Origin of the sequence: Rhizobium tumorigenes (genome assembly GCF_003240565.2) — a bacterium.
Taxonomy (GTDB): Bacteria; Pseudomonadota; Alphaproteobacteria; order Rhizobiales; family Rhizobiaceae; genus Rhizobium; species Rhizobium tumorigenes.
Genome location: NZ_CP117256.1, coordinates 634,388 through 692,058 on the forward strand (window position 1 = coordinate 634,388; position 57,671 = coordinate 692,058).

At 56.2% G+C, this 57,671-nt stretch carries 46 protein-coding genes and 2 pseudogenes (2 of these 48 running past the window's edge); 24 read left to right on the plus strand and 24 right to left on the minus strand.

Features of this window, described 5'->3' with window-relative positions; translation table 11 throughout:
• Nucleotides 1-1,161, plus strand: the 3' portion of a protein-coding gene (locus tag PR017_RS20730) for a type II toxin-antitoxin system HipA family toxin (RefSeq protein ID WP_111222225.1). It extends 156 nt beyond the left edge of the window; the window shows 1,161 of its 1,317 coding nt (coding positions 157-1,317); its start codon lies beyond the left edge, outside the window; its stop codon occupies nucleotides 1,159-1,161.
• 553 nt (nucleotides 1,162-1,714) lie between these two features.
• On the opposite strand, the gene PR017_RS20735 is transcribed toward PR017_RS20730, so the two are convergent.
• Both PR017_RS20735 and PR017_RS20740 read right to left on the minus strand, forming a co-directional pair.
• Complete coding sequence (locus PR017_RS20735) at nucleotides 1,715-1,846, minus strand: hypothetical protein (RefSeq protein ID WP_275113045.1); 132 nt, start codon at nucleotides 1,844-1,846, stop codon at nucleotides 1,715-1,717.
• On the minus strand, nucleotides 1,843-2,313 hold the full coding sequence (locus PR017_RS20740; protein WP_133255657.1) for a hypothetical protein: 471 nt from the start codon (nucleotides 2,311-2,313) through the stop codon (nucleotides 1,843-1,845). Before PR017_RS20740 ends, PR017_RS20735 begins: the two co-directional genes overlap by 4 nt.
• Nucleotides 2,314-2,933: 620 nt before the next feature.
• Here PR017_RS20740 and lepB point away from each other — a divergent pair.
• On the plus strand, nucleotides 2,934-3,503 hold the full coding sequence (gene lepB / locus PR017_RS20745; protein WP_111222228.1) for a signal peptidase I: 570 nt from the start codon (nucleotides 2,934-2,936) through the stop codon (nucleotides 3,501-3,503).
• Nucleotides 3,504-3,809: 306 nt separating this feature from the next.
• Here the strand turns inward: lepB and PR017_RS20750 are convergent, their stop codons facing one another.
• The 5 genes from PR017_RS20750 to PR017_RS20770 form a co-directional block, all read right to left on the minus strand.
• Complete coding sequence (locus PR017_RS20750; protein WP_111222229.1) at nucleotides 3,810-4,991, minus strand: M20 aminoacylase family protein; 1,182 nt, start codon at nucleotides 4,989-4,991, stop codon at nucleotides 3,810-3,812.
• Nucleotides 4,992-5,090: 99 nt separating this feature from the next.
• Entirely contained in the window at nucleotides 5,091-5,885 is a 795-nt protein-coding gene (locus tag PR017_RS20755; protein WP_111222230.1) for an amino acid ABC transporter ATP-binding protein, read from the minus strand.
• Nucleotides 5,882-6,811 carry an amino acid ABC transporter permease gene (locus PR017_RS20760; RefSeq protein WP_111222231.1) on the minus strand — a complete coding sequence of 310 codons (930 nt, stop codon included), beginning with the start codon at nucleotides 6,809-6,811 and terminating at the stop codon, nucleotides 5,882-5,884. Before PR017_RS20760 ends, PR017_RS20755 begins: the two co-directional genes overlap by 4 nt.
• Nucleotides 6,808-7,698: an ABC transporter substrate-binding protein gene (locus PR017_RS20765; protein ID WP_111222232.1), complete on the minus strand. Its 891-nt coding sequence runs from the start codon at nucleotides 7,696-7,698 to the stop codon at nucleotides 6,808-6,810. The genes PR017_RS20760 and PR017_RS20765 overlap by 4 nt, the downstream gene beginning before the upstream one ends.
• A gap of 39 nt (nucleotides 7,699-7,737) precedes the next feature.
• Nucleotides 7,738-8,718 (minus strand): ABC transporter substrate-binding protein, encoded by a 981-nt coding sequence (locus tag PR017_RS20770; RefSeq protein WP_111222233.1) that lies wholly within the window; start codon nucleotides 8,716-8,718, stop codon nucleotides 7,738-7,740.
• Nucleotides 8,719-8,818: 100 nt separating this feature from the next.
• On the opposite strand from PR017_RS20770, the gene PR017_RS20775 reads away from it, so the two are divergent.
• Nucleotides 8,819-10,147 (plus strand): aminotransferase-like domain-containing protein, encoded by a 1,329-nt coding sequence (locus tag PR017_RS20775; RefSeq protein WP_111222234.1) that lies wholly within the window; start codon nucleotides 8,819-8,821, stop codon nucleotides 10,145-10,147.
• Nucleotides 10,148-10,873: 726 nt separating this feature from the next.
• On the opposite strand, the gene PR017_RS20785 is transcribed toward PR017_RS20775, so the two are convergent.
• Complete coding sequence (locus PR017_RS20785) at nucleotides 10,874-11,245, minus strand: ArsR/SmtB family transcription factor (protein ID WP_111222235.1); 372 nt, start codon at nucleotides 11,243-11,245, stop codon at nucleotides 10,874-10,876.
• 101 nt (nucleotides 11,246-11,346) lie between these two features.
• Between PR017_RS20785 and PR017_RS20790 the strand changes: the two genes are divergently transcribed.
• A complete protein-coding gene (locus PR017_RS20790; RefSeq protein ID WP_111222236.1) occupies nucleotides 11,347-12,447 on the plus strand; it encodes an NADH:flavin oxidoreductase/NADH oxidase in 1,101 nt (366 codons plus the stop codon).
• 1,550 nt (nucleotides 12,448-13,997) lie between these two features.
• Nucleotides 13,998-15,383, plus strand: a complete 1,386-nt coding sequence (fliK, locus tag PR017_RS20795) for a flagellar hook-length control protein FliK (RefSeq protein WP_133255659.1) — start codon at nucleotides 13,998-14,000, stop codon at nucleotides 15,381-15,383.
• A gap of 293 nt (nucleotides 15,384-15,676) precedes the next feature.
• On the opposite strand, the pseudogene PR017_RS20800 reads toward fliK, so the two are convergent.
• Nucleotides 15,677-16,283 (minus strand): annotated as a pseudogene (locus PR017_RS20800) (peroxidase family protein); the annotation flags it as partial.
• Between PR017_RS20800 and PR017_RS20805 the strand changes: the two are divergent.
• Complete coding sequence (locus PR017_RS20805; protein ID WP_240539135.1) at nucleotides 16,258-16,560, plus strand: glycoside hydrolase family 38 C-terminal domain-containing protein; 303 nt, start codon at nucleotides 16,258-16,260, stop codon at nucleotides 16,558-16,560. The pseudogene PR017_RS20800 and the gene PR017_RS20805 overlap by 26 nt on opposite strands.
• A gap of 1,031 nt (nucleotides 16,561-17,591) precedes the next feature.
• On the opposite strand, the gene PR017_RS20810 is transcribed toward PR017_RS20805, so the two are convergent.
• Nucleotides 17,592-17,879, minus strand: coding sequence for a hypothetical protein (locus PR017_RS20810; protein ID WP_111222240.1), 288 nt, complete (start codon nucleotides 17,877-17,879; stop codon nucleotides 17,592-17,594).
• A gap of 975 nt (nucleotides 17,880-18,854) precedes the next feature.
• On the opposite strand from PR017_RS20810, the gene PR017_RS20815 reads away from it, so the two are divergent.
• Complete coding sequence (locus tag PR017_RS20815) at nucleotides 18,855-20,858, plus strand: methyl-accepting chemotaxis protein (protein WP_111222242.1); 2,004 nt, start codon at nucleotides 18,855-18,857, stop codon at nucleotides 20,856-20,858.
• A 342-nt stretch (nucleotides 20,859-21,200) separates the two neighbouring features.
• Here PR017_RS20815 and PR017_RS20820 read toward each other — a convergent pair whose 3' ends face one another.
• The 3 genes from PR017_RS20820 to PR017_RS20830 form a co-directional block, all read right to left on the minus strand.
• Complete coding sequence (locus PR017_RS20820) at nucleotides 21,201-21,431, minus strand: cupin domain-containing protein (protein ID WP_111222243.1); 231 nt, start codon at nucleotides 21,429-21,431, stop codon at nucleotides 21,201-21,203.
• A complete protein-coding gene (locus PR017_RS20825; protein WP_111222244.1) occupies nucleotides 21,406-21,732 on the minus strand; it encodes an ArsR/SmtB family transcription factor in 327 nt (108 codons plus the stop codon). Before PR017_RS20825 ends, PR017_RS20820 begins: the two co-directional genes overlap by 26 nt.
• A 1,057-nt stretch (nucleotides 21,733-22,789) precedes the next feature.
• Nucleotides 22,790-23,404: an FMN-dependent NADH-azoreductase gene (locus PR017_RS20830; RefSeq protein WP_111222245.1), complete on the minus strand. Its 615-nt coding sequence runs from the start codon at nucleotides 23,402-23,404 to the stop codon at nucleotides 22,790-22,792.
• A gap of 132 nt (nucleotides 23,405-23,536) precedes the next feature.
• Between PR017_RS20830 and PR017_RS20835 the strand changes: the two genes are divergently transcribed.
• The gene (locus tag PR017_RS20835; RefSeq protein ID WP_111222246.1) at nucleotides 23,537-24,505 is read left to right on the plus strand and encodes a LysR family transcriptional regulator; all 969 of its coding nucleotides are present in this window, start codon (nucleotides 23,537-23,539) and stop codon (nucleotides 24,503-24,505) included.
• 349 nt (nucleotides 24,506-24,854) lie between these two features.
• On the opposite strand, the gene PR017_RS20840 is transcribed toward PR017_RS20835, so the two are convergent.
• The 5 genes from PR017_RS20840 to PR017_RS20860 form a co-directional block, all read right to left on the minus strand.
• Nucleotides 24,855-25,154, minus strand: coding sequence for a hypothetical protein (locus tag PR017_RS20840; protein WP_111222250.1), 300 nt, complete (start codon nucleotides 25,152-25,154; stop codon nucleotides 24,855-24,857).
• A 122-nt stretch (nucleotides 25,155-25,276) separates the two neighbouring features.
• Nucleotides 25,277-25,426, minus strand: coding sequence for a hypothetical protein (locus tag PR017_RS20845; protein ID WP_154677485.1), 150 nt, complete (start codon nucleotides 25,424-25,426; stop codon nucleotides 25,277-25,279).
• A gap of 72 nt (nucleotides 25,427-25,498) precedes the next feature.
• Nucleotides 25,499-26,032, minus strand: coding sequence for a DUF4142 domain-containing protein (locus PR017_RS20850; RefSeq protein WP_240539133.1), 534 nt, complete (start codon nucleotides 26,030-26,032; stop codon nucleotides 25,499-25,501).
• A gap of 11 nt (nucleotides 26,033-26,043) precedes the next feature.
• Nucleotides 26,044-27,093, minus strand: a complete 1,050-nt coding sequence (locus tag PR017_RS20855) for an alpha/beta hydrolase (protein WP_161959381.1) — start codon at nucleotides 27,091-27,093, stop codon at nucleotides 26,044-26,046.
• Nucleotides 27,094-28,037: 944 nt separating this feature from the next.
• The gene (locus PR017_RS20860) at nucleotides 28,038-28,955 is read right to left on the minus strand and encodes a DMT family transporter (protein WP_111219115.1); all 918 of its coding nucleotides are present in this window, start codon (nucleotides 28,953-28,955) and stop codon (nucleotides 28,038-28,040) included.
• A 360-nt stretch (nucleotides 28,956-29,315) separates the two neighbouring features.
• Between PR017_RS20860 and PR017_RS20865 the strand changes: the two genes are divergently transcribed.
• The 8 genes and pseudogenes from PR017_RS20865 (at nucleotide 29,316) to PR017_RS20900 (ending at nucleotide 37,463) form a co-directional block, all read left to right on the plus strand.
• The gene (locus PR017_RS20865) at nucleotides 29,316-29,837 is read left to right on the plus strand and encodes a 2'-5' RNA ligase family protein (protein ID WP_111219117.1); all 522 of its coding nucleotides are present in this window, start codon (nucleotides 29,316-29,318) and stop codon (nucleotides 29,835-29,837) included.
• A gap of 100 nt (nucleotides 29,838-29,937) precedes the next feature.
• Complete coding sequence (locus PR017_RS20870) at nucleotides 29,938-30,162, plus strand: DUF2934 domain-containing protein (RefSeq protein WP_240538953.1); 225 nt, start codon at nucleotides 29,938-29,940, stop codon at nucleotides 30,160-30,162.
• A gap of 128 nt (nucleotides 30,163-30,290) precedes the next feature.
• Nucleotides 30,291-30,794 (plus strand): cupin domain-containing protein, encoded by a 504-nt coding sequence (locus PR017_RS20875; RefSeq protein ID WP_111219121.1) that lies wholly within the window; start codon nucleotides 30,291-30,293, stop codon nucleotides 30,792-30,794.
• A gap of 179 nt (nucleotides 30,795-30,973) precedes the next feature.
• Nucleotides 30,974-32,488: a L,D-transpeptidase family protein gene (locus tag PR017_RS20880; RefSeq protein ID WP_111219123.1), complete on the plus strand. Its 1,515-nt coding sequence runs from the start codon at nucleotides 30,974-30,976 to the stop codon at nucleotides 32,486-32,488.
• Between the two features lie 378 nt (nucleotides 32,489-32,866).
• Nucleotides 32,867-33,730, plus strand: a complete 864-nt coding sequence (locus PR017_RS20885; RefSeq protein WP_111220930.1) for a tyrosine-type recombinase/integrase — start codon at nucleotides 32,867-32,869, stop codon at nucleotides 33,728-33,730.
• Between the two features lie 4 nt (nucleotides 33,731-33,734).
• Complete coding sequence (locus tag PR017_RS20890; RefSeq protein WP_111220929.1) at nucleotides 33,735-34,922, plus strand: IS91 family transposase; 1,188 nt, start codon at nucleotides 33,735-33,737, stop codon at nucleotides 34,920-34,922.
• 405 nt (nucleotides 34,923-35,327) lie between these two features.
• Nucleotides 35,328-35,853, plus strand: a pseudogene (locus PR017_RS20895) (IS5 family transposase); the annotation flags it as partial.
• Nucleotides 35,854-36,224: 371 nt separating this feature from the next.
• Nucleotides 36,225-37,463 (plus strand): FAD-binding protein, encoded by a 1,239-nt coding sequence (locus tag PR017_RS20900; RefSeq protein ID WP_111219080.1) that lies wholly within the window; start codon nucleotides 36,225-36,227, stop codon nucleotides 37,461-37,463.
• Nucleotides 37,464-38,115: 652 nt separating this feature from the next.
• On the opposite strand, the gene PR017_RS20905 is transcribed toward PR017_RS20900, so the two are convergent.
• Nucleotides 38,116-39,498 carry a polysaccharide biosynthesis/export family protein gene (locus tag PR017_RS20905; RefSeq protein WP_111219078.1) on the minus strand — a complete coding sequence of 461 codons (1,383 nt, stop codon included), beginning with the start codon at nucleotides 39,496-39,498 and terminating at the stop codon, nucleotides 38,116-38,118.
• Nucleotides 39,499-39,551: 53 nt separating this feature from the next.
• On the minus strand, nucleotides 39,552-40,625 hold the full coding sequence (locus PR017_RS20910) for a glycosyltransferase (protein WP_111219088.1): 1,074 nt from the start codon (nucleotides 40,623-40,625) through the stop codon (nucleotides 39,552-39,554).
• Nucleotides 40,626-40,939: 314 nt separating this feature from the next.
• Here PR017_RS20910 and PR017_RS20915 point away from each other — a divergent pair, with 314 nt between their 5' ends.
• The 4 genes from PR017_RS20915 to PR017_RS20930 all read left to right on the plus strand — a co-directional run bounded on the left by PR017_RS20915 (nucleotide 40,940) and on the right by PR017_RS20930 (nucleotide 47,169).
• Nucleotides 40,940-41,662 carry a sugar transferase gene (locus PR017_RS20915; RefSeq protein ID WP_111219076.1) on the plus strand — a complete coding sequence of 241 codons (723 nt, stop codon included), beginning with the start codon at nucleotides 40,940-40,942 and terminating at the stop codon, nucleotides 41,660-41,662.
• Nucleotides 41,663-41,999: 337 nt separating this feature from the next.
• The gene (locus PR017_RS20920; RefSeq protein ID WP_111219074.1) at nucleotides 42,000-43,403 is read left to right on the plus strand and encodes a ferritin family protein; all 1,404 of its coding nucleotides are present in this window, start codon (nucleotides 42,000-42,002) and stop codon (nucleotides 43,401-43,403) included.
• Nucleotides 43,400-45,439 (plus strand): glycosyltransferase, encoded by a 2,040-nt coding sequence (locus PR017_RS20925; protein ID WP_111219072.1) that lies wholly within the window; start codon nucleotides 43,400-43,402, stop codon nucleotides 45,437-45,439. Before PR017_RS20920 ends, PR017_RS20925 begins: the two co-directional genes overlap by 4 nt.
• Entirely contained in the window at nucleotides 45,436-47,169 is a 1,734-nt protein-coding gene (locus PR017_RS20930) for a Wzz/FepE/Etk N-terminal domain-containing protein (protein WP_111219070.1), read from the plus strand. The genes PR017_RS20925 and PR017_RS20930 overlap by 4 nt, the downstream gene beginning before the upstream one ends.
• 573 nt (nucleotides 47,170-47,742) lie before the next feature.
• Here the strand turns inward: PR017_RS20930 and PR017_RS20935 are convergent.
• Nucleotides 47,743-49,182 (minus strand): lipopolysaccharide biosynthesis protein, encoded by a 1,440-nt coding sequence (locus PR017_RS20935; protein ID WP_111219086.1) that lies wholly within the window; start codon nucleotides 49,180-49,182, stop codon nucleotides 47,743-47,745.
• A 494-nt stretch (nucleotides 49,183-49,676) separates the two neighbouring features.
• Here PR017_RS20935 and PR017_RS20940 point away from each other — a divergent pair, with 494 nt between their 5' ends.
• The 3 genes from PR017_RS20940 (at nucleotide 49,677) to PR017_RS20950 (ending at nucleotide 53,174) form a co-directional block, all read left to right on the plus strand.
• Complete coding sequence (locus PR017_RS20940) at nucleotides 49,677-51,014, plus strand: NAD(P)-binding protein (protein WP_111219084.1); 1,338 nt, start codon at nucleotides 49,677-49,679, stop codon at nucleotides 51,012-51,014.
• A gap of 101 nt (nucleotides 51,015-51,115) precedes the next feature.
• A complete protein-coding gene (locus PR017_RS20945; RefSeq protein ID WP_111219068.1) occupies nucleotides 51,116-52,189 on the plus strand; it encodes a glycosyltransferase family 4 protein in 1,074 nt (357 codons plus the stop codon).
• Between the two features lie 52 nt (nucleotides 52,190-52,241).
• A complete protein-coding gene (locus PR017_RS20950; RefSeq protein ID WP_111219066.1) occupies nucleotides 52,242-53,174 on the plus strand; it encodes a glycoside hydrolase family 16 protein in 933 nt (310 codons plus the stop codon).
• A 30-nt stretch (nucleotides 53,175-53,204) separates the two neighbouring features.
• On the opposite strand, the gene PR017_RS20955 is transcribed toward PR017_RS20950, so the two are convergent.
• Complete coding sequence (locus PR017_RS20955) at nucleotides 53,205-54,008, minus strand: YdcF family protein (protein WP_111219064.1); 804 nt, start codon at nucleotides 54,006-54,008, stop codon at nucleotides 53,205-53,207.
• Between the two features lie 253 nt (nucleotides 54,009-54,261).
• Complete coding sequence (locus tag PR017_RS20960; RefSeq protein ID WP_111219062.1) at nucleotides 54,262-55,401, minus strand: glycosyltransferase; 1,140 nt, start codon at nucleotides 55,399-55,401, stop codon at nucleotides 54,262-54,264.
• A gap of 638 nt (nucleotides 55,402-56,039) precedes the next feature.
• Between PR017_RS20960 and PR017_RS20965 the strand changes: the two genes are divergently transcribed.
• Nucleotides 56,040-57,494, plus strand: a complete 1,455-nt coding sequence (locus PR017_RS20965) for an efflux transporter outer membrane subunit (protein WP_111219060.1) — start codon at nucleotides 56,040-56,042, stop codon at nucleotides 57,492-57,494.
• A 25-nt stretch (nucleotides 57,495-57,519) separates the two neighbouring features.
• Here PR017_RS20965 and PR017_RS20970 read toward each other — a convergent pair whose 3' ends face one another.
• Nucleotides 57,520-57,671, minus strand: partial view of a glycosyltransferase family 2 protein gene (locus PR017_RS20970; RefSeq protein WP_111219058.1) — the final stretch only. It continues 877 nt past the right edge of the window; 152 of the gene's 1,029 nt are visible here — the last part of the coding sequence; its start codon lies off the right edge, out of view; it ends in the stop codon at nucleotides 57,520-57,522.

The following is a 57,671-nucleotide window of genomic DNA, read 5'->3' on the forward strand; positions in this document are numbered from 1 at the left end:
TATGATCAGGAGCTGCCGCTCAAGGAAGGCATCATTGCGCCCATAAATGGTCTGCAGATGGCAAGTTGCGTTCGCGACGGCTCGCCCGATGCGTGGGGCCGGCGGGTCATCATAAACAGGCTGACGGGCAAGAGGCCCGACGCTGCCGGCGTACCCGAGATCGGCGAGCTGACCTTCCTGCTTCACTCAGGCTCCGACCGGATTGGCGCCCTCGACTTTCAGGTATCGGCCACAGAGTATGTCCCGCGCCTTGCCGCGCAAGCCTCCCTTGACGAACTCATGGAAGCTGCCGCCCTTATCGAAAAGGGGATGCCGTTGACTCCAGCGCTCGACCAGGCTCTCAATCACGGCACCTCCATCGGCGGCGCGCGCCCGAAAGCGCTCATCGAAGCCGGCACCAGGAAATTCATCGCAAAATTTTCGGCGACCAACGACACCTACAGCGTCGTCAAGGCCGAGTTCATCGCGATGAAGTTGGCAGGTGCTTGCGGTCTGAATGCAGCCCCGGTGTCGATGACCAGTGCAGCGCATAAGGACGTCCTGCTTGTCGAGCGCTTCGACCGCACCCGGACAGACAATGGCTGGATGCGGCACGCCATGATCTCGGCCCTGACCATGCTGGGCCTTGATGAGATGATGGCCCGCTACGCCTCTTACGAGGCTCTCGCCGAACTCATCCGGCACCGCTTCACCAATCCGAAGGGTACGCTCAAGGAACTCTACGGACGAATATGCTTCAACGTGCTGTGCGGCAACACCGACGACCATGCTCGGAATCATGCCGCTTTCTGGGACGGCAGAATGCTCACCCTGACACCTGCCTACGACATCTGCCCGCAAGGCCGTACCGGCAACGAAGCCACGCAAGCCATGCTCATAAAGGGCGAGGCGCGCGCCAGCACACTCGCCACCTGCCTCGCCGCCGCAGGCGACTATCACCTAAAAGAGGCCGAAGCCGCTTTGCTGATTGAAGGTCAGCTCCACGTCATCGCCGCACGCTGGCAAGAGGTCTGCGACCAAGCGGAACTCAGTGCCGTCGACCGCAAGCTGTTTGCCGGACGTCAGTTCCTAAACAACTACGCTCTTCAAGGGCTCGAAGGCCACAAGGCGCTGCAGGATGCATACGGCGCCGCACGGGAGACGCTGATCGCCAACCAGTGAGCTGGGACGGGCGCGCACAGGCTCCCTGACCGCGCCTTGTAGGAAGAGACCGCGGCGTAGCCAGTCGCGCTTCAGGTTCCCGCAGGAGCGTGCCTGATCGGGGTTCGGCACATCGACGAGCAGCTCTTGACGAAGGCTGCCATTCGCGGCGTTGCCCTTCCGACGCCATGGAACAGTGGAGTAGAACACGGTGGCCGAACCGGCCTCCAGCTCACCTCCATCTGCAGGCTCCGGGCAACTGGGGCAGCCATGCAGCACGTCAGCGTCACCGACACGTATCAATAAGCGGCCGTTGACGAAAAAATCGAGGCTGCCGCCAATTGCTGGCATCGTCGGGAATGGTAGGAATGGGCCGAACCGATGTCAGCCTTGCGATGGGCTTGTGACATAACATGTTCCCGATTTTAACCCTACGGCATCGCGCTTCCCTGCCGTTCTTTTACCTAGACGACATCTTTGTGTAGCCTCCAACCGCGAACCCTTCTTCCCTTCACGTCGTGCGCGGGTCGGAAATCGGGCGGCCGGAGACGACTATGGCCTCCGTCAGATACTCTCAACCATGTGTTTGTTGCGTGGCGTGGAGGTCGGACGGGAAATCGCGGTTGTCGCCGTGGAAGAGGAGGCCTCCGGCACCGCCATTCTCTTGTGGGTGGAAAGAGCGAAACCAAAAGGTGAGTTCCATCATTGCGCAGCTCCAGATGCATCGCACGCAATGGCAAGCTCATAATAGCGGCAGGGATAACGGGATCGTAACGCGCCGATCTTGATGACCGACTCGACAGAGCGGCTGTCGGCCTCCGTCACCTCCGTACCGAGAACATGGATATGCGCGGCAGACCCCACCTGGATAACCTGGCCTGTTTTCTCGTCCATTTCCTCGCCTTCTCCTCCCGTGCCTATCTCCTTTGTCTTGAGCCTCTCCCAGGGGAAGTCCGAGCCACGTGCGGGTGCAAACCGAAAGGTGAACGTTCCTCCTTGCGGATAATCAAGTTGCACGATGCTGACTTTGTCGTGCAAAACGACGCCCAGCCGCCGGCCATTCGGCGGCAGAGGCTTCAAGGATGCGGGATAAGCGTCGCTCCGGGCAGGATTTTCCGCCTCGGGTTGCGATTGCCACTGGTCGATTGTCACCTCCTGCGGCACGATGATCACCGTCCCGCCTTGTCCGAGAAGCGGCCACTGAAGATAGATGGTTAGATCGGACAGCATGTGCCTGTCGTCCTCTGCACTGGAGCATGACGACAGGGCGATGCCGAGGCACAGCAGAATGAGCAGATGCGCGTTTCGAAGCCAGGCACTACACACTTGTCACCTTGGGAGTTGAGATCGATCCGGACGCAGTCCTATAATGTTGCAGTATCGGACGTTAAAGCATGCCACGCCCTGAGGAAAAGCTGCGGAGAAGCGTTCCCAAATCCTCGCGCCGCCTGTCATCTATCCTATAAACCATATCATGTCCGCGATTAGGAATAGCTGTCATCGCAGCCTCTGTATCGGAATGAGAAAGGAATGCCATGCGCCCAGCAGAAGTAACGACCTCAATAGGCTCTCTCCTTTTGGCGCTCCCTTTGGCAGTGATGGCATTCGCCCCCGTCGCAATGGCCGAGACCGAGCGCGAAAGCGTGGCAAGAACGCTCGTGGAGCCAGCCTATCCCATATGGCTGGCCCAAGCGAGGGCTTGGACCACCGACATTCAGCTTATGAAAGCGATGATATAAGACGCGATCGGTGGTTTGGCCGCACAACTGCCGTCGGATTGCAATGTGGCCCGCATGAAGCGCGACATATGCGGCATAAAACTCTTCAACGTTCCTTCGTCCTCGATGTCGCCGACTATACAGGAAAACGAAATGATCGCCGCACAGGTATTGGACTATAAAACTGTCAGACGCGGAGATCTCATCGTGCACAAGGCGAGGTTCCAAGGTGGTGACGAAACCGTTGCCCTTACTCGGATCATCGGTCTGCCAGGCGAAACGGTGAAAATGCGAAACGGTCATGTCTTCATCAACGGAAAGGAAATGATCGTGGCCGCTACCGGCCAAGTCATTAAGGAGGAGTTTTTCGCCGGACAAGTCTATTTGGAAACCACGCCCGAAGGCCGCAGTTACGCGACGCTGCTGTCATTCAATACGCCTCCAGGCGTGGTGAACGACCTTGGGCCTGTGACCCTTCCGGAAGATAGCTATTTCGTGCTCGGCGATAATCGCGACAACTCTGTGGATAGCCGCTATCGGCGTGACTTCAACCGCGATGGCCTGGTTAGGAAAGAAGGCATCTTAGGGGTAGCCCTGTCGGTTTTGGTATCTAAGGACCCGGATCGGGTCGGCAAGCAACTATGAAGCAGGGCTTTTACGATGAGACACTGCGCACCGGACGGCCTGCCAGGCTGCCTTAAGGGGTGGGGGTCACCGACTGGGCCTGAGAGAAGCAAGAAACTGCAGGGCGCTGTTGCTTCATGGAGGGTATAAGTTGGGTATTGTTGGAGTGCTTATGTGAATTTTTAGAAGAGGTTACATCTGGACTGAAGCCTTTGCTATCGTGCCGTCAATCCGTGGATTGTTGAAAAGTCTGGAACTGGGAGAACTCATTTGTCGCGGTTCGAAGGCGCCCGTGCGGCGCCTTCAGTAGGGATCTAGACATCTGCCTCATGCGTCAAGGTAGCGTTCTGTCAGGCGCGCCCACATCGCTGCGCCGGCGGTCAGGCTATCGTCGGCAAAATCATACCTTGCACTATGGAGAATAGCCGAGTTCATGCCGTTGCCGAGACGCAGGAAACTGCCGGGCTTATGCTGGAGGAAATGCGAGAAGTCTTCGCTGCCTGGAATGAGCGGGCAAAGAGCAACATTTCCCTTACCAACCAGCTCCTCGGCCACCATCTTTGCAAACTCCGTTTCCTTCTCGGAATTGACCACTACTGGATTGCCATAGGTGTAGTCCGTTTCGACGGTTGCGCCGAAGCCGTCGACGAGGGACTGGGTGAGCTTCTTGATGCGATTTTCGAGGGTCTCTCGAACCTTCGGATCGAACGAGCGAACCGTCATTAGCATCCGGGCGGATTCAGGTATGACGTTGGCGACCTCGCCGGCGTGGATGGCGCCGACTGTGATAACGGCCGTCTGGGTCGGATCGATATTGCGGGAAATAACCGACTGTAGGGCAACGACCAGATTGCAGGCAACCAAGACCGGGTCAATAGTGAGATGCGGGCGCGAGGCGTGGCCGCCTTTGCCGGTGATCCGGACTTCAACAGTGTCGGCTGCCGCCATCAACGGTCCGGAGCGCATCAGCCAACTGCCTTCGGGGGCGCCGGGGTGGTTGTGGAGGCCGAAGATGGCGTCGAACGGGAAGCGCTCGAAGAGGCCGTCTTCAATCATCGCCTGGGCACCACTGAAGCCACCGGCCTCTTCGGCCGGCTGGAAAATGAGGTTGACCGTGCCGTTGAACTTTCGCGTGCGCGCGAGATATTCGGCAGCGCCCAGCAATACCGTGGTGTGGCCGTCATGACCACAGGCGTGCATAGTCCCCGGCACCTGGCTGGCATACGCCTTGCCGGTCTGTTCCGTGATCGGCAGGGCGTCCATATCGGCACGAATGGCGATGCTTTTCTTGCCGGCTCCAGCCGTCATACGGGCAACGATCCCGTGGCCACCGACATTGCGTGCCACCTCGTAGCCCCAGCCTTCCAACTTGTCAGCCACGAAACGTGAAGTCTCCGCCTCCTCGAACGACAGCTCGGGATGCGCATGAAGATGCTGGCGGATAGCGCGCAGTGCCGCGTCCATTGGCTCAAAATCCGAAAGGCGGGCGAAGTCGTTATCGATGGTCATGTTTGTTCCAATTTTTTGCATGCTCTGTCCAGAGACGGCCGCACGATGCGGCCGGTTTGTCTATTAGACCCGACGTGAGCAACCGTTGGCCAAGTGACCTCACAGGAATCGCGACAGGAAGGCCTGCGTGCGCGGGTGCTGCGGATTACTGATCACATTCTCAGGTCTGCCCTGTTCGACGATGTGGCCACCATCCATGAAGACAACCCGGTCGGCAGCTTCGCGGGCGAAGCCGATCTCGTGAGTAACCACGATCATCGTCAGGCCCTGCTTTGCCAGATCCTTCATCGCTGCCAGCACTTCACCGACCAATTCGGGATCAAGCGCCGAAGTCGGTTCATCAAAGAGCATCAGCTTTGGTCTGATCGCCAAGGCGCGGGCAATCGCCACGCGCTGCTGCTGGCCGCCGGACAACTGGCGGGGATAGGCATGGGCCTTCTCAGACAGGCCGACACGTTCCAGCAGCCGCTTGGCGCTCTCGATCGCCGTCTTGCGGCTCTCGCCGTGAACGCCGACTGGCGCCTCGATGATGTTTTGCAGCACTGTCATGTGCGGGTAGAGGTTGAACTGCTGGAACACCATGCCGATCTTGCGCCGCTGGCGAGCAATCCCATTGGGGGAAAGCTTCTCCAGCCGATCGTTGCGGACCGTGTAGCCGATCTGCTCACCATCCACCTCTATGTATCCCTGCTGGATGGCTTCGAGGTGGTTTATACAGCGCAGAAAGGTGGATTTCCCCGAGCCTGAAGGACCAAGTACGACCACGACTTCGCCCGGCATGATGTCGAGGTCGATGCCCTTCAGCACTTCGAGCTCATCGAAGGACTTGTGGACGTTACGGGCCTGCACGAGAGGTTTTGCGGTAGCGCCAGCTGCACTGGATACTGCGGTCAATGGCTCGCCTCCTCTTTGGGAACTGCGACAGGCCTTGTCGTGCCGCTGGGCCGACGGTCGCTTCGGCCGTAATAGGCTTCGATATAGCTCTGGCCGATATTCAACACCGACGTAATGAGGAGGTACCAGACGACGGCGACCATCAGCATGGGTACGATCTCGAAAGTGCGGTTGTAGATCGACTGTACCGAGTAGAGCAGGTCAGCCATGGCAATGACGCTGACCAAGGACGTTGCCTTGATCATGCTGATCAGCTGGTTGCCGGTCGGCGGTACGATCGAGCGCATCGCCTGCGGGATGACGATCCGCCGCAGGGCACGCGCCTTGGTCATCCCGAAAGCCTCGGCGGTTTCAGCTTGGCCGCGATCAACCGACAGGAGACCTCCGCGAATGATTTCCGCCATATAGGCCGCTTCATTGAGCGCGAGGCCGACGACCGCCGCCGTCATCGGAGTGATGACCGAGTTGGTGTCCCAGCTGATCAGCGAGGGACCGAAGGGGATCGCAATCGACAGCTGCGGGAATAGCGTCGACATGTTGTACCAGAAGATCAACTGCACCAGCAGCGGAGTGCCGCGGAAAACCCAGATGAACAGCGACGCAAAACCACTTGCCAGCCGGTCATCAGACATTCGCATGATGGCGATCAGGAGGCCGAGCACGACGCCGATGGCCATGGCGACGACGGTCAGTCCAAGGCTGACATAGAGGCCACTGATGACGGTTGGATCGAAGAAATACTGGGCGACCACAGGCCACCCAAAATTCTTATTGTTGGCAACGATCCAGGCGAAATCCGCAACAAGGATCGCGATGACCACCCAAAGGGCAAAGCGTCCTGTCCTAAACGGTGCGTGGGCCGTCGCCACATCGCGGAAGTCTGCACCGTCCGAAGGCGGTGCATGGGGTTCGATATCGGTGCTCATTTGGGAAGCTGTCCGCCGAGATTGATGCCGGGCGCTTTGATGATATTGTTCTCGAGGCCCCACTTCCGCATGATTGCGACATAGGTCCCGTTATCCATCAGCACTTTCATCGCATCCACCATGATAGGACCGAGCGGCGACCCCTTCGGCACGACGGCACCCTGGAAAATATCCTCAAAGCCGTTCTTCTGTCCAACGCCGGTCAGTTCGAGCTGGCCATTGGCCTGGCTAACGAAATAGGTGAGCGGCGCCTGCGAGGAGAAAAAGGCATCGGCACGCTTGGAACGGACGGCCAAAATCGAGCTCGGCTGGTCGGTATAGGACTGTACCTCGACAGCGCCCTTGCCGTCGGCATTGCATTTGTCGGACTGGGACTTGATCACGCGTTCGGCAGACCCGCCTGCCATCACCGATATACGCCTCCCACAGGCTGTATCCAGTGAGGTGATACCCTTTGGGTTGCTCGTCTGAGTGGCGAACACAACGAATTCCTGTACCCAATCGACGAAATCATTCGACGTTTCACGATCTTTGTAGTCGCCGACAGGCCCGAAGGCGAACTGGTAGCGGCCGGAATTCACGCCGGCGAGCAATGCCGGAAGACCGCCGACGGTTTCGTGCTCGATTCTGACGCCGAGCACTTGCCCGAGTGCTTCCGTCAGATCGGCGCTGGCACCGGTCATAACGGTGCCGGTCACGATCTCGTAGGGAGGGAACGAACCGTTGTTGACCGAGATCATCTTGCCTGACGTCTTGATGGCATCCGGCAGTTTGGCGTGCAGGTCCGCGTCGACCGATAGCTTAGGCATAGCAGCGTCCTCAGCCATCGCGGTGCCCGAAATGATCATGCCTGCCAAGGCAAGGTAGGTCATTTTCTTCAGCGACATGTTCATTCCCCTTCTTTGATTGCGGTACTGGTTGTCGAACTACGCTCCAAGGCCAAGTCGGCTGCCATCGGTATCAAATTTGAAGAGCTCCAGCGGCGAAAGCTGCCGCGGCAGGATGCCCTGCGCATGGAGTTCGCCGGCGAAATCGACAATCATCTTGTGGTTTGCGGCAAGACCGCTGGCGTCCCACCCTTCCGGCAGTTCAAGCGAGGTCTTAAGCAGTTCATCGAACATCCAGGGCGAGGTCTCGGCATATTTGCGGCGCTTGCTCAGCCAGACGCGCTGGGATTCGTCAATGACCTCACTCAGTTCGGAGATGATCCAGGGATTTTCTTCCACGATCTCTGCCTTGATGCCGATGAGGTGCATGCCGGGTACATATCCCACCTCTGCGAAATATTGGCGCTCGGCACCCCTGAAATCGGAAAGAACCTGCCGAAAGGGGGAGCTGTTGGCAAAATAACCATCTGGCATGAAAGGCGTGAAGATGGCGTCGAGCTTTCCTGCAATCAGCAGATCGATCATCGCTTGCTCGCCGGGAGCGGCCTCGATGCGGCCTTTCCGTCCAAAGCCATCAAGACGATCTGTGATCGGGTGCGCTTCGGTGAGGCGCCCCGCATACCACATCACGTCCTCGATATCGACACCTTCGCGGCGAAGAACGGCACGCGTCCACGTGTTGCCCGAGTCACGCCAGCCCGTCACTCCGACACGCTTGCCGGCGAGTTGCGAAAACTCGGTAATCGGGCTGCCTTTCAGAGTGATAACGCAACGATGACGAAAACCGCGCATGATAAAATTCGGAATGCCCACCACGCTCGTGTCCCCGTCGATGCAAAGCTGCGCATAGCGGCTGAAAGACATTTCGGCAGCGTCGCATGTATCGCTTTTGCCCACATGGGGGACGAGGGTGCTGACGCGCTCGACATGGATATCAAGCTTCGACGACGAAACATCGCCGAGGATGAGGGGCGTCATATAGTCCCAGTCCCGTAGGGCAAGTCGAAGGGCAATCGTCATCGTTTATCCACTCAAAAATTCCTGTACGACCGATGATTAAATGTTCAATTTATGCTGATCAAATGGTATTACGTTATTGAACATTAAAAATGATGGAAAAATGAGCGAAGTTCTGGACGTAGCCTGGTTTGCTGAAAAAATAACCGATCGGACGATCCGTGGGATTGGGATGGAGACGAGCGCCCTGATCCGCAGCGGCGCGCTGCCTGTCGGCACCAAGCTGCCTGCCGTGCGCGATCTCGCCTTTGCGCTCGGCATCAGCCCTGCAACAATTTCTGAAGCCTGGAGCGAGTTGCGACGGCAGAAAATCATCAGCGGCCGTGGACGCAACGGCACATGGGTGAGCGGCGATCGCTTCGTCGCAAAACCCGAACGGCTTGCAAGCTCCGGCAACTACGGCGTGGACGTGCTGAACCTGACGGCGGCTGTACCGGATGTAACCTTGCTGCCGAAGCTCACCGAAGCGATGGTCTATGGGGCATCTGCGGAAAACCTGAACAGTTATGAACGCAGCCGTATCCTGCCGGAGCTGGAAGCCGCCGTCCGGGAAGGCTGGCCCTACGAGCCCGAGGCATTTCTCGCAACCAACGGCGGCTACAACGCCGTTTATACGATGATGAACGCCCTGGTCATGCCAGGAGCCGCCGTAGCGATCGAGAACCCGACCGCAATGAGGCTTTTGGATATTCTCGAGGATCGTGGTGCCCGCATTGTTCCCGTCGAATGCGATCGCCACGGCCCCCTGCCCGCCTCCCTTGAGGCCGCTATGAAGTACCGTCCCGTTGCCTTCGTCTTTCAGCCGCGCGTGCACTCGGTCACCGGCCAAAGCGTCAGCACCGAGCGAATGGGCAGCCTTGCCGAAATCCTCCGGAACACCGATACGCTGATCGTCGAAGACGATGGCATTGCCGACATTGCCGACCAGCCTCGGCAGTCGCTTGGGCGTCTCTTTCCTCAGCGGGTCATCCATATCTTCTCTTTTTCGAAGACGCATGGACCGGATCTGCGCCTCGCCGTGCTTTCGAGTTCGCAGGCCATCGTCGAACAGATCCAGTCCTACCGCAGCTTTAGCGCCGGCTGGACAAGTCGCATTCTGCAAGCCGCCGGCGCTTGGCTGATCCGCGATCCTGCAACACAAGAAACTCTCCAGCGGGCCAAGGCGATTTATGCGCAGCGGCGCGGTGGCCTCGTCCAGGCGCTGCAGGATCGGAACATAGATGCAGCACATGGCGGTGGCCTTTGCGCGTGGGTTCCTGTTTCATCTGAACCTTTCGCGATGGTCACACTCGCCGCACGCGGGATCGCCGTTTATCCCGGCAACAAGTTTTCGCTGTTGCCGGGCAACTACCTGCGGGTTGCGACGGCCACGCTCTCCGATCGCTGCATCGAGGTCGCAGATGCGATCGCACTTGGAGTGTCTCATGACTAAGCGTCAACCGGGCACACCAAGCAATTCCGTCCCGTAGGTTCCTGGCCACACCCCTGACGTCTGTCGTTCCTTGGGTAAAGCTCTCCGAAACCGCGCTTCAGGACGCGGCCTCTGTGGCCTTCCTTGAAGGAAACGCAAGGGTGCCAAGGCGGTGACTGATGACGCCCTGTCAAAGCGACTGGCAACCCTGGCACCGACGGCCTTCGTGACATCCGCGACCGTGCCATTTTGATAGTGGCATTCGCGTCTGGCGGACGGTGTCGCAGCGATAGTGCCAGTTTGCGCAGAGAGCAGCTCACGGTCGAGACGCCATTCACTGTCGAATGCACCCCGCCTGCCCTCTCTCGCAATCGGTCGCACAAAACGTCAAAGCTGAGCACGATGAAGCAGTCTATCTGAGGGAGCGAGCCGTAGATCCGCTCAACGCGTGGCTTTCTGCTGCCAGGATCGATTGCGGTAACCTGTTTCGGGCACCGATCGTTGAGGCAATATTTCGAAGCGGGCACCGGAGCCACAGGCGCTCAACGCATCGTCAAGTCCACAACGAAGCGGGCAGTTTTGGATCCGGGAAGCTTTTCTCGCACGGACTGTTATCACCGAGGCTGCCAACCGCTCCATCCCCTCCCCGAGGCAATGCTGCAGTCGCGCCATCGGTCAGTGCAGAGGCTTCCCAGCTACGACGACCGCATAAGACGCAGGGGCAGAGCGACACGCCCTGCTTGGTTATCATGGCGAGCGTAACGGTAGCTTTTGCTTTTGCAGAAGAACCGCGCCGGCCGCAGCCTGGCTCGCCCCGCTCGCAATCGTAGCCCCAACGACGTCAAGCAGGCCAGGGAAGCGCTCGTCCAGCTCAGTGCGCCGAAGCGCGTTCATATGGGAGACGCCCTCGTTACGGGTCAACACGAGGCCCGCTTCACGCAAGACCCGGAAGTGATGCGACACGCTCGATTTGGGGCGACCGCCGTCCAGCGCACTGCAAGTTGCCTCGTCCGTGACGCAAAGCTTCTGGACGATTTCAAGACGCACAGGGTCACTGAGCGCGTAGAACACTTGCTCGATGCTGATCTCGTGCATAGCCGGATGCTTCATAATTCTCATACGGCGTCGTTTAGCACCGATATCGCTTTATTGCTATTGTTCTATTGTATTCGAACTAACGAAGGGGTAGACCGGCCTCGACAATTCACCGGAGTGCACGAATGCCGAAGCTTTTTGATACCTTCACTCTCAAGGGCGTCACCCTGCGCAATCGCATTGCGGTCTCGCCCATGTGCCAGTACATGGCGACGGATGGCGTAGTTTCCGACTGGCACCTTCCCCACTATGCAGGACTGGCGCGCGGTGGCGCGGGCTTGGTCGTCCTGGAGGCGACCGCCGTTTCGAAGGAAGGTCGCATCACGCCCGGCGATCTCGGCATCTGGAACGACGCGCAAGCCGAAGCGCTTCGCCCAATCGTAGAGGCCATCAAGGCTGCGGGTGCTACGCCGGGCATTCAGATCGCCCATGCTGGCCGCAAAGCCAGTGCCAATCTCCCCTGGGAAGGTGACGACCATATCATTGATGGCGATCCACGCGGTTGGCCCACCATCGCACCGTCGGCGCTCGCTTTCGGCGGAGACCTTAGGAAAGTGCCCGCCGAGATGACGAAGGAAGACATTCGTCGTGTACAGCGGGATTTCGTTGCGGCTGCCGAACGCGCGCGCGACGCCGGGTTCGAATGGCTGATGCTGCATTTTGCGCACGGTTATCTGGCACAGAGCTTCTTCTCCGTTCATTCCAACCAGAGACAGGACGACTATGGCGGGAGCCCCGAAAATCGCGGCCGATTTCTCCTGGAAACCCTCGCCGCCGTGCGCAAAGTCTGGCCTGAAGACCGGCCGTTGACCGCTCGTTTCGGAGTGGTCGAGTTCGACGGACGCGACGAAGAGACCCTCAAGGAATCGATCGCCCTTGTCAGCCGTTTCAAGGACGAAGGTCTTGACGCCATCGATGTCAGCGTCGGGTTTTCAACACCCACCGCACAGATCCCCTGGGGCCCGAATTTTTTAGCCGAGACGGCCGCACGCGTCCACGCCGAAACCGGTCTGCCGGCATCGACAAGCTGGTTTATCAGCGATCCCGAGCAGGCTGATGCGATCATCCAAAGCGGAAAGACGGATCTCGTGATGTTGGCCCGTCCCCTTCTGGCCGATCCCCACTGGCCCTATGCCGCTGCAAAGAAGCTCGGTATCGAGGACCCGGCCTGGGCGACATTGCCGCCACCCTATGCTCATTGGCTGGCGCGCTACCGTCCCGAGTGAAGTTCGACATAGCGCTTCGCATGCCTCGAACCGCTAGGAGTTCGGCGCATGCGTCCTGTTCGAGACAAATTGAAGCGGCAAATTCGTGCATCCTCCGCCCGAGGCGATGCAACAGTCGTCACACGATCCTTCCACCAAGCGTCGGTTTGGGAGGGCAGCACAACCAGGCGGACAGGACGGAGCGTGCCGCTTTAAGGAGGCAACGGCTCTTGCGTCGCCCATCCCGAATGCTGGGGCGCAGGCGTTGCCCGGTCGAGCGCGAACAGCAGCTGGAACCAGAAAGCTGCTCGGCCCGGAGTGCCCCGTCATTGTCGAATGTCGCCTCCGTTCGGTGGGCGCGGACTATCCTGTCGACCCCACAGTGGTGGCCTTCGCCACGACGTTTTCAATCGACTGCTTGGCGACTTAATCGTTCCACGATGGCAGATTGTCAGCCACCGATGCCGCGCTGGTCCGAAGGGTCATGGCAATGGCGGCAAAGGAGAGGTTCTTTGATAGTCGCATTCTTTGCATCTACGATCTCCGTGCTCTGGCCGTTTTCGGCGCCGGTGCAGAATTATAGCCGGTCACAGACGGTGGCTTCTGTTGGCGTCAGTCTGGACGTGACCGAGAGCCGCAGAGAAAGGATGCCTCGCCCATCGCAGTGACCCTGCCCTGTGCGTGTGAGCCGGTGTGGATATTTCGCCGGGGTACGACGCTGCAGAAAGAACAGGTCACGGTGACGATCTGAGCTTGTTTCAGGCCGGCAATGTCGCGATAAACCGGACCGCCATTGAGGCTGGCCTGCCTCCTCGATAGGGGATGATTTCGCAGCCGGCATCATGGCCTATGCGGGCGATTGGCCGGGTGGTGAAACCTTCGTCGCGTCCGACGAGCAGGCGGTCGACTTGGTGATACACAGCGCCAGGCGATGCAGTTCTTGTCCTGATGGACATTCTTGGCACGGCTTCCGTCGTAGCCCGCCGCGTCATTCGTCTCGCCGCTTGCCGCGGCGCCATCATAAAAAGCAGGTATTCGGGTCCTGACGCTCACTGTCATTCATCGGAGGCCATCCTTTGCCGTCCATGCGCCCTGTCCCTCGTTTGGGCCGCGTCCATCGCAGGGATCGCCTCGCCTGCCAAATCTGCTCAGGCATATAAGGTAATCCTGATCCACAAGATGCGCAAAGCCTGACGCAAGGTATAAGGTTTAACCTGAGGCAGAGACCGGAATGAGGCAACCGCGTTCAATCTCAAACGACACTCCGTTGACGGCAGAACGAAGAAGGCCGCAACAGCGGTTCTATTCGGTAACGCAACGCCAATCGCGCTGGATCCTTCTTGCGATAGTCTAAGAGACACCTGTCCATACGTGCGCCTCTCTGCAATTGCGGTTCGAGAAAATAAGGAAGAGATATGGTGAACGCAGGGCTGGCAGCGGATTCAGGACGGGCAGTCGGCGTGAATTCTTCAAAGACCGGAAGTGGCGGCAATGCGAGGCCAAGCGACAATTCGCATGGTTTTAGCGATGCTCTCGGCCAATCGGGAAGTGATCGGGATAGCAAAAACCTGATGACAACCGGCGACGCAAAGGCCACTGCTGCAGGAGGCGCATCGCAAGATCAAGATCCGGCGAATGCAGCGGCGCTGCCAGCGCCGCCACTGGCAGAGAAATGGTCGGGCAAAAATGGCATGAATGCCTCTGCGCAATTTCTTGCCCAGGCCGTCAACGCCGTCGACGACGAGACATCCACAGCCTCGGTGAAACCGGGCGACCTCGCGGCAGCGTCGCCAGTTGGGCTCGCCCAACAGCTGGCTGACGTGGTTGCCGGCGCTGCGACCGGGGAGCCTGTCACGCCGGTCAAAGGTGACCTTTCCGGCGTCAAGGGTAGCAAAAATGGCACCGCCGCCGACGACGGCAAAGACGGCGATGCGAATACATCCGACGTCTCCGACCCCAATGCCGCCAGCGGTGCCGTGACCGACGTGCTGTCGCTGCTCGGCGCCGGCTTGTCGGCCGCCGTCATCCCTGCGCAGACCTCTGCCAGCGTTCTTGCCGCAGCCGGGCAACTCCACACCGGCAGTGGCAAGGTTGATCCCGGCGCGGCCTCAGTTGCAAATGCCCTTCCGGCCGACGCCGCAGACGACAGCGGCGACGCCGTTGCCGTAGGCATGGCCATGCTGGCGCCGTCGATGGGCAGCGCTGGCCAGGGCAATGCCGCTGCGGGCACCTCGACGGACGGGGACGCCCCCGTGACGTTCAACGTCGATCGGATGAGTGGCAAGGTACAGTCGCTCGATCTCGCTGCGAGCAGGAATGCGGACGATACGCCTCAGCTCGATATCAAATCGGCAAGCGGCGATAGCGGGGCAACCGTCACTGTCCTCGACTCGCGACGCTTCGTCGGCCTCGCCGATGGCTCGAATTCGGCACTGGTCGCCAATTCGCTGACGGGCAACAAGGACTGGGCCGCAGCCATGCAGCCCAATGCGGCGCTGACCGGAGCATCGGCGACAACCAGTGCCAGCAAAGTTATGAACACTCTGAAAATTCAGATGAATCCGGATAATCTCGGGATCGTCACCGCGACCATGCGGCTCTCGGGCGAGCAGCTTTCCGTCGATCTCAAGGTCCATTCCGCAGAAGCCTACAGGCAGCTCAGCAATGACCAGAGCGCGATGATCGATTCACTGCGCCAGCAGGGTTACAGCGTCGATCGCATGACCGTGACCTATACCGCGCCGGACACATCGAGCAACAACCAGCAGAGCCCCCAGGGCCAGCAGCACCAACCCGGCACGAGCCAGGGTCAGGGCAGCGATGGCCAGGCTCGCAGACAGAATTCAGGACGACAGGCCGGTGATCAAGATGGTGTCTCGCGCACGGGGAACGTGGGTACGGACGATAGCGTTGCTGGCGGTGCTCAGCGGGCTCGTGCCGGGGGCGTCTATCTCTGACAAAATGCTATCAACCGCAAACCTCGACCAAAGTCCGCCTGGGGCCGGTGAACTGCCCGTTTCGCAATATGCTGGTATCGAGGCGCGAATTTGAAAGCGCGCAGAGCGGGTGATCCCTCCATACCATGTTGAGGCAACCTGCCTAGCGTGCGCTCGAGACCTTCGCTTGCTTGACGGCTTTCGGCGCAATCTCCCCGACGCCAACCGCCGAGAATGTCTCAACACTGTGTCCCGATCCACGAGGAAAAACGGCCTTGATGCCCTCTCCCCTCAGTGCCAGACGAAGACGACGGTTATGTCGTGAGATCGAATCGGTCTGCGTTCATGACCCTCGTCCAGGCGGAGACGAAGTCCCTCACGAAATTTTTCGCCAGAATCGGACTGCGCATAGACTTCGGCATCGCCCTGAGCTGCGAATGAGAACCGAAAATCAGGTCGACACGCGTTCCCGTCCACCGAAGTTCGCCGGTCTTGCGGTCCCTGGCTTCGTAAGCGCCTTCTGCAGATGACCAGACCGTGTTCATGTCGAGCAGGTTGACGAAGAAGTCGTTGGTCAAGGTCTCCGTCCGCTCGGTGAGCACGCCATGGTGCGGCTGGCCCACCTTCAATACCCTGAGCCCGCCAACCTGAAGCGCCATCTCCGGCGCGGTCAGCGTCAGCAGTTGCGAGCGATCGACCAGAGCTTCTTCCGGCCGCATGTCCTGCCGGCCGGCGACATAATTGCGGAAACGTCGGCGCGTGGTCGCAACGCCGCGAAGGAAGCCGCATCCGTCTGGTCCTGCACGCGTCCATGCGGCCGGGCGTGAAGGGGACGGTGATATCGTGACCGCCAGCCTTCGCCGCCCTTTCGACAGCGACAGAGCCCGTCAGGACGATCAGGTCCGCCAGCGTCACGCGCCGCTCCACCCATGATAACACCTCGTGGCAGAAAGCCCAGTTCGAGGCATGCGGCCACCGCTTGGTGTCGCTACCGGAGACGGGCTGGGGCGCGGCGCTGCTTTCGGCCGACAAACACGGCATCTCAGCCAAGGGCAACGTCCTGACGATCAGCTTGGTCCGTGGTCCGATGTTCCCGGACATGCTGGCCGACGAGGGCGCCAGCACTTTACCTACGCCCTGGTGCCACACGACGGGCGCTGGTGAAGCACCGATGTCCAGGCGGAAGCCGATCTGCTGAGCGACCCGCTCCGCTTTGCTGCGGCCACCGCCGATCAAGACAACGATCTGGCGCCGGTTAAAATCTCCGGCCAGGACGTGCGCCTGCACGCACTGAAGCCGGCAGCGGACGGCAACGGCTATGTGCTTCGTTTTTCAGAAATGGCAGGCAGGCGCGGAAAATTCCACATGCCCTTGCCCGAAGGCTATTCGGGACGAGCAAACGCCCTCGAGACGGACGGACACGATATTCCGACCACCGTCACGCTTTTTCACTTCGTGAGCATTCGGATCTGACGTGTGGAGGGATAAAAGCTGCATTCATGCTGGGCGGCAAACTCGATAGGTCGAACACGCAATATCGGGCATGAATGACTGGCAATCCATCTAGGGGGTCGTTCCAAGCGTTGGCTCGGGCTTTGATTCCGACCCCATCAAGGACGGTGGTTGCCGCAGGCACTTCGCTCGGTGCGCGCTCAGGTATTCCTCCATAAACAGGGCGTGCTCCACGGCGCTCCGGATGAACTCATTACCACCTTCGGCGCCAACAAGCCGGTCAATCCGTCTAATGACCTCCACCGGCAAAGGCCCATCACTACGATGTCTCATGCGTGTCTTCTTGCCAGCCATACCCATACTCTCTTATTGACAAGCGCAATCACTCTTACCACTTCTGCGCGCGCAAGCCAGCCTTTCGTCTGTCGCCAGTTATACTGAAATTGCAAAAACGATATAACAGATGGTTATGGGGCGACCTGATAGGTCGCCAGCTCAGGGTCTTGGTCGAATCGGTTGTTGTGGCGCCACAATCTTCCCAGGCACATGTTCAACACCAGCGCCCAGGGCGAATTCAGCCATCGTTTTCCGGTTTTGAAAACGACCTCACGGGCTGTGCGTGCCGTCTATTTTTGATGGTCCAGGCTCGACCATTGAGGGTCGGGACGGAAAGGCCGTTTCCAAAATGATGATCAATGGCATCCCTCGAGGGCCATGCGCGCGGCTTGATCCTCAGCAAGGTTGTGCGCCATTTCCAATGCGTCGACGAGAGTAGCCTCAGACCGCTTCCGCCTGACCCTGTTCGCTGTCATCGAACCAAACCTCGACCTCGGGAAAATTGTCGATTTTCATAAGCTGACCTTCAGCGTCAGCCGTCACCTCCACGGTGAAGGTCCCTTTGCATGCCGCGCATGTCACCGCCGTGCGCGAATAATTGGAATGAGCATCCTGCCCAGCCGTTTTTGCGCGATAATCAGACCGCAACACCGAGGCGTCGATCATCTCATCGCATCCAGCTGTTGGGCAATCAAAACCAACGTCGATGAGGGTGCGTGCAGCGGCCATACTGTGTCCTACCTATATCGGCGCCGCAGATTAACCGCGATCGAGTGCCGCGAGTAGGCGGTGCCGCCCGTTTCTGATTATATCCTATAGATCTCCGTTGATCTCTCCTACTAGCGACGGCGAACTTTCAGGATGACCTTCACCTGCGCAATCGTCTTTCTTTTTGGCCGGCTGGCAGAGGCGATACCCATGACCCTGTGACGGGATCGCCGAGCCTCCTGGTGGAGTGGATCGCGATGGCGATTACAAACCGCTCGGCCGCTAGGAACTCGCCGAGGATGGATTGGAGGACATCGGAATACCGGTTCAGATTGGCGACCTTATCTCGCGCTCGATCCGCGCCAATCCACCGCGCCGCAGCCTCCGCCATATCCTGGGGACGGGTATTGAATGCGATCGCCGCCTTTGGTGCAACTCACCGCCGAGCTTTCGAGGCGCAGAGATAGGCCAACCCCATGTGGAGCCATTCAGACCGTAGCACCCAGCCGGAAAACAGCCTGAACGCTATCATGGCGTTCAGGGTTTTAGCGGGTCAATATGTGTCGTAGTTGCGCCCGATCCGGTGGTGCGTTCACGGGCAACATGAAATCAGTCTAAGTTGATGTATCACTGAAAGCAGCAGCCCTTGCGACAAGCATTCACATCCCTACCAGCATAAGGGATAGCTGATCTCCGACAGGATCTGCGCCTTAAAGGGGCCTCAGCTTGGCAAACTGCCAGAACAATCAAAATTTTCAATTGTCATTTCTACTGAATATACAGCCAATGGCTCCTTCCTTCTCGATTGATGGAAGTATTTATATTTCATTTTCAGCTCATTTATACCTATCCGAATTCCCCATATTTACGGTAAGTTTCAAGTGTCCTAAGTTAATATGTTCTTATTTACCAAATTGTCAGTTTTAAATTCTAGTGTTTGTAACGCGGTAGCTGTGCCGTCATGTGCAACGAGCGATCAACGGATTTAAAACCAAAATGGCCTTCCTTCAAAATGCGAAGATCCGCATCAAGATATTGTCAGTGCTGATTCCAATCTGTGTGATCGCGGCCGGCGGCGTGTTGCTGATGTCACGCAATTTCCAAAAAGCCGACGACAACTACTCAGACCTAATTTCGCAAGACGAAGTGGCAACGGTTGCTATGGCTCGAGCAAGCCAAAGAGTCGCAGCCGTCAGCTACAATGCCTATCAGATCCTCGCATACAGCTCGAAGGATCCGGAGATGGCAGGCTTAAATGACGATTATATCCAGAATAGAAAGACGCTGTTCGAATTCTTCGTCGCGGCAAAGGCGCACGCACAAGACGACGCTCCGAGCGTGGATACTCTCGTCAATGCCGCCAACGAAATTGTTGCCATCACAGACGAAGCCGTGAAGGCGGGTTTGGCTGACGACAATGATAGAGCGAAGTCGCTGTTAAAGCAGGCGGACGTGAAGGTCAAAGAGGAGATCCTGAACGTTCGTGGCTGGATCGAGCACAAAAACAAGAGTGTTGAAGACCAAAGCAACGCGCTAACGGCCGTCACGGAGGACACCATCTTCTATACATTGACGACACTCGGCCTGGTTTTCGCTGCCGCGCTTGCTGCAGGACTTGTTGTTTCGTCGCGCGGCATTACCACGCCCATTGTCAAACTAAAGAGCCGCATGGAAGCTCTGGCGCGCGGAGAAACCGAAGAGCCTATTGCTGGGCTGGAACGCGGTGATGAAGTCGGCCAGATGGCTGCAGCTGTCGCCGTGTTTCGCGACAACGCTATCGAGCGCATCCGCCTTGAACGGGAGGCGCAATCCAACCGTACCCTGTCAGAGCAGGAGCGAGCAGAGCGAGAGGCCCAGAAGACGCAGGACGCCGAAGCTACTCGCCTGGCCGTCGACAGCTTGGGAACTGGATTAGGCGAGCTTTCCAGCGGCAACATGTCTTACCGCATTGAGACGGCGTTCGTTTCACATCTCGACGGGTTGCGGAAGAATTTCAATGGCTCGATGGACAAGCTTCAGCATACCCTGAGAGCCGTTGCAGCTAATGCTCAGGCAATCGATGCCGGCGCCAACGAGATCCGTGCGGCCGCCGATGATCTGTCTAAGCGCACGGAGCAGCAGGCCGCCTCCGTGGAGCAGACGGCCGCCGCACTGGAAGAAATCACGACGACGGTGAAGGATTCCACCAAACGCGCTGAAGATGCGGGGCAGTTGGTCGGGCGTGCGAAACTGGGTGCGTTGAAGTCGGGCGAAGTCATGCGCGACGCAGTTGCCGCCATGCAGGGCATCGAGAAGTCCTCCAGCGAGATATCCAACATCATCGGAGTCATCGACGAGATCGCCTTCCAAACAAACCTGCTGGCGCTCAATGCCGGCGTGGAAGCCGCACGAGCAGGTGAGGCCGGCAAGGGATTTGCTGTCGTTGCGCAGGAAGTGCGCGAGTTGGCGCAGCGCTCCGCCCAAGCCGCCAAAGAAATCAAGGCGCTGATCTCGACATCTGGATCTCAGGTTAAAAATGGTGTCGAACTTGTGGGACGAACTGGTCAGTCGCTTGAACAGATCGTCAAGGAAGTTGAAGAAATCGACCAAAACGTCCGTGCTATCGTGGAAGCGGCACGCGAACAATCGACCGGGCTGGCGGAGATCAACACGGCTGTGAACACGATCGATCAGGGCACCCAACAGAATGCGGCGATGGTTGAGCAGTCGACGGCCGCCAGCTACAGCCTTACCAAGGAGGTGGCTGCGCTGAACGAGCTGCTCGGCCAGTTCAACCTGAGAACCAGCTTAGTTAGTTTGGTATCAACTGCATCCCCGGGTTCAAGGGGTGCAAGCCCCTCAGTTGCTGCCTCTGGGCGCGGCGCTCAGGGAAAGCCCGCCCATGGGGGGGTGGCGCCATTTGCGTCCCCGGCCCGATCCCTGCGCTCGAAACTTGCTGGTGCCTTTAGCGGCGCCACTCAGGCAGTGGCGACGGCCAACGAAAGCTGGGAGGAGTTCTAGGCCCCGTCAAGATATGGTACGCATATCTTTGCGGCGGCTTGGGATCGTAAGCTCGAAGATGAGGATGCAATAGCTGCAACTGATGTCGAGGAGCCCAACGGTAGGTCCCTCTTCCAGTAGACCGGTCGTCCCGAACGGAGAAGGCTTCGTCAAAATCCACTTTCTGCGGAACGGACAGAGTTTCCGATCTCGTCCGTTCCCCTTTTGTTCATCTTTCAAACAGAAAAGTGGTCTTCATGTATTCGAGACCTGCGGCCACCGATGTGACGGAACAGTCAATATCATATTCAAATGTGTCACTTAATGTGACCAAACCTGCGAACATTGTTGGGAACTGGTCGGTCAACGCAGATTAGAGCGGTTCCATGACTGGAAAGATTCGCCGGGCTCGAACGCAAGCGCCACGAACGTACCACGGCCAGTGGTCCGCAGCACGATCTGCGAATCGGCCTTTCCCTTGTGAGCGAAAGCTGCCGCGTTATTGTACGAGCCTTCATAACCAGTGCTCTTCAGTTCGGCGTGCAGCTGCTTTAGGGGCCGCAGCCTCTTAGGCGTTGCGGCGGGCACCTTCATGCTCACCTTCGAAAGACTCGGCAAGTATGTCGAGAAGCTTGACGACCGGCTTGGAAGGGCACGAATAATAGACATTTTGCGCATCACGGCGCCTCTGGACGAGATTGGCGTTGCGAAGCTTTGCAAGATGTTGTGACAGAACAGACTGGCTGACGCCGATGGTTTTGGCGAGATGCCCGACAGACATCTCGGTGCGGCTCAGTATATCGAGAATATGAAGTCTGTTGGCGTTCGCCATGGCATCGAGAAGTGCAGCGGCCTGCTGGATATCCAAAACATGTTGGTATCGTCTCGTAGCCATAGATATCCTATCCCCTAGGCCACCAATTGTATGATCGCTGCTTGTCCCGCGCGAACTGGCAATGATCACACACGTAACGCTGTGCAAGCCTAAGAGAGCTTACATTAAAACTCAAAGTTATGAAGTGCGAGTTTTCACATGTCTGGCCTGATTTCGATCATTTAATCGATTGAAAGTTGCGCTGCCTTGAGGAACCGCGCGGGCATCGTTGCAGAATGACCGCTAGCGCCATCTGCCTCCAGCCCTCAACGACATCGCGATTTATGAAACCTCAAGAGTCAAAGACTGCGCCGACCGGTATAAGACGCCCAATCGACACGTCGCCAGCGAGGCAGCAAGAGGTCTTCTTTCCAGTATCGCCGTCTCGATGGCCAGAAGGATCCGATATCAAGCAGGCTATTTCGGACCTCGACTTGGCAAATGAACGGTTTCGGTCATGCTCGGCTATGCCCTTCACAGCGGCAATAGAGCGGTTGACTGCCGCGCCTTGGATTGGCATTCATCAGAAAAACGATCCGCATTCCGATGGTTCAACGTCAATGGCCGACCATTTAGAAACGAAAGCCAAACTCGATCCGAGCGCATCGCACTGATCGAAATCTTGCAGGACGACGAACGCACCTGCGAATGTCCACCACACAGCGCCCTATCTGCTAACGGCAAAACGAGACAATAACTCATGTTCAGCCACAGTTGCCGAGGGTAACGCTTGGACTAACTTCAGGCTGACAATGGGGCAACGTGATGTGCAATCTGTCCAATCTGACGAGCAACCGAGCAAGCCATTCGAACGGCTTCGGCCTAAGACGGAGCTGATGACCGGGCGGAGTAAGAGTGGCGATGCGGCGATCGGCCGGCAGGGGCAATGCTTGCCATCTGCGCCATGGCTGGTGCCGTTGGTTCTGCGCGGCTCGTCGATGCCCCCGCGCTGTTGGAGGAGGTTTTGGGCACGATCAAAGGCGAATTGCGGAAAATCACCGGTCCTAGTGAGACGCAGGCCCAATAGAAAACGGCCGATGCTTTACCGGCCGCTTCCTCGTCACAAAAATCCGATGGATCAGGCAGCCGCCGCCAGTTCGTCAGAACGGGTGCGGGCAGCTGCAATGGCTTTCTCAGCCGCTTCAGGACCATAGGCGAGGCCTTCGACCACCACCGTCTCGACGTCGGTGACGCCGATGAAGGCAAGAATCGACTTCAGGTAGGGCGTGGCGTGGTTCAGCGCCTCGGCCGGGCCGGACGAATAGATACCGCCGGAGGCAAGCACGATATAAGCCTTTTTACCGCTGGTCAGGCCAATCGGGCCGGTCTCACCATATTTGAAGGTCAGGCCGGCACGGGCGATGTTGTCGATCCAGCTCTTCAGTGACGAGTAGATGGAAAAATTGATCATACCGGTACCGATGATCAGCGTGTCGGCGGCAAGCAGCTCTTGGGTCAGCAAGTCTGACGTCTTCGTCACTTCATTCTGCGCGGCAGTGCGGCCGTCGGCTGGGGTGCGAATGGCGGTTGTGAACACTTCGTCGATGTGTGGGAGCGCCGTCGCCGTCAAGTCGCGGTGCACAAGCGTTGCGCCGGGCGCCTGTGCCTTGAGCTTTTCGGCCAGTTCAGTGGCGATCTGGGTCGAAAGAGAATCGGAGCGTGGGCTGGATGTCAGGAGAAGGATGGAGGACATGAAGCATTTCCTTTTTCGATAGGTGGCGGTTCAGTCAGGCAATCGATGCCATTCCCCAGACAGATAGGCCGGCGTGACTATCGAAAAAACTGTGATAATATGGATCGGAGCTATCGATGAAGTGGATGGATCGTGCTTCCCAAACCGACATTGGACCAATTGCAGGTATTCCTGGCCGTCGCCGAGGCTGGTAGCTTCTCAGCCGCCTCCCGCTCCCTCAACCGCGCCCAGTCGGTGATCTCTTATACGATCGCCAATCTCGAGGCACAGCTTCAAGTCGGGCTGTTCGAACGCTCCGGCGCCCGCCAGGCAAAGTTGACCGATGCCGGTGCCGCCATGCTCGAGGATGCCCGCCGCATCCTCTCCGATCTGGAGGTCATGCGCGCCCGCGTCCGCAGTCTCAAGGAAGGGCTCGAGGCCGAGGTCGCCGCAGCCATCAGCGTCATGGTGCCGACCGCCCTGATGGTCGAAGTGCTGCGGGAGTTCCGCGATCGTTATCCGTCCGTCTCTATGCGTCTCAATGTCGGCGAACTCGGAGCCGTCATGGAACTGGTCTCCAGCGGTCAATCGACGATCGGCATCGGCGGTGCGATCTTCAAGCAGGACGATTCGCTGGTGGTCGAGCGCATCGGCCATTCCTTCTTGATGCCGGTCGCCGCCGCCAATCATCCGCTCGCCGCCATCGACCGGCCGTTGACGATCGCCGATGTCCGCGAAGAGGTGCAGCTTGTCGTCACCGATTCCACGGCGATGACCAAGGGGCGTGATTTCAACGTTTTATCCTACCGGACTTGGCGCGTCAGCGACGTCGCCACCAAGCATCATCTGGTGCGGGGTGGTCTGGGCTGGGGCGGGTTGCCGGCGTCGCTGATCCGCGAGGACCTGTTGAGCGGCCGCTTGGTTCATCTCGACCTCGAAGCATACGAGCAGGGCGAATATCCGATCTATGCGATCCGCAAGCTTGCCCATCCGCCCGGTCCGGCGACCGTTTGGATGGTCGATGCGTTCCGCTCGCGGCTGACCACCTGTCCGAGCCGCACAGATTTCATGGAAGGCCGGATGCCCTTCGACAGGCCGGAAGACGCCATCGCCGCGGAATGAATGGACGCCATCGGCGCTCATAAGATGCTTTGACGTGTGGCTTCTACAGCACCAGCCTGAAGGTTTGAAAACGTCGGCGACGGCGCCGACTTCTTCGATCTTGACGCTTTTCAGGTCAGCGATGAGAACGGCGGTTCAAAAGTCGGCCGCGGTATTGGCGGGATAGCCGCGCTTCGCCGTAGTAAAACTCCGCCACCTGTTTAACCTTCTGCGATGAATGCAGTAGTGTCAGAGGATCTACACCGCGCAACCGAGGTTCGCAAACTGAAGACTCAACTCCTGCGGCACGATCAAGACTACAAATCTCGTAACTTCCATAAATGGGCGCTACGCAAATTGCGAGCCGCCACTAGAGGGCAGCCGTCGATGCCGACGGTCCCGTGACAAATCCCAGCACGAAAGCGACGACCTTCTGCGAAGACATCTCGCACGGCTTTAGTGCCAGTCTTGCGTCATTCAGACGATAGAGATTGAAGCTGACGATGTCGGATCCGGCCAGGTCCTCGGCATAGAACCAGACGCGTTTGCGATCGGCGGAGCGCTTGACGGTGACCCCCCATTTTCGACCCTCGAACAGGCCTTGCGCATAGCCGTCTGCAAATCGCTCAAGTGCGTGCCGGAAGGGATGGTGTAGCGGATCGGTGATCATTGCTGGACCATAGGGTGAGACCCAACGGCAGACAAGCGGATGACGTTCACTGGACTTTCGCGGCATTCTGGGAAAGCCGTGTGCCGATCCCTGCTTGGCCCACACCACACGGCCCATCAGCTTCAATCGCAAGAGAGCGCTACGTCGAAACAGCGCCGGAAGCGGAAACAGCGTCGCTGGCAACGACGATTTCGCATGTCGTCGTTGTGCAACGTGGCTGCCTCGACCTTGTCGTCGTCGACCGCTGCCCACGAGCGCATTTCGTCCGCCACTGGCCATCTCCTTTGAGTACCAAAGGAGATGGCCGGGCAGACCAGAGGATATGCCCGGCCGGTCGCGTCGGATCAGTGTGCCGCGACGAGCCCGAGAACATGCATCTTGTGCATCTCGAGCTTCGGCAGCGTCTTCTTGGCGAAAGCTTTCACTGCCGCATCGTCCCCACCCTTGGCATAGGTGGCAAACAGCGTAACGGCTTCCATGTGCGCCGACGTCTGCATATCGATGTAGAGCGGCTCGAATTCCTGGTCGGTCGCGCCCTTGAGCAATTCCAGCATGGCTGCATGCTTCGGCGACAGCACAGGTGCGCCATCACCGAGCCTAGCGGCCTTCTTCAAACCTTCGGCTGCCGCGGTGTGGTCGGAGATCATCTTTTTGGCGAAGTCCTTTACATCGGCATCCTTGGCCTTTTGCGCGGCAAGCTTGCTCGATTCAATCTCGAACTCATTGGAACTGGTGACCACCTTCACGAAGGATGCCTTGTCTACGGACATCGCTGGGGCCGCCGTATCGGCGCTCGCTGGCATCTTAGCCATCGAATACGAAGCGGAAGCGGAAAAAATGGCAACGCTCATAAGGGCTGCTTTGAGTGTTCTGTTCATGGTCGTTTTCCTCACTTTGCCTTGTCGAAGGCGGACTTCAGATCGGCGATTGCCATGTCGTTGGCTTCCTTCGCCTGCGGCACGACCTTGGCCATCCCGAAGAATTCGTGCGTGACGCCGGGGAATGTCTTGGCATCGACCTGAACGCCGGCGTCCTTCAGCTTTGCGGCGTAGGTTTCGCCTTCAGAGCGCAATGGGTCGATCTGCGCCGTGATAATGGTTGCGGGCGCGACACCCGCCAGGTCGGTACGGCCGACCAGGTTCAGACGGGGATCGGACGTCTGATCCATCGAGGCGAACGTGTTCTTGACGAACCAGGCCATGTCCGCCTTGCCAAGCGGCTTGGCGTCGGCATTTTCCTTGTAGGACGGTGTATCCATATCGTTGCCGGCAACAGGGTAGACGAGCAACTGGTAGACAGGCTGCCTTGTCTTCTTCTCTTTTGCCATCAGGGCAACATTGGCGGCCAGATTGCCACCGGCGCTTTCGCCGGCCACGGCGATCTTGTGAGCATTCCCATTCAGCTGTTGGATGTTCTTGGTGACCCACTCGTAGGCGTTCCAGGCGTCTTCGTGGGCTGCTGGAAACTTGTGTTCCGGAGCGTGACGATACTCGACGGAGACGACGACAGCATTCACGCCGAGGGCGAGACCGCGCGGCGCGGCGTCATACACGTTTAGGTCCGCAACGACCCACCCGCCGCCGTGGTAGTAGACGATGACCGGGAATGGGCCTTTGCCGCCTGGGATATAGACACGGGCGGCGAGCTTTCCATCTTGCGTCGGGATGGCGATGTCCTTGGTGGTGACCTGGGCCTCGGGGTTAGAGGAGATGCGCTTGTCCCACTGGACAGCCTTGGCGGCGTCGGCAGCGCTTGCCTGAGTCCGGGCTTCTGGCACCGTCAGCGTTGCGAATGGCTTGGAGCCGAGATCGGTCAGCTTGTCGAGGACGGCCTGCATCTCGGCCGATGGCTTGGCCATCTCCTGGGCAAAGACCGGGACGGCTATGGTGGATGACAGCAGCAACGCTGCAAGTGGGGCGACAAGTCTCTTCATATGCATTCTCGGGCTCCTTGGATGTGAGGCCGTAGAACTTACAAATTTTTCCATTGTTCCAATTACTTGGTGAATCGCCGAGTTTGACCACGCATTCGGTATCCGCGGACGAACTTGGCCCAAAAATTCGTACGTTTGGTGCCACTATCTCTTGAACACGCGCCAACCGACATCGATGCCATTCAGGCGGTCCACGGGAAGTGGTATCGATCATCCTTGCACCACGTGCGACGGCACCGTGCTCTTGACCTAGCGATATGGCGAAAAGGTCCGGCCTGAGGACAACCACTTCGAAAGCATTGATGGCGCGGCCGAGCCGGAAATGATGCCGTTCGTGCAGCGGATCATCACACAACGGAAAAAGGACTGGTCGCCGGCGATGGTCGAAGATCCGGCCCGGGAGGGCCTGCTCGCCATGATTGCCGATAACGGGCAGCATTGAAGCTTGTGAAGAAGGGCAAGCCGGCAGCCTCTCCTCCATTCAGCCGGCAAGCCATGTCATCAACATTATGGATACGCTGCGCCGGCGCATCGAGGCGACCGGATCTGGAAAGCGCGCCTGTGCGCGAGGAGACCGATCATGTGACTTATGCCCGTTGGGGAGAACGGTCATTTCTCCGTGACCGACGGCACTGTGACCAGACCGTTGTGGTGACGCGGAAGCTTTGACAGCTAAGACAGGGGAAAGGTTGCTTCGGTGGCAGAGACCGAGCAACTGATTGATATGTTCCCAAACATTGCCGAAGAAAACCTCGCGAGCCAGAAGCAGCCCGGAGATGGCCGCATCTGGGTGCCGGATGCGGATGTCAGTCGGTGGCAAGACGTTCAGTCTTTGAGGTGGAGGCTTCGGCGTCCGGCGAGCGCCCCATGAACGATAGGAACAGAGGCCATCCATGTTTCAAGCTGAAGCTTGTCCATCTGCATCTGAAGTTCCTGCGGACCGCGTTGCCTCAGCGTCCGTCCAAAGGAATGGCTTGCCGAATGTCCTCGCCTTTGAGGTTTTTTCGGTGGAAGATAAACAGGCCGGCAAAGACGATGATCGCCGCGCCAGCGAGAAGTTGGGCGTCAGGAACGTCGCCGAAGAACACAAACCCGAACACGACCGCCCACAGCAAGAGTGTATATTGCAGCGGGGCAAGCAGCGAGGCCGGAGCGAGCTTCAGTGCACGCGTCAGCAGAAGATGGGCGCACGTACCGACAATACCGAGGAAAAGCATTGCGATCCAAATATCAAGCCCGGCCTCCCGCCAGTCGCTGACCGACAGGATTATGCCCACGACCATGACCACCAGCGTTTGCGAGGTGACAAGAACGGTGTCGCGTGTCGATCGAAGGTAGCGGCTAGATATAATGGTCAGAGCGAAACCGACGCTCCCGGCGACGGCAAATAAAGAAGGCAGGGACAACATCGCGGTCGACGGCCTCAGAGCGATCACCACACCGGCAAACCCGACCCCGACAGCAAGCCAACGCCTCCATCCGATCCTCTCGCCCAGGAGGAAATGCGACAGAGCAGCGACATAGATCGGTGCCGCCATATAGAATGTGATCACGTCGGCGAGTGGCAGATAGGCCACCGCCGCGTAGAACAGGGAGACGTCCGCAGTGGCCATGACGGCTCGGCCGAGCAGCAGGCCTGGTTGTCGAACATCCAGCAACGCGCTCGGCCCCTGCCGTGCTATCATCGGTATCAGGACGATGAATGAGCCCAGCGACCTCATCACGAGTACCTGGCCCAAAGCAAAGCTCGCAAGAAGCCACTTTCCGACGGCATCGTTTACGGCAAAGAGAAGGTCGCCAAAAAGCATCAGGACCACGCCGAGCATCACGGCATTGCCGAGATTCCCGGCGGTTGCTGCAGGCTTCATACGAATTCCTCCCAAAGAGCCGTCGGTCACCATCAGATCACGCAACACTATCGGCTGCGTGCGCCACTACCATCAAATAAGGTAGCCGCGCCAGCCCATCTGGCGACCTCGGCAAGGCGACAGAAGAAGGGTTTGGATCCCGGATTCCGTTCGGCAAAGGAAGCCCAACGCCACACGATTATCGGTTTGAGAACCGCCAGCCTTTGCTGGACACATTGACGACGAGGGGAATGGCACTACATCCGGCGGCAAATGCCCGTAAGGCCAACCACGCGGGGTCAGTGTTGCATTATCGATAACGGCCACGCTGGGAGCGGCTAGGCTAGGTAACAATCTTCGTTTCTGCCGGGAAGCATCGATTTGAAAACACGAAAACCACTCATCCTGACCGCGCGGATAGCCGACGAAGATCTCCAGCCATTCGACGTTCTGCGAAGACGGCATTTCCCTTCGGATCGCAATTTTCTTCGCGCTCATCTAACGATGTTCCACCGTCTGCCGGGAGAGCATCTCGAGGAAGTACTACTACACCTCGGCCGCGCATCACGAGATGCCTCCGCCATTTCCGCCGACGTCACTGGCCTTCGTCATCTGGGCGCGGGTGTGGCCTTCGCCGTCGATAGTCGGGAACTCCAATCGACACGCAGCAGTCTGAAATCGGCCTTCGCGCCATGGCTGAATTCGCAGGACATGCAGAAATGGCAACCGCACATCACCATTCAGAACAAAGCTACACGGGCCGCCGCCGACGCTCTCTGCAAGAAGCTGGGGGAGACCTTTCACCCCCATTCGATCGAGATCACAGGACTAGACGTATGGCAGTATCTTGGCGGCCCGTGGAAGCATGAGGCCTCCGTCCTCTTTGCCGAAGCTAGTGAATAAGTGGTTGTCGAGAATTCCAAACGGTTCGTCTGAAACGTTTTGACCAGATCGGCATTTCTCCGGAGTGGAACGATGCGGCCACTTCCAGTAGGAGGATATAGTGAATACCGATCGCGACGAATTGCTTCGCAAGAATGCGTATCACAAATGGGAAGCGGAAGGCCGACCAGACGGCCAACATGACAAACATTGGCGCGACGCTGAGCGCGAGTTTTCTACGGTGGCAGAGGAGGAACTGACTGACAAGGAAGCCCATCGGGGTGACGCTCCCACTCCGTCCACCGAATTGCCAAAGGTCGGCGAGTTCTCGTCCGTGAATAAATAGCCTTGCTTCCCTGACCGCTGGACCCTGTACTCTTGTGACAGCGATCGCCATCGGCATAGGCCGTCACGGTCGTCTGGCTACCTTGAAGGACTGCGTAGCGTTAAGCGGATTCTGCATAGGACATCCGAATGCGAACAAGGCAGATACTGCTTGCGCAGAGTGGTTGGATCCCAAACAACAAAACACTGCCAGTCTTGATTTATGACAACGCTGTAGGTGCCGCCGACGCGCCCGAAACCTTTGAGCGCCTTTTCTCGGATAACGGTTGGCAAGGCATTTGGCATAACGGGGTGTTTGATTATCACCATTATCACAGCGGCGCACATGAGGTGCTCGGGATTGCCAGTGGGAACGCCCGATTGCAGATCGGCGGGCCAGGCGGAGAGACGCTGGACGTCCAGGCCGGAGATTGTCTCGTGCTGCCGGCTGGTACGGGACACATGAACCTCGGCTCTAGCTATGATTTTCGTGTCGTCGGCGCATACCCGCCGGGGCAAAGCGCAGACATCTTGACGTCGGCACCTTCCAAGGAACAGCAGGTTCGGATCGACCGATTGCCGCTCCCTCAGACAGATCCCTTGCAGGGAGCCACCGGCGCGCTGATTTCGCTATGGCATCGCGGCAGCGACTAGCGCCTCACAATGCATCGGCGACCTTCAATCTGCCGCTTTGTAGGGCCAACGTAGCTTCGATTGGTGGCGCAATCATTCGAGGGGTTGAGACTTGCCGTGATTGCGACCTCGTAATGCGACCTTGAGCGAGGGCGCTGGCGGCACAAAGTCACCTGTCGTACTTAATCCTAGGACAAGAAATGCAACGATTTCCGATTCCCTGCGCCGCGCTGTCCTTGTTGAGCTCGCTACTCCTCACTGGACCTACCGTTGCAGCACCGACGAACCCGGCCAAGCCGCCTTCGACGACGCAAGGCGACGCAACTCAGGTCGCGGCAGTCTACCCAGCGCCAGCGCGCCGGGTCGCTCGCATCGCGCCGCAAATCGAGACGTCTGCCCTCGCCGCTTTGTTCGATCCTGTCGCGGCCGGTCAGGCAAAGGTCTTTCATGAGATGGCCGAACTGCAGGTGCCGATGAATATCGACATAGCCGACACTGTCGAGGCTTATTACAGCCAGCCAAAGGCCAAGCTCATCTGGGTCGATGGGAAGGGACCAACGCTGAAGGCGGCGCAGGCGATCAGTCTGATGAAGCAGGCCGGCGACTGGGGTCTGAGCCCAGAAGACTATAGCCTGCCAGCGACATTCGAGGCATTGCCGGCAGGCTCGGACGAGCGGACCAAAGCCTTGGCGCTTTTCGAGGTATCGCTTTCCAGCAAGATGCTCATGTTCCTGCAAGACAATTTCCGTGGTCGCATCGATCCGAACCAGTTGTCGCATTACTACGATTTCAAGAGGAAGCCGGTCGACCTCAAGGCAACGCTGGCCCAGCTATCCACTTTGCCCGAGCTGATGCCGGTTTTTGAAAGATTGCTTCCTGGAAACCCCAAATTCACGCAGCTCGCCCTGGAACTTCATTTCCTGCGGACATCTGAGCAAAGGCCCGACACCAGCACCGATATCAACAAGGTGATTGTCGCGATGGAGGAGATCCGCTGGCTTCCACAGCAATTCCCACAGCGCTACGTCTTCATCAATCAGCCGGCCTACATGACCTATTACAACGAGAACGACGCAACGGCGCTTTCGATGAAAGCCGTGATCGGGCAACAAGATCATCAGACGAACTTCTTTGAGGGTTCGATCAAGACGGTCGAGTTCAATCCCGATTGGGGGGTGCCGCAATCGATCATTCACAACGAAATGCTGCCCCATCTGAAACGCCACCCCGCCTATCTCGACAAGGAGGGCTATGTGGTGTCGGTGAAGGGCAAGCAGATGCCTTCCGCGAAGGTCGACTGGTCACAGCCGCTCGAAAACATTTCCGTCGTCCAGCCGCCGGGCCCGGACAACGCACTTGGGCAATTGAAGATCCTCTTTCCCAACGCGCACGCCATATACATGCATGACACGCCGGCTCGTGGAAAGTTCGCGTCGCAGGACCGGATGTTCAGCCATGGCTGCGTACGCTTGGAAAACCCCCGCGCCATGGCTGCCGCCGTCCTAAACCAACCCGTCGACTTCGTCAGCCAACAGATCCAGGGTGGCGAGAAGAAGGATATGCCGGTGCCCGAGCAGATCCCTGTCTTTGTGGCCTATTTCACCGCTTGGCCGAATACGCAGGGGACTGTCGAATATTTCGACGACATCTATGGACGGGATGCGCAGACGCTGACAGCCATGTCGGCGACGACCGCGAGCCGGACCCAGCCCTGATGGCGCGCTTTGGCTTTTGAATTGACGGATATGCGCCTACGAGCGCGCAGATAGTCTGTGTCGTGTTTGTGATCAGCCACGCGCTGCGCGATGCCAAGATTATCGGGAGGACCGACCTAGCGACGTCCGTACCGCCATGTTCCTCCGGGATGTCGAAATACCAGTATCGGTGCCCTTTGACGTTAACCGGGGTAAACCTGCGTTTCGAAATTAAATTCGGCTGTACACGAAGCACCGATTGAGCTCTGTCCTAGGCCGGATCGACATTCAGGATTGAACTAAGCCGCTGATCGCGGCGATTTGCGGCGGGCTTTGACGAGAGCGCCCTGACTGAGAGGATGGTTGTGTTGCAACCCACCCTTCAGACAGGAGGCCCCGATGGCTGAGATAAGCCCTCTTCGCCGCCGGATGATTGAGGACATGACGATCCGCAATTTGTCCCCGGCAACCCAAAGATCCTACATCAGTGCAGTCCGGAAGTTCAGCCGCTATTTCTCCCGATCACCTGATCGGCTTAATCTCGACGACATTCGCACGTTCCAGGTTCACCTTGTCTCGACGGGGATATCGTGGGCATCGTTAAATCAGATCGTGTGTGCTCTCCGATTTTTCTATGGCATTACCTTGGCCCAAGACGATGTCCCTGAGCGGATTCCATACGCGCGCAAACCCCGCAAGATCCCCGTTGTTCTGTCGGCGGACGAGGTGGCCCAATTTCTTGAGGCCGTCTCCAGTCTCAAGGCGCGTGTAGCGCTGACCACAGCTTATGCCGCTGGCCTCAGGGTCGGCGAGGTCTGTGGTCTGAAGATCGAGGATATCGACAGTTCCCGGATGGTGATCCATGTTCGTCATGGCAAAGGCGCCAAAGCCCGATACGTCATGCTGTCAAACGAGCTGCTGGGCATTTTACGCAGTTATTGGCGTCTATCGCGACCCACCGGGTTCCTTTTTCCAGGGCGCGATGCCGACAGGCCGATCGAACCGACCGTTTTGAACGCCGCCTGTCGTTCAGCGGTTGCCGCTACTGGCCTTTCAAAGCGGGTCACCGTCCATACGTTGCGGCATTCCTTTGCAACGCACCTTCTGGAGAACGGCACCGATATCCGGATCATCCAGGTCTTGCTTGGCCATGCCTATCTATCCAGCACTGCGCATTATGCACAGGTGTCCACCGACACCATCAGGTCGACCGCCAGTCCCCTTGACCGTTTGCGATTGGAGGTGACCCCGCCGGAAGCGTAGCAGGTTGCGTCCCGCCTTCGAAGTCGCCGACATCTTTCGGTGGCATGGTGGCCCTTACAGACGCGAGAACGCCGGTCATCTTGGCCGCAGCGAACGACGCGTCATGGGAGCAATAGAAGCCTGCCGGACACCCAGGCTCGGGGGTCATGTCGATGCTTGCGATCAGTGCGGCAGAACCCGCATCTCCTATAACTCATGTCGTAATCGCCACTGCCCAAAGTGTCAGGGAGCCGCTCGCAAGGATTGGGTCGACGCACGCATCGCCGATCTCTTGCCGGTCCCCTATTTCCATGTGGTCTTCACGCTACCACGTGATGTCGCTGACATCGCCTTCCAGAACAAGGCGGTCGTCTATGCATTGTTGATGCAGATCTCGGCCGAGACCCTGCAGACCATCGCAGCTAACCCCAAGTGGCTAGGCGCAGAGATCGGCGTCACCGGCGTACTTCACACCTGGGGCCAGGCGATGACCCACCATCCCCATGTCCACTGCGTCGTACCGGGCGGAGGCCTCTCACCAGACAGAACAAGGTGGATCAATTGCCGATCGGGCTTCTTTCTACCCGTGCGCGTGCTGTCACGTCTGTTTCGCCGACGCTTCCTGACAGCTCTCGCTGAAGCCTTTGCCAAAAACGAACTCCAATTCTTCAACGAACTCGCTCATCTCAACGATAGCAAGACATTCGCCCGCCATCTTGCCCGCGCTCGCAGCATCGAATGGGTGGTCTACTCAAAGCCCCCATTCGGCGGTCCAGATCAGGTACTTGCCTATCTTGGCCGCTACACCCATCGTGTTGCCATCGCAAACAGCCGCATCGTCCATGTCGATGACGACCATGTCGCCTTCAGATGGAAGGATTATCGTGGAGACGGTCGCGACCGTGAGAAGATCATGCGTCTTCATCCCCACGAGTTCATCCGGCGCTTTCTCCTTCATGTGCTTCCGGATGGCTTCCACCGCATGCGCCACTTTGGCTTCCTCGCCAATTGTCATCGGCGCGATCGTATCGCTCTCTGCAGAAGCCTCCTCGGCCAACCATCACCGACAGGCGAGCGATCCCATTCGACAAAATCTCAGCAGGCCCATTCCTTCGAATGCCCCGATTGTCAGCGTCCCATGCGTCGAACTGGCGTCACCGTTGCCCCTGTACCACCGCCTCGGCCATCATCCTTCTGGTGCGATACTTCATGATGTCAGACAACCGCAAACATCACAGCATATTCCCACTCGTCCAGCGCTGTGCCGGCGATCGATATCGCTCGACCCCCGCAAGATCGAACCGCTTCAGATCCCGGTACATTTGGCCCACAGGTTGCAAGGTCTCCGGCAAAACGCTCCCGAATGTCCATTCTCAGGATCAGCGACACCCTCGGAGCAATCGGGACGGCATGGTTCCGGCTCCGCCGACATAGGGCCGCTTCTCAATTCCCCATAGCAGCGTCCAACAACCCGCGTCTTAGTTCAATCCGGCTTACATGAGGCCGCCCGAACCCGCCGCGCTGTCCCATGCGACCTCAAATAACCCTCCAGATTCCCGAACGGGCAGAGATCGTGATTCATAGACGCCCATGTTCTGCCGTGGGGTTTATGAGGGCGATGAAGCGGTATGAAGTGAACGAGGCGCAATGGGCGAGGATCGCGCCTCTTTTGCCAGGCAAGGTCGTCGATCCGGGTCGAACCGGGTCGGATAACCGATTGTTCGTGAACGGACGTTTGTGGGTGCTGCGGTCGGGGGCGCACTGGCGTGACCTGCCGGAACGCTATGGTAAGTGGAAGACGGTGCATCGCCGCTTCAGCCGTTGGTGCCATGCCGGCATATGGGAACGGGTGTTTGACACGCTGACGGTTGACCGGGACAACAAATATCTCATGCTTGACAGCACCATCGTGCGCGCGCACCAACAGGCAGCGAGCGGAAAAGGGGGGCCAAGGATCAGGCGCTGGGGCGTTCCGGAGGTGGATGGACCACCAAGATCCACATGCTCGCCGACACGTTCGGCCGACCTTTACGGTTTCGCATCATGCCTGGGCAGGCCAGCCGACCGATGCGGTGCTGGCCGATAAAGCCTATGACAGCAATGATTTACGCGACAGGATAGAAGCCCTGAAGGCCGAAGCGGTATGGAACACCAAGGTCGTTCATCGAACCGGAGGCGCGTTGAGTATCGGGTTGGACCTCTTCGCAGTATAACTGAAAAAAACGGACTTCAGGATCTCGAACCCTACATGCGATCGGTGCACCGGACAGTCAATATCACTTCCAAAGGTCTCATCTAATGAGACGATACATGCAAAGACTGTCCAGGAATTCATGTCAAACGAAAAATTGACGTTTAAAATCGATTAACTTCCATTTTATTTGAAAAACGCTTTGATAAAATGAATATTTTCGTTTGAAACGTAGCTTTATATAGACTGCATAGTTTCATTTTTATAGGATATAAAAGCGTATTTAACTTCGTAGCAATCGTAGAATCTGTATTTGGGTAGAATATGGTATATATATATGATGGCTTCAAAACGTTTTCTCCAACCAAGGTAATACATGCGCGGTCAACAGATGATGTTATTCGCGCAGTATCTTTTGCCGTATCGTCAGGTTTGAAAATTCGGCCTATGGGCCTTGGATACTCTTGGTCTGAACACTGCTTCACAAACGGCATTTCTCTGCAATTGGATGGATTGCGGAGGCTCTGCGTCATTGATCAGGTTGCGAAGACCATAACGGTCGATGCCGGAGTGCGCATGGGGGATGTCACACGTGCGCTCGGTCGGCGAGGCCTATGTCTCCCATCACTCGCCTTTCTTCCGGAAATGACCGCAGGCGGTGCGGTGGCGACAGCAACGCACGGCACAAACCACAGGAGCGGTACGATGTCCGATTCCGTTGTATCGATGGACGTCGTCCTTGCCTCCGGCGAGCTCAAGACTTTCGACAGCAAACTGGTGTCTGAGGCCGAGATGTGTGCGGCCCGGGTCTCAGTCGGAATGCTCGGGGTCATCACCAAAGTCGTCTTTCAAGCAATTGATATGCCGTGGGTTCACTACACCAAACTAGAGATCGACCTCGACGAATTTATGGCGACCCGCGATGCTGTGTTGTCTCGATATGCGCACGTTTGGGCGCACTGGTCGCTAGGCGCAAACAAGATTAAGGTCGATTGCCTGGAAGAGCGGCAAGATAGGTATTTGGGCTTCAATCCCTATGTCATGCACCGAAACGCAGTTTGGGAGCCAAGACGGCAGTCAATGCTGAGATCGATGATACGCCCGGCGGTCCATATGGCTCGAGACATAGTACGCTCAAACGGGCCAGCGACAAAAGCACGATCAAAGACTCACGTTCAGATCAGTATGCAATATTCGGTTCACACGAAGGATTGGGAGCGCGTTGTCGATCGCATCGCGGCAAGTCAATTTGCTCGCAGCAATTTCGGAAAAATTATGGAAATGAAGTTCGTCAAGGGCAATAACCTGTCCTACCTTGGCCCAAATGCAGGACAGGACGCTGTCTGTTTCAATGTCTATTGGCTGGTTACGCGAAGCGAGCAAGATGAGATCCTACGCCCTTTCGAGGAGCTCATGCGTTCCTTTTCTGCCCGCCCGCATTGGGGAAAGGATCACAAGCTTCCGGACGAAACCTATATGAAATCAGCGTTTCCTCAATGGGAAGCATTTAATTGCGTCAGGCGTTCGCTAGACAAAAATAACCTCTTCTCAATCATCCGTTAAGGCGGCACGCACCACCGTGCCATCTTCCGGGTGACACATCTTGCGACTGTTGGAATGCGCGATTTGACCGACCAGATTGCTTTCAAGCATTGTCGGTGGGCCAATTGTCAACTTCCATCGCAACCAGCGAGAGCTATGGGTGGCTGTATTGAGGGCTTGACGGATCCAAGACCCACATCTTCACCAGATTGCGAAAAACAAGATCACGTCATGCGGCATTTATCCGAGCAGCCCATTTAATCCGGGGAAGGTCCGCGGCGAATTTTTGGTCTGGACAAGCGTCGCTCTTTGGCCGCCGTTCTAATATACATGAGGTAAAAGATACAGTGTGAGCACACATACCCAAACTGCAAAAGCGCGCCGTAGATGAGGCACCAAACCAGCAGTTGTCCGGCGGAATCATAAGACGAGTGAAAAAGGACTGCATAGACGCAGACACCGGCAATCACGACGAGCGTGAAATGGAGTATTGGAAGTCTGATGGCGCACAACATGCCCACCAAAATCCACACTAAAAAACTCCAATGCATCAGCAGTTAGCTCCGAGCCCCGCCAAAAATGACAACGCCGTCATGTCTATAACAGTCGCCCCGTTTATGCAAATCTCTGCCAGCGCGCCGCGATAACAATCGATGACTTTTACACAATGGTTCTAGAAACCATCCCGTTTTTGATCTGATGGGCCTGGCCTGCGAGAATTTGTCTGTAGCACACCTAGGTTTGTTTCGGGTATTTTCTCAACCCGAATTAGGTCGCCAGGTTCGACGGCATCATTGTCGCCAACCGCCAGGGTTCTGGTATGACCACTCGCCAATCGATCGATCGTTGTCTCAAATGAATGTTGCCCGTCTTCGACGGCTGAATTTGCAACCATGGGCGCTTGCAGCGCAATATTGTCTAGGAGGGCGCGCGTTGTCTGCATTTTCTCAGTATTGGCTCCAAGCTTTGCCCTGACGTCCGCTGCTTCCGTCAACGCATCGATGCGGTAGCGATTGCGTGAATCCGTGATGTCGCGATCAACCTTCGCAACGTCTTGCTGCGCCTTCAAATTGGCCAGCGAAACATCAAGGTTTCGACTTTCGAGATCTGCCAGATTCTGACTGGCGCCCAAGGAGCGCGCCGACACGCTCAGTCCGGCGGATACCAGCTTGTTGACGGTCCCAAGATCCTTACTTGCCAAGTCAATCTGCTTTGCCAGCGACGCGGCTTTGGACTTCAGAGTCTCGATCTGGTTGGAAGCAAGAACTCTTGCTTCATTGAGGGCGACGATCTCAGCGTTTATCGAGCGCTGGCGGGTATCGAAGAGGTCGGCCTCTTCTTTCATGATGCGATCGACAATTGCCTGACCCGAATGGGTCGTTAGCTCTGAGGGAAAGACGACAGAAGGCCGATTGTTGATGATCGCATCGACCCTCGCTTGGCGAGCAAGGAGCCCAAAACGTTCGACATTCAAAGCACGAAGATCACCCCGCATGGTGAGCACATCGCGTTGCAGACCCATCACATTCACATCGACAGGACCTGTCATCCCCCCTGCCATGGAAAGCGCCTGAACCACCGTCAGGCCAGGACTGTAGGCGTATTTTCCAGGCTTGGTCACAAGACCTGCAATGAAAAACGGCCGATATTCCGACACTTCAACCGAGGCGTTTGGTCGCTTTTGCATACCGACTTGGTTCTTCAATCGCTCGCCAATCGAATCTGAAATCTGATCGACAGTAAGCCCACTCGCCGGTACCACTCCGACAATCGGCAGCGATAGGCTTCCTGCGGCGGAGATCACGAACTCGCCGTTCAAAGGAACCCATTCAAATGCGGTGCCGGTCACCGGCCGCCATTCGAACACCCGGATTTTCAGTTTGTCTTGAGGACCTAGGATGTAATCTTCCGCGAGGGCAGAATGCCCGCTTAGGATCGCTAGGCCGACAAGGGATCCGAGAAGCTGGCGCCAGGATGCGGTTACACCGAGCCGTCGCAATGGCTGGCGCAACCTTAAGAAGTCAGAAGCGGATCTCTCCAAAACTGCCGAACGCATGGCTACACTCCAATTCAAAACTTGTTTTGTCGTAATATTCGCACTCAGTATCTCTATGCTGGCCTCAACACATGGGCGTCACTGATCGTCTCGTCGACAAATGCGCCAAACCTCTGCACAAAGGCATCGGTCGTGAAGTCTCCGGCACGCTTGACAGCAGCCGCGGGATTGAAATTGATCTTTTCGAGCCTCTCGATGGCGTCTATCAGCGCCTCCGTGGTTTGCACATCGAAGAAGACCCCACTTTCGTCCGCGACGACCGTTTCTGTCGCTCCTCCCCTCCCGTAGGCAATCACAGGACGACCGCTGGCCATAGCCTCCACAGGAACGATCCCGAAATCCTCCTCCCCCGGAAAGATGAGCGCGCGGCAATGAGCGTAGTGGTACCTCAACACGTCAAACGGCTGCGGTCCCAAGATCGTCACAGTCGGTCCAGCAAGTTTTCTTATTCGCTCGAGCATCTCTCCTCCGCCAATCACAACAAGCTTTGCCTTAAGGAGGTTGCAGGCAATCACGGCCAAATCTGGCCTCTTGTAACTGACCAATTCTCCGACCATCAGATAATGATCTCCGACCTCGTGCATGGCGACCGCCTGAAATGCATTGGTATCAACCGGAGGATGGATCACCTGGGCGTCGCGCCTGTAGTAGGTTTTGATACGCTGAGCAACGGTTGCGGAATTAGCAGAAAAGCGATCGACCCTGTTCGACGTCGCAACATCCCAATTCCGCAAGTAGTGAGCAAGCGGAGGCATCACCATTCGCGTGATCAATCCAGAGCTGTCATAATATTTATTATACATATTCCAGATGTATCTCATGGGAGAATGACAGTAGCAGACATGAACGGCGCCCGGCATCGGCAGAACTCCCTTTGCAGGTCCGGATTCACTGCTTATGACAAGGTCATAATCACTTAAATCAAGTTGCTCTAACGCCATGGGCATTAGTGGAAGGTACTTTTTATATAGCTTTGGAGAATATGGAAGCCTATTTATAAATGTAGTGAAAATTTTATGTTTCTTTATTACTTCTGAAATAACGGCTGGATCATATACGTGCGTGTATATATCTGCAGACGGATACATATTGCAGAGTGCCTCAAGCACCTTTTCGCCACCACGCATTCCAACAAGCCAATAATGTATTATAGCTACCCGCAATCGCAACCCCATTGATTATATTGTCGAATTTTCTTTTGCAACCGCTAAGCAAAGGATCACGCAGCGTACTTTGCGGAAGAATACATGCAGCTTTCGTAATCTAACTATCTATAAGTATTGCGTATTTTGGCTAACCGCATGTTTGCCGTTACATATCCCAATGAAATGATGCTGTTTAATTATGTTATTGTCAAACCCTTTACTACTTGTTAATCTATCTCACCATGTAAAAGCCAGCCTTACTAGTTGGTTAGAGATGCCTAATTGAGGAGTGTCGAATGAAAAACGTCGATCTGGTCACTGGTTTTGAGGCATCGGAGGAGCCCACTGCGCATTTTGCTTCTATCCCGCCTCCGGCGCCTGTGGATTACCGCAAGGCGGAGGATAGGTTGGGAAGCTTTTTCAAATACCCGATAGATGCCTGTTTGGCCTTGATAGCTTTGGTGGCATTGCTACCATTGATCACAATGGTGTCCCTGATTTTACTGGCGACCCAGGGGGCGCCGATCCTGATAGCCCATCGCCGCGTCGGGAAGCGCGGCGTGCCGTTTCACTGCTTCAAGTTTCGAACGATGGTGAGAAACGGCGACGAGGTACTGGAGAAACACCTGAAAAATAATCCGGAAATACAGGCAGAGTGGAATGCAAATAGAAAGCTCAAGAAAGACCCTAGGGTAACGGCATTTGGGCGCAGTTTGCGTCGCAGCAGCATCGACGAGCTTCCGCAGCTGCTGAACGTGCTTCGTGGGGACATGAGTTTGGTCGGTCCTCGTCCGATCACACAAAGCGAGACTTTATTCTACGGAACTCACATTGCCGATTACATGGCCGTTCGACCGGGATTGACGGGTCTCTGGCAGGTCAGCGGCAGGAGCGAAACAAGCTATTCCGAGCGTGTCGAGATTGACGTGCGCTACGTTGCAGAGCGAAGTCTGGTTGGCGACTTCGTCATTATGGCAAAGACTATCCCGGCGGTTCTAAGCACGCGTGGCAGCTATTGACAGGGGAGATGACCTCGATCTCCTCTGTCTTCTCTCAATAATACGTGCTGTCGCAGATGAGCGCTGATGCTGGTGCGACCTGCGGTTCATATGACGACCAATCGGTAGACGTTCCTGTTGGCGCGCGGTCGCATTCTAAAGGTTGGCAACAGAGATGTACCGATGTCGACCTCTGGTAGGCTAGGTCACCAGACATGCACGCGTCGACGTGAGGCACACTGCCCCCCTGAAATACCGTGTTTAATAGAGTAGAGTTGATGGCGGTGGTTCGAAACGATTTCGGCAGATGTGTCTGGCTTCGGCATCAAGCTGTGGCAATACCATTGCGTGTGCTGGTATGAGCTTCGAGCCGATCGGCATCGCAACGATCTTGATAGGGTTTTATTGCCTCCTTCGCGGAAGTAACACAACAATCATTGCGGCTGCCATTGCTTCCATTTTCGGCGCCTCTGCGGCAATGTTCATTGGCGCAGCGAACATCCAGCCAGGGCACGTTATTCTCGTTTTTCTGGCACTGGGTGTCATCACTCGGCGCCACGAGGCGCGCGCCCTCGTTCAGGGGTTGCACTCCTCCGAGCCTGGCTTTTGGCTCGCTGGCTTGGTCATCTACGGATTGTTCAGCGCCTACTTTCTACCGCGTCTGTTGGAAGGCGCTACACAGATCGTCCCTCTCGGAAGCACAGCCTACGGCGAAACTCGATCAGCCGTCCCCCTGACCACTGTCTCGAGCAATTTGACGCAAAGCGTTTACATGGTTGGTAACTTTATTTGCTTTACCGTCACTGTTGCCGTCGCATCAACTTATCGTGGCTTCAATTCTCTCGTCGTCGGCTTGTTGGCTTGCTCGGTGCTCATTGTCGTGTTTGCGTTTCTCGATATCGCAACCTTTAGCACGGGAACTCAAGCGGTTCTTGGCTTCATGAGAAACGCACGATACACCCTTCACACGGATGATCAGGTTGCGGGTGTCAAGCGTATCGTCGGATCATTTACGGAAACGTCATCGTTCGCACGCACGGCGCTTGGTACGTTTGCTTTCTGCACAACGCTCTGGCTGTGTGGCAGACGCCCTTTTCTCACCGGGATCACCGGGTTAATCTCGCTTATCCTTGTCGTTATGTCTACCTCATCGACAGGCCTGGCCGGCGCTCCTGTTATCCTCGTTCTTCTTTATGTCACAGCGCTGTCGTTGAGTGGTCGTCAGAAAACCCGCAGTTTAACAACAGCGGCCATCGTGTTCCTTCCTATCATCATGCTAGCGGTTTGTCTCTGGGTCGCCATCGACCCTGTTTTATCGAAGATCATCTACAATTACGCAGACCTCGTCGTGCTTGGGAAAGCGTCGACCGATTCAGGTATTGAGCGCAATTCTTGGAACGCGCTCGGAATTCAAAATTTTTCAGATAGCTATTACTTGGGTGTTGGCCTGGGGACAGCGCGTACTTCGAGCCTTCTCATTGCTTTGCTCTCGAATGTCGGACTACCGGGATTTTTTTTCTATTGTGCTTTTGCTTACGGCGCTTTGCTCAAGCGCCGCGGCCTTCCTGGAAGTTTTACCGCGGATGTGCGGCTTTCGGCGCGTAACGGCTGCCTCGGATTGATGTTCGGAGATCTTTTGGTGTCATCGGCAATTGACCAAGGCTTGTTCTTCTATCTGCTGGCAGCCTTAGCCACAGCAGAGCCAGAGCGGGCGACGCGGAGAGCCGCAGTGCCCTATCCTTTATTAGGAGTTAAGTCATGAGTGAAACGGCATCCTTCACTATCAACGGTCGCTTCTTGGTCCAGAATGCAACTGGCGTACAGCGCTACGCGACAAATGTGGTAAGAGCGATCGATGAATTGCTGGCGACATCTGCGAAGCGTGGGCAGATTATATCGCCACGGGGCGCTCTCGATCTCGGCTTGGCGAAACTGAGCCTCGTTGAGGCTGGCCCACTTGCCGGCCACTCCTGGGAGCAAATCATACTGCCAGCGCGATGCCACGGGCGTCTTTTGAACCTGTGCAACACAGCGCCGATTTTAAAGAGCGATCAAATCGTGTGTATTCACGATGCAAATGTCTTCGCGTCGCCAGAGAGTTACGGGCGCACCTTCCGCACACTGTATCAGACGCTGCAGCCGGTTCTGGCGCGACGATCAGCCCGCGTGGCCGCTGTCTCTCACGCTGCAGCTCGGCAAATTGCGCGGCATTTACCTGTCTCTCTCAAAGATATTGCCGTTATTCCCAATGGACATGAACATGCTTTGCGATGGGATCCAGCAACAGCCCAAATTGCGCCCGACTTCATTCAAGCCCTCAAAGCGACGACAGAACGGCCGTTTGTGCTAATTCTTGGATCACGGGCGCGCCACAAAAATCTGTCGTTGCTCGTCAATGCCGCGTCAGATCTGGATGCGATTGGATTAAATCTTGTGGTTGCGGGTGGCGGAGATGGAATTTACGCGGCCGACATTATTCAAAGCCGACCCAACGTAAAATTTATCGGGCGTGTGACGGATAACGATCTAGCGTTTTTGCTCGACAATGCTCTCTGCTTAGCTTTTCCATCGTTTACGGAAGGCTTCGGCCTTCCGATTATCGAAGCTATGGCGCGCGGCTGTCCGGTTGTCGCGTCCGACTGCGCCAGCATGCCCGAAGTCTGTGGAGATGCGGCGTTAATGGCGTCGCCGAACGATGGTAAGGCTTGGGTCGACAGTATTCGAGCCCTGCTGCTTTCGCCCGAATTGCGCACCGATCTTGCCGGGCGCGGTCACGAGCAAGCGCAACGCTTTCGATGGTGCGACGCAGCTGCAGGTTATCTCGATTTGCTTGAGAGCCCCTCGTCGCAGGCACAACCCTATCGTCCGCCGCTATCACGCCTCCCGCGCACGGCGGTGGTTGTCGCAACGCGAGGACGGCCTGAGGTTGTGGAAGCAACTGTTAAATATCTGCTTGGCACACAGACATTCGCGCCTGAAGCGTTGATCGTCTCCTGCGTCAATCTTGCAGACGCCGGCGATCTCGTTGACAACCCAGCGGTGACCGTGTTGACAGGACCGCCAGGTCTTGCGGCACAGCGCAATACAGCGCTTGGCGCATTGCCGCCGACTGCCGAGGTCGTGGCCTTTTTTGACGATGATTTCCTCGCAGATAAAGATTGGCTAATGAAGGCCGCCGCGACGTTTCGCGACGAAAGCCAGGTCATTGGCTTTACCGGTCGCGTCCTCAGGGATGGCATCAATGGACCTGCCGTCTCCTTCGACGAGGCCCTCCGTCTCATCGATTTCGCGCAGGCTTGCGATTGGACATGGATGGAACCCTACAGTCCTTACGGCTGTAATATGGCGTTTCGCGTGAGCGCCATCGGCGACACGCGCTTCGATGAGCGGCTGGTGCTGTACGGCTGGCTGGAGGACCGGGATTTTGCAGCCGCCATTTCAAAACCGGGCGGTCGGCTCGTCAAGGGCGCTGATGCTTTCGGAGTCCATATGGGTGTCAAAAGCGGCCGGGTTGCGGGAGACCGCCTCGGCTACTCGCAGATCGCCAATCCCATTTATCTCATGTTGAAGGGCACGATGTCGTTAAAGCGGGTCTTTACGCACATCGGTGGAAACATGCTGAGCAATTTCGTGAAAGCCCTGAAGCCAGAGCCGTATGTTGACCGACGCGGGCGAGCCAGGGGTAACTTGATCGCCATCGCGGATGTGGTGTGCGGGAAAATCACGCCGGAGAAAGCCGCAACGCTGTCCTCAACAAGCAATGCGCTTAAAGTCAATGTAGGAGCGAAGTCGAGATGACAAACAACAGTCCCCAGCCTTGGGAGCGCGCTTCGCGATTATGGCGCTTTGATACTGCGCCCGCAGAAACCCTCAATGAAGGACCTCTTGCGCTTCTACGCTCCGCTCGGGTGCTTGCAACTCGTCATAAGTATAAGCTTGTCGTCTTCACCGCAGTCGGTCTTGCGTTCGGAGTGGCCTATGCGCATTCGCTGCCGAAAGTTTACACAGCGACGGCGACCCTCCTACTGGAACCTCGGCGTCAAGCTGCCGTGTCTGGCCAGGACGGCGGTGCACAGGGGCTTGATTTGAACCGCGCCGACAGCGAGTTGCAAATCATTCGCTCCGAGCGTCTTCTGAGTACTGTCTTCGACACGCTTGATCTGCAGAATAATCCAGAATTCGGTCCACGCCCTCCATCTCAGGTGAGCGGCATCTTTTCCAACTTTAAGGCTGTGGCGGTAGGCTGGTTACGGTCCGCGCTTCCCTGGGCTTCGACGGCACTCGACTTAGCGGAGGCCCGTGCCACCGCTGTCGGCTTGGGGTCAGAGGCAGAGCTCAGAAAGACAACCGACGCTCGCCAGGCGGCGTTTTTGAATTTTGCCAGACACATCGAGGCTCGCCGACTTGGTCAATCCTATGTAATAGAGATCGACTTTTCATCATCTGAGAGAGATTTGCCGGCGGTTGTAGCGAATGCTGCCGTCTCGGCCTACATCCTGCAATCCGTCGCCTTCAAATTGCAGATGGCAATTTCAGGTACCGAGGCCTTGCAGTGGCGTCTCAATGCACTCACCGCGCAGGTTGACGCTGCCACGACAGCGATCAAAAACGGAGCCTTACCAGCAATCGGCACGCCAGACGCTGATGCCCGCGTTATTGGAGCGGCCTTGACGCCATTGAGCCCATCCGGGCCCAGGACCTCGCTCATCATCGCTTTGGGAGGAGTGTTGGGTCTATTGATCGGGCTGTTCAGCCTTGCACTCAACCTGGCCTTCAATCGCAAAATTGGGAGTGCCAAGGAGCTGGCACGAGAGACAGGTGTAGTCTGCCTCGGCATCCTGCCGGATGCAGGCAGTCGCAGCAATGCCACCTGGCGGTCAGATGGCTACAGAGCTGCGATGGTTGTTGGCCAACCCCGCAGTCCATACGCTGCTGCAGTTCGCAATCTTCGAACGTCCATCGAGATTGCTTGCTCCTCGGTGCGCAGTGAACGAAGCGTCGTCGTTGCCATCGCCAGTTGGGACGCACCGAGCGGAGCGTCGACACTTTGCTTGAGTTTGGCCCAGTTGATCAGCCATAGCGGCCGCCATGTGACACTCTTCAAAGCTGATGTAAACGAAGTGCCTGACGATGCCACGCAAGAGACTTCCATGGCCACGAATCTCGCTGATATTTTGATCGCCGACGTCAAACCCGAGCAGGTCATATTTACCCATGGCGACTGTGATGATATCGCGGTGCTCCCTATTCACTCTAAGAATGCGGAATCTAATCTGTTCGCCGACTTCAGAGATCGTCGAGTCTCCCGTCTCGTTGAAACAGCTCGCGCCTCCAGCGATGTGTTGTTAGATCTGCCACCCCTGACAGGATCGACGGACGCGTTGGCGCTGGCCATACACGCTGATGCTGTTGTCGTGGTCGTTACTGAGGGACGAACGACAATCGATGAAGCCATTGACACAATTCAACAGCTGCGCAGAGCTGGAGCAAATGTAATTGGAACCGTCATAAACCGTGCCAAGGCATAGTAAAGGCGAGCCGCCGCTACCTGAGAACCAACAAAATGCTACGATGAGGGCACTCGACCAGGTGGCAGACGAAACCTAATCGCGCGAGCGCTACCCACGCTCGACTGCTTCAAGGCGTGGCTGCAGCATCAAAGCAGCGCGGTGTGCGTGTGATGCGGCGCCCTAAACGGCGCTGTTTAAAGTCAAGGAATAACGGGGGCCGTCAAATCGCAGCCAACTATTTGGTGTCCTAGATTAACGCTTTACGTCACCATAAAAATCCTGAGAATGGAAAAGTAATCTAGCGCTCTTGGCGGCCTCAACCCATTGCACTCCGGTAGTCTGTCAAGCGAAACGAAAATTGATGTCCGCCAATTTTTCATTTCGCATGACACAATCGCCAGGGTGAACGATCAACGCCTACTGACGAACTTGCTGACCAGACTGGTGGTGGTCAATCGGCTGCGACGGACAAACAGCGTGAGCCCCACATGTCACAAAGTGTGACTCATCGTACTCTCCATCTTCTCGCGCCGGTGGGTGATGCGGAACTGAACGATTTCCGAGCGCTTCAACGTTGGCCCAACAGCATGTTCATGCGTGGTCAACAATTTCGAACCTGCCGCGGCCGACGGAAATTCTCATCCCCAATGTCAGAAGGGAAAGCGCGTAGGTGACTGCTCCCGCGCCAGACACAAACACCAATTCAACGGCATGGTTCAATGGATACCCGACCAGTTGGTGACGCAATGCTAGAACGATAACCGCCATGCAGCCGGTGGCTACCCCCACCTTCCAGAGATTCTTTAATTGAGCACCTATGTCGAGCGCCAGCAATCGGCGGGTCTCCGCAACGTAGAAACCGAACATGATGACAGACAGGAGCACCCTGGCAATGCTCGCGCCAATGTAGGAATAGAGGAAGATTCCAGTCGAAATTAGAATAACCCGCAATATCAGGTCTATCGCGTTAAGCTTGAAGAGAATATGGGGGCGGTTCAGCGCCAACTCCACCGAATAAAGGGTTTGGAAATACGGCATTGTGATCACTGACAGGGCGAGGATGCTTAGTGCTGGGCCAGCAGCTTCCCATTTTGCACCAAGCAGTAAATTCGTCAGCAAATCTGCCGTTAGGGAAATGCCCACGCAGATCGGCAACGATATCAACATCGCAAAACGGGCAGCTTTTAGAAATGCAAGCTTGAGGCGCTCCCCATCGCCAGAAATACGCGAAAATGCTGACATAACGGACTGCATGGCAGGCCCAATCACACTCTGTGATGGCAACCCAGCCAAGTCGCTTGCGACAGCGTATCGGCCAAGTGTTGCATTATCTGTGGCCGCTCCGATGAAAACGCGATCGAATTGCCAATTCAATGCGGAGACAAGCTGAGAGCCACTGAACCAACCTATAAAACTGGAAAAGTCTGAGAAACGTGCCAGTGAGAGAGCCGGCCTGTAGGGTGCAAGCACATAGGATACGATCGCAGCAATGATGCAGTTTGACACAAAATTCGCTGCGATCGCCCAATATCCACCGCCCAATAGAACAATAGAAATCGTCAAAAAGAACGAAAAAAATTTGCCGCTGAACTCCATCAGGAAGGTCCGTCTAAAGTCCAAATCACGCGCAAAATGAACCATCGCGGGGCTGTTGAAACCCTTGGCGAAGGGACCAACAGTCAAGACTGCGACAAGGGGTACAAGCGCGCTGTTATCATTGAAGAATGAAAATGGCCATGCAGCGCAAAAGACGATGATCGCAATCAGTACGCTTCTGAGGATGCTCAATGTAAAGCCAGTATCGAGATGCGTTTTGTCGATTGTTTCTAAGCGCAGGAGCGCTTGGGTCACGGGCATCTCGAGCACAGTGTCGACCACTGCAACGAGAGACATACCTAAGGCGGCAAGCCCGAAGTCCGACGGTGTTAAAATCCGTGCCAAAACCAGCAATGTGAAGAAATCGACTATTTTCCCTGCAAACCGCGAGACGATCAGCCAGCTGGCACCCTGAACCGCTTTAAAGGCAAGCATTATGGCTCGCTCGGCTGTTACGTGACGAAATTCGGCCACCCAACGTTACTTTCAGAAGATAGTGGCGGACAACTCTCGGCAAAAAACAGAAATCAGAACAAATCTTCGAATGCGACCTCTGTAAGGAGGATCCCACGGACAGAAAGACCGGTGTCGCCCGAAGTCGAGCTTTGGAACTGGGGGCATCAAGGCGTTGGCGCTGCACTTATCCATCCTTTAATCGCGAAAAGATCAGTCAAGTACGAACAGAGACGTCGAAGAGCGCTGGAAATGTATCGCCGAGACGTATCACATATGTCAACATATAGGCCAGCGGATATCAATCCGTCTACTCGGCATAGTCACAAAGAATTTCGAATATTACGACAAAGTTCGTTGCTGCGCACGACAATAAATTAAATAGCAGGAAAGATATATGTCTTGTTGCGGCAATTCGACTTTAAATAATTTTTTTTTGAGATATTATGGATATAGCGGTGATGTGGGGACGTTTTATGACTGACAACGTTATTCATCCGGACCGCGACTCTTATTTGCTCACCGAGGAATTCGACGCCGTTGTACTTGGCGCTGGAATTTCGGGACTTGTGTCGGCAGCGATTTTATCGCGTCAAGGATATCGTAATGTTCTCATTATTGACGACTATAAACACGTGGGTGGAAATCACTTAGACTGGTCTTCAAACGGTTATACTTTTGATATCGGCAGCTTAATTTTTCAGGACGATTCACCACTCTTGTCCTATTTCCCAGAATTGCTGCCGCTGTATCTGCCGATAGAACCAGAGTGGGCGCGATTGAACCCGCAGGGACGGGTGACAAGCTACCCAATCTCGATACGGGATGACATCTTCGCTAGTGGCCCCGTGGGCACCGTCAGGATATTCGCATCGGTGATCTTTTCTCGTCTGTTCAGGCGCCGAATGGAAAATGCGCACGACTTTGCACGCTTCTGGATAGGCGATTACCTCCTGAGTCGTTCTGGCCTGGATTCGTATATGCAGCGTTTTTACGGCGTCTCGACCACAGAGATCGATATCGATTTGGCCAAAAAGCGCATGATGTGGATCAGCGAGCACGCGTCTTTGAGAACTCTTTTATCGCGTTTACTCCCGCGACCACTTCCGGGCAAGCCCAATCGGCAGTTAGCCAGGCCTAAAGCCGGCTTCAGCGCTTTGTACAAAGTGGCTGTTGACAAGCTTGAGACCGAGGGGGTCGCCGTCAGTTTGTCGGCGCAGATGAGAAGCATTGAGAAAGTTGGCAGTCAGTTTCGGTTGCGCACGAAGGATCGCATCGTCGTCACCCAACGACTCATATCAACCATTCCGATCGAACAGACGGTCGCTCTATGCGGCTTGGACCCCGGCCCTGCCCTCGAAACAATCACGCTGATCGGACTGTTTTTCAGCTTCAAAGGCGACCGCGGCTTCCGCCAGCCTATTATCTACAATTTCTCATACAAAGGCGCTTGGAAGCGGTTGACCATGTACTCGGATTTTTACGGTCTGGTCGACGCTCGAGAGTATTTTGGTGCCGAGGTCATCGCCCATCATGCAGGCGGTTCGATTGAGAGCGCTGAAGCAGATTTTCGTGAACATGTCTCTGAAAACGGCCTGTTCAAGGGAGAGCTTAGGTTGGAGGGCGCCCAAGTGCTTGACCAAGCCTATCCTATCTATCGACGGGGAGCCGCTCAACACGCAGCAGACGCAATAGAAAAACTACGCGCATTCGGTATTGAGTCTTTCGGTCGACAAGGCGGCTTCAATTATCAACCCACTTCACGCTCTTCAACTGTGGAAGCGGAAGAAGCGCTCCGTCCATCAGCGGCTTAACTGTTTGCTACAATGCCCGCATCGTTGCCTGGCCTAACATGGCGATAATCAGACCATGTCTTGAAGGTCTTGCAATCACCACAAAACACCCGGAGGCGTATTTGCGCATATTGCATATTCTCAATCACACAAATCGCTCCAATGGGCATGTCCATGCAGCAGTGGATCTTGCTTGCGCTCAGGCGAAGGCAGGACACAGCGTCTGTCTGGCCAGCGGGGGTGGAGATTTCGATCAGTTGCTGTCCGAAAACTCGGTATCGCAGACCACTCTTTCCCATCAGCGCTCGCCCTTATCCGTACTCAAGTCAATTGCCACCTTGCACGCTTTTGTCCGAAACTGGCGGCCAGATATCGTTCACGCCCATATGATGACGAGCGCGGTGCTCGCATGGCCGGTGTGCAAGATCGCGGGCGTTCCTCTCATCACAACCGTCCACAACGAGTTTGAGAAAAGTGCCATCTTGATGGGGTTGGGTTCACGTGTCATAGCGGTGAGCGACGCAGTCGGCGCTTCGATGATTAAGCGGGGCATTAACGCTCGACGCTTGCGTGTGGTGTTGAACGGAACAATCGGTTCTGCCCGTTCCGGCAACCGAACCCGTGTTGAATTGGCCTTGCAATCTCCCAGCGTGCTTTTTGTCGGCGGCCTGCACCCCAGGAAGGGGCTTCCAGATCTGCTTGAGGCATTCGGTATAGCACACCGGGATGTCCCAAAGTCGAGGTTGTATGTGATTGGCGGCGGGCCGTTCGAGCAAGAATACCGCGACATGGCTTCAAGGATGGAGTGTGCCGGCGCCATTCTTTTTATGGGGCCCCAAGATGATCCCTTCAGTTGGATGGCAAGTGCGGATATTTTTGCACTGCCATCGCATGCCGACCCCGCTCCGCTTGTGCTTTCGGAAGCGCGTGAGGCCGGCTGTGCAATCATTGGTGCGAACGTCGATGGCATACCGCAGTTGCTTGAATTTGGTGCTGCAGGATTGCTAGTCGAACCGGGAGACGTCGTAGGCTGGGCAAGAGTACTTCGAAATTTGTTTGAAAGTCCGTCTCTGGTTGAGGAATGGCAACGTAAGAGCCAGTTTAACATCGAACGGATGACTATTGAGCGCGTCGCTGCCGAAACGCTCGATGTTTACACCGGTGCCCAGCGTGACAAGCAAACTCGCCGATCGTAAGCGGCCCCACTTACCTGACAACAAAATGATAGTGATAGACCTGGAGGTTGCAATGGCAGTTCTGAAATCACGGCGCGACTTGTTGATTGGATCGGCAGTGCTTGCCGCGGCAAGCAGCTTGATCATGATAGGCGCAGATGTCCAAGCTGATGAAACCGAAGACCCGACCAGGGACATGTCGCTGGCATTTGACGAAAACTTTGCCATGTTGGATCCCGCCATATGGTACGCCGGCGCAAAACCAAGCACATCCGATACAGGTTTTTACGGACGATCCGCGTTCAGTCGGATCAACGGCGAAGATGGCTACAATCCCTATGCGATCATTGATGACCCTTCGACAGAGAATGGCAAGGCACTGCAAATGTCCGTCCGCCATCTCGGTCGCCAAATGAACGTGCCAAATTATTACGGTAACAACAATCCAGAATATCAGTGGGTATCTGGCAATATCCAAACAGCCAAGCCCGATGGCACAATCCTGCAGGGCTGGCGAGAGGGATATTTCGAAGCAAGAATTTGGTTTCCGGCCCATTTCCTGACCTTCCCCGCGTTCTGGCTGATGAACGGCAGAAGCATTCTTAACCCAAAGACCAGCGTCGAGCTCGACATCGTTGAGCAAAAGGGAACGGAAACTGATCTGTATGGGGCTTACCTGCACGAGTGGGGACAACCGAACGAGCATCACCAAGGCGTTGGTGTTCCGACCGGCGTCGATATCACCAAGGGATATTTCCGCTACGGACTTCTTGTGAAAGACTCAAAGTTCAGGCTTTATTTTGAGCGCAAGCCGGTTATCGATCCCGAAACCCTGGAGCCGGTAAACTGGACGATCGGCAGAGCAGCTGAAATGCAGTCGTATAACGATGTATATTGGCCGATACTAACATTGGCGCTGCGGACCGACGTTCCCTATCCCAGTCAGTTGGATCCACACGATTATGAGGCCCATATGCGCGTTGACTATGTCAGGGTCTACACTTGAACTGACACCGTTATTTATGTCGTGCCACACTTACTGATTTGGATTAGGACCGGGGTAGAGCGAAGAGGTTCGACCACTCAGATAATAGCCAACCATGCCTATCCATTCTTTCGCAGCCACGCCAAAAAGTGATGCGTTTGCTTCCGGCTGAGATATGTCAAACCTCAGGCTCTCCGTTCCTATTGTGCGATAATCAGTCACCCATGGTGTGACTTCGATACCGAGGTTACGGAATATTCCAATTGACCGCGGCATATGGAAGCCGGAGGTAATGAGAAGGCAGTGAGACAAGCGGTTGGCCTCAAGCAGTTTCTTAGTATTGATGGCGTTCTCAAAAGTCGTGCGGGAGGTGCTGTCTTGCAGCAGCCTGTCATGCTTGATTCCAAAAACAGTGAACATCCTCTCGGCGATGATTCCATCTCCCAGGTAGCCGCCGGTAATAAAACCGTCCCCTCCTGATACGATAAGGCGCATAGCAGAAAACTTGTTGGCCAGTCGCAGTGCTTCCACAAACCGGTCCCCCGCATCCGTCATTTCGTATCGCCCTCGGACGGTATCGACGTCGTTGGTAAAACCACCCCCCAATATGATGGCGCACTGGACATCGAGTGGATCAGCAGCCGGGCGCGGAAAGCGATCCTCCAAAGCTTGAATCAGGACAACCCCGGTTGTTGTGAACAATGCGACAAGCAGAATGGAAATCGGCACCAAGACAAGCAACAAGCTGAGCCGTCGTCTGCGCAGCCAAATGGCGACGAGTGCAAAGACGCAAAATATCAGAGAAAGAGAAAAAGGTTGCAGTAATATCCAAATGACCTTTGAAATAATAAACATCTTCCCTCACCGAAAATCATTAATATTATAGGGAGTCCGACCCGTTCAAACGACGTCTCTATCGAGATTCCCTCGCCGATGCCAATGTCCCAACAGGGGTCCGCGATCAGCCAACCACCTCGGCAGCCTCATGTATGGTTCGCACCGGTCTCATGTGACGGTTGACAGAAGAGCTCAGAAGCCTCCCCTTCAGTGCGAAGCGCAGACAACCTTGCGCTACTGGCTCGCCACACTTTCTAACCGAGTGGGGAACCTAAAACGCCAGGATATCACCTATTCCCACTGGCGCCCTGCCTGCAGCGGTCAGTATCGCCGCTGCATGGACATCAACGACCTGATCGACGTCAAAGCGAGCAACATAGGCTTTCCGATAGTCTGAATGCGTTTTCTCATAGCGCAGATTATCGACATAATACGCCATAGCGTCCACCAGTTGATCAATCTTATCTGGCTGCACCAAGCGTCCCAGCTTTTCGTCAGTTAGGATGTCGCTGGGACCGAACTGGCAATCAATAGAAACCACTGGCAGGCCAAATCGCAGAGCTTCGCAAATGGCCAGCGACCACCCTTCCCAACGCGATGTTGAAACAAAAACGTCGCTCGCTGACAATGCGGGAGCTGGATTGCCCGGAAAATTGTCAAACGTAACGACGGATTGCAAGTTGAGCTGCAAAACTTGTTGCCGCAACGCTGCCTCGTCTTCCCCATATCCCACGACTCTCAGCCTCACATTCTTGCGTGTTCTTACCAATTCCGAGAATGCAGATATGAGAATATCCTGCCCCTTCTGATGCGTGAAGCGACCGACATTAACGAAGGTCACGAAGTCCTGATCGATGGCGCAATTCGATTGATCGTCGAAACGCCTGACGGGATTTGGCAGCCAGGTCTGCCGAACCTCACTGCCAAACATCTTTCTAAAGCTTTCCAGCTGCCGCGGCGACGTCCCAAAGACGTCGGACACACGCCGCAAAAAATAGAACTTCATGAGGAAGAACAACACTTTCGCCTTCCAGTGACTCCGTTCCCTATGCGGATTTCCGTGCAAATAGACGGCGATACGTCGAGAGATACCAAGACACGCGATCATCACGAGCACTGTAGGTTCTATCTGAGGCACCACGACGAGCTGGTAGTCCTTGCTTGCCACGGTGCGCCGGCAAATCTGCATCATATGAAGAGTATTTCGGCTGATGCGGGTTATTTCGTTATAAGCCGGGCGCGTTTTGGGCCGGTTCTCGTGCTCCGATGTGTAGAGGACATCTAGTTCGATTGAGGTACCGAACTTGCGACTAATTTCAGAGCAAATTGTGTGTAAGACATGTTCTACGCCCGCAAAGGACTTTGTATTTTGCTGTATATATAAGACTTTTATTCTACTATTTGCGGCCATTAACGATATAAATCCTTCTAACGAGTCAAAACCCTATTAGACTTTTTTTACCCGTTCCTTAGACAATACGACTGCCTATCAACACTCGCAGGCTGAGTATCTGCGCACGATCTCGAGCAATTGTCTTTTCTACCTTTAGTGCAGATCAACGTGCAATTGAATTGTTATTTTCCTGGAAAAAGAATGACGTCGTGCATGGGTGCCCCAATATCCAGAGACGCAGCGCGAGCGGATACTGTACCGTAACTTGCTCACGAGGGGCCGAGCGCCCTCTTAAGGCGACACAACGCTATATTCGGATCAATTGGAAATGCGGTCGAATTTGCGCACGCCATTTTAAAACGCCTTAGCCTTCAAAATATCTTCTATTGTGTAGTCGCAAAATATAATATTAGTCTATACTTACTAAGTGCATTATACATCGGTGCCTATCTAATTATTGTAAGAATTTTGTGGAATGACAATCTTGAATGTTCGCTTTCATACTTGAATGATACAATATATTAACCCATTAATGGCTTCATCGACGCTGCGAATGGCCTTTTGAATTTTGATTCGGGGCGAAGCAATACGAAGCCGGTGATCATAGCCAGAACGGTGCGATCTCCTCGCTAAAACAAGCTTCTGGGGGATCTGGCGTGGTTTCTATTTCAAGGTGCGCTCCTGCCATCCTTCTCGTTCTTTCGGGCTGCGTCAGTGGCCCTGATTACAAACCGCCAGTCATGGCATTGCCGGCCACATTTTTAGAGTCGAGCGCCGGGTTTTCTCCTGGTACCGTCTCCCAAACGTGGTGGCTCGCTTATAGCGACAAAACACTAGAGGCGTTTGTAGCCAGGGGACTTTCTCAGAATATTTCCATTCTATCCGCAATTGAGGCAATCAACGCAGCGCAAAGCGATGTTGTCGTTGCTGGATCTGGTGGATTACCGAACCTTGCACTTGGCGTAGACCAAACCGTACACGGTGAAAGCGGAGGCCTCCGCACCACAGCAAGCACAATCAGCACAACTCGGGGTGCCGCAACGTCTTCATGGCTACTCGATTTCTTTGGGCAGTATCGTCGCGCCCGTGAGGGCGCGTTGGACACACTCGATGCTGCCTTTGCGACTGTCGATGTCAGGCGACTGGCTTACGTGCAGGACCTGGTTACCGGATACGTGAATGCGCGCTACTACCAGGTTCGTATTTCGATCGCCCGGGAAAACCTAAAATCTCGACGGGAGACGCTCGATCTCACAAAGTTCCAGCTTAGTGCCGGCGCGGCTTCGCGGTTGGACGTTGTTCAGGCGGAAGGATTGGTCAACTCGACGCTTTCCGAAGTTCCCGGTTTGGAAGTAAGCTATCGTCGCGAGGTTCACCACATAGCGACCTTGCTGGACACGCCGGCAGCCGAAATTCTAGAGTTGATGAAAGGCGGCGCAAAGCAGCCAGCATACCGAGGTGTCGTCTCTGCGGGTGTACCAGCGGATCTGATCCGTAATCGTCCGGATGTGCGGCGTGATGAAAGACAACTCGCCGCCGCCGTCGCACAGATAGGAATCGCTCAAGCCCAGCTGTTGCCCAGTATCACGCTCAGTGGCAGTATCTCCCCATCTTATATCCATACGGCCGGACGCGGCGGAGGCTTGACCACCTGGTCTTTCGGCCCGGCGCTAAATCTGCCAATTCTCGATGGTGGTCTGCTGCAGGCAAACGTAAAAATTGCCCAATCTAATGCCAAGGCCGCCTATCTTGCATGGAAAGCGACTGTGCTTACCGCTGTCGAGGAAGTCGAAAACGGCTTGGTGGCAGTCAACCGCGACCCACAAACAATAGCAGCGCTGCGGGCTCAGGTTAAGTCCTATAGCGAAGCTGTGTCTCTTTCGACGTCAAGCTATAAGGACGGCGCGTCCTCGTTACTGGATGTCCTTGACGCACAACGCTCCGTTACCAATGCCCAGCAAAATCTAGCTGCCGCAGTCCAGCAACTTGCAATCGACTACGCAGCTTTAAATGTTGCCATCGGTGCCGGGCTTAGCTTACCCGCTGCTAGTAAGGACCAGTCTGGTCCCGCTTCCGAAAACCACCTTGCAAAACTTGGTCCTGCCGAATAGGCAAAATTGCCGATAAAGATCCGGTTCATCCTCGAACCAACCGCTTGATCATCGTGCGTACCGTGGAATTTTTTTTAGGATTTATGCTGAACTCAACGACGGCCCGCGCCGCGCCGTTGGGCAGCAGAAATAACGTCCCGGCGAGCAGAAACCGAGACAGGAGGTCGACGCTCGACG

Bases quoted from the DNA above. Each gene is read 5' to 3' on its own strand.
- PR017_RS20930 (WP_111219070.1), top strand. From the start codon at position 45,436: ATGACAAACAACAGTCCCCAGCCTTGGGAGCGCGCTTCGCGATTATGG.
- PR017_RS20810 (WP_111222240.1), bottom strand. From the start codon at position 17,879: ATGGCCGCTGCACGCACCCTCATCGACGTTGGTTTTGATTGCCCAACA.
- PR017_RS20860 (WP_111219115.1), bottom strand. From the start codon at position 28,955: ATGAAGCCTGCAGCAACCGCCGGGAATCTCGGCAATGCCGTGATGCTC.
- PR017_RS20880 (WP_111219123.1), top strand. From the start codon at position 30,974: ATGCAACGATTTCCGATTCCCTGCGCCGCGCTGTCCTTGTTGAGCTCG.
- PR017_RS20900 (WP_111219080.1), top strand. From the start codon at position 36,225: ATGGTATATATATATGATGGCTTCAAAACGTTTTCTCCAACCAAGGTA.
- PR017_RS20815 (WP_111222242.1), top strand. From the start codon at position 18,855: ATGGCCTTCCTTCAAAATGCGAAGATCCGCATCAAGATATTGTCAGTG.
- PR017_RS20855 (WP_161959381.1), bottom strand. From the start codon at position 27,093: ATGCATATGAAGAGACTTGTCGCCCCACTTGCAGCGTTGCTGCTGTCA.
- PR017_RS20925 (WP_111219072.1), top strand. From the start codon at position 43,400: ATGAGTGAAACGGCATCCTTCACTATCAACGGTCGCTTCTTGGTCCAG.
- PR017_RS20905 (WP_111219078.1), bottom strand. From the start codon at position 39,498: ATGCGTTCGGCAGTTTTGGAGAGATCCGCTTCTGACTTCTTAAGGTTG.
- PR017_RS20735 (WP_275113045.1), bottom strand. From the start codon at position 1,846: ATGATGGAACTCACCTTTTGGTTTCGCTCTTTCCACCCACAAGAGAAT.
- PR017_RS20775 (WP_111222234.1), top strand. From the start codon at position 8,819: ATGAGCGAAGTTCTGGACGTAGCCTGGTTTGCTGAAAAAATAACCGAT.
- PR017_RS20935 (WP_111219086.1), bottom strand. From the start codon at position 49,182: ATGCTTGCCTTTAAAGCGGTTCAGGGTGCCAGCTGGCTGATCGTCTCG.
- PR017_RS20825 (WP_111222244.1), bottom strand. From the start codon at position 21,732: ATGGCTACGAGACGATACCAACATGTTTTGGATATCCAGCAGGCCGCT.
- fliK (WP_133255659.1), top strand. From the start codon at position 13,998: ATGACAACCGGCGACGCAAAGGCCACTGCTGCAGGAGGCGCATCGCAA.
- PR017_RS20760 (WP_111222231.1), bottom strand. From the start codon at position 6,811: ATGAGCACCGATATCGAACCCCATGCACCGCCTTCGGACGGTGCAGAC.
- PR017_RS20950 (WP_111219066.1), top strand. From the start codon at position 52,242: ATGGCAGTTCTGAAATCACGGCGCGACTTGTTGATTGGATCGGCAGTG.
- PR017_RS20765 (WP_111222232.1), bottom strand. From the start codon at position 7,698: ATGTCGCTGAAGAAAATGACCTACCTTGCCTTGGCAGGCATGATCATT.
- PR017_RS20915 (WP_111219076.1), top strand. From the start codon at position 40,940: ATGAAAAACGTCGATCTGGTCACTGGTTTTGAGGCATCGGAGGAGCCC.
- PR017_RS20940 (WP_111219084.1), top strand. From the start codon at position 49,677: ATGACTGACAACGTTATTCATCCGGACCGCGACTCTTATTTGCTCACC.
- PR017_RS20960 (WP_111219062.1), bottom strand. From the start codon at position 55,401: ATGGCCGCAAATAGTAGAATAAAAGTCTTATATATACAGCAAAATACA.
- PR017_RS20920 (WP_111219074.1), top strand. From the start codon at position 42,000: ATGAGCTTCGAGCCGATCGGCATCGCAACGATCTTGATAGGGTTTTAT.
- PR017_RS20770 (WP_111222233.1), bottom strand. From the start codon at position 8,718: ATGACGATTGCCCTTCGACTTGCCCTACGGGACTGGGACTATATGACG.
- PR017_RS20840 (WP_111222250.1), bottom strand. From the start codon at position 25,154: ATGATCACCGATCCGCTACACCATCCCTTCCGGCACGCACTTGAGCGA.
- PR017_RS20885 (WP_111220930.1), top strand. From the start codon at position 32,867: ATGGCTGAGATAAGCCCTCTTCGCCGCCGGATGATTGAGGACATGACG.
- PR017_RS20850 (WP_240539133.1), bottom strand. From the start codon at position 26,032: ATGAACAGAACACTCAAAGCAGCCCTTATGAGCGTTGCCATTTTTTCC.
- PR017_RS20790 (WP_111222236.1), top strand. From the start codon at position 11,347: ATGCCGAAGCTTTTTGATACCTTCACTCTCAAGGGCGTCACCCTGCGC.
- PR017_RS20785 (WP_111222235.1), bottom strand. From the start codon at position 11,245: ATGAGAATTATGAAGCATCCGGCTATGCACGAGATCAGCATCGAGCAA.
- PR017_RS20875 (WP_111219121.1), top strand. From the start codon at position 30,291: ATGCGAACAAGGCAGATACTGCTTGCGCAGAGTGGTTGGATCCCAAAC.
- PR017_RS20750 (WP_111222229.1), bottom strand. From the start codon at position 4,991: ATGACCATCGATAACGACTTCGCCCGCCTTTCGGATTTTGAGCCAATG.
- PR017_RS20820 (WP_111222243.1), bottom strand. From the start codon at position 21,431: ATGAAGGTGCCCGCCGCAACGCCTAAGAGGCTGCGGCCCCTAAAGCAG.
- PR017_RS20910 (WP_111219088.1), bottom strand. From the start codon at position 40,625: ATGCGTGGTGGCGAAAAGGTGCTTGAGGCACTCTGCAATATGTATCCG.
- lepB (WP_111222228.1), top strand. From the start codon at position 2,934: ATGAAGCGCGACATATGCGGCATAAAACTCTTCAACGTTCCTTCGTCC.
- PR017_RS20830 (WP_111222245.1), bottom strand. From the start codon at position 23,404: ATGTCCTCCATCCTTCTCCTGACATCCAGCCCACGCTCCGATTCTCTT.
- PR017_RS20955 (WP_111219064.1), bottom strand. From the start codon at position 54,008: ATGTTTATTATTTCAAAGGTCATTTGGATATTACTGCAACCTTTTTCT.